The sequence below is a fragment of the Arthrobacter sp. NPDC080073 genome (assembly GCF_040686575.1).
GTDB lineage: Bacteria > Actinomycetota > Actinomycetes > Actinomycetales > Micrococcaceae > Arthrobacter.
Map to the genome: position 1 here is coordinate 1 of NZ_JBFBKR010000013.1, position 57,250 is coordinate 57,250.

Sequence of the window (57,250 nt, forward strand, 5' to 3'; positions counted from 1 at the left end):
CGGTCCCATTCCGAACCCGGAAGCTAAGACCCACAGCGCCGATGGTACTGCACCCGGGAGGGTGTGGGAGAGTAGGACACCGCCGGACAACCATTCACGGCCAGGCCCCGACACACGTCGGGGCCTGACCCATTTAAAAAACACCCCCAACACACCCACCCCCAAAACCCCGGCTCACATATCAACGGTTCCAGGCGGACCCCGGCTCACCTATGAGCCGGTTTCCACGGACCCCCGCTCACATATCAACGGTTCCGGGCCAACGCCGGCTCACGTATGAGCCGGTTTCCACGGACCCCCGCTCACATATCAACGGTTCCGGGCGGCCCCCGGCCTCCGCCCGCCGCCCGCCGCCCACAAGATGTGAGCGGGCGTCCGGCCAGGACCCTGCATAAGTGAGCGGGCGTCCGGCCAGGACCCTGCATATGTGAGCGGGCGTCCGGCCAGGACCCGGCATAGGTGAGCGGGCGCTTGAGCGGGTCGAGGAGTTCGCCCGCGGCGGAATTGACCCCCAAAAGCGCCCGAAATAGGGTGAATTTGGTCAAAAAAGCGCGGAAACACGCGGAATTTGCTGGCCGTGCCCTCCCAAGCTGGTAAGTTTTCGAACAGTGGCTCGCACGCATGCCGTGTGTGAGCTCCAAAATCGTAAAGTCCAGGAGGACACAAATGGCTAAGAACCGTAGCGAACTGGTTTCCGAGGTTGCTGGCAAGGCTGGCACCAGCCAGGCTGCAGTCAACTCCGTGCTCGATGCCCTGTTCGAAGTTTTCGAGACTTCCGTCGCCGCTGGCGAGAAGATCACCATTCCGGGCTGGCTCGCCATCGAGCGCACCGACCGCGCAGCCCGCACGGGCCGCAACCCGCAGACCGGCGAGACCATCCAGATCGCCGCTGGCCACAGCGTCAAGCTGACCGCCGGCTCCAAGCTGAAGGCAGCTGTCGCCAAGAAGTAAGACACTTCGGCGAACGCCTAGGAAAGGCGGCAACCTGCGGGTTGCCGCCTTTCTGCTTTAATCCGCCCGATTCGCCGCGCCGCCGACGTTAGCGGACAATGGATAGGTGCCATCAGCCAAAACTCCCGCCACTGCCCCTTCGCCCGCTTCCAAGCCGGGAACCAAGGCAGGCGCTGCCGTGGAAGGCATCTCCTTGCCGTGGCAGCTGGCGGGCTTTGCCGCGCTCCTCCTGGCTCTCGCGGGCGCCCTGGTCTTCTCCGGCGCCTCGGCCGCTCGGCAGGTCTCTGATCCAGGCGCCTTGGTCCGCTGGGGGCTGCCCGTCGCCAAAGCGATCCACAACGTGTCCGTGGCGACGGTGATCGGCGGACTGATCTTCGCCGTCGTGATCCTTCCCAAGCATGTATCCCGATCCAAGGGCGACGATGCCCCTGAACACCCCGCATTCACCCGCGCCTTGGCCGTAGCGGCAGCAGCAGGCGCCGCCTGGACGCTCTCCGCCGTCGCGGTCCTTGTGCTGACGTACGCGGATGTGGCCGGGCAGAGCCTCTCCGGGGACGCGCAGTTCACCGCTTCCCTCGTCTATTTCATGACGGACATCCAGACGGGCCAGGCGTGGCTCGCAGTGACGATCATCGCGGCGATTGTCACGACGGCGTTGTTCGGCGTCCGCTCATTGGCGGGACTCGCTCTGACGCTTGTCCTGGCCTTGGCCGGGCTGGTGCCGAGCGCACTGATCGGCCACTCCGCGAGTTCCAGCGACCACGAAGGCGCCATCAATTCGCTCGGTCTTCACTTGGTGGGCGTGTCCACCTGGGTGGGCGGCATCATCATGCTTGCTGTCCTGTCGAGCCTCCTGCGGGGTTCCAAGGCAACAGGCACCAAAGACATCACAGAGCAGACGCTCCGCCGGTTCTCCGCCCTGGCTGGCTTTGCCTTCGTGCTGGTCTTCGCCTCGGGCGTCGTCAACGCGAGCATTCGCGTCACAAGCTTTTCGGCTTTGGTCGGCACCCCCTATGGGCAGATCATCCTGGCGAAGGCGCTGGCCACCGTTGTCCTCGGCTGCATTGGTTTCATGCACCGCCAGTGGGTCATTCCGCAGTTGGGCCGCAAGTCCATGACTACGCGTCGCGTGCTGTGGCAGCTGGTGTTGGTTGAACTCCTGGTGATGGGCGCGACGTCGGGACTCGCCGTCGCGCTGGCCAGTTCGGCACCGCCGCTGCCCACCACTTACGCGCCGGATGCCTCGCCGGCCTTTATCCTCTCCGGTTACGAGCTGCCGCCCGAACTGACGCCTGCGCGCTGGTTGACCGAGTGGCGCTTCGACTGGCTTTGGGTGGCTGTGGCCCTCTTCGGCGCGGCGAGCTACATCCTCGGCGTGGTCAAAGTGCGCCGCCGCGGTGACTCCTGGTCATGGTTCCGTGCCGCTAACTGGATGATCGGCCTGGTGGTCCTGACCTACATCACCTCCGGACCGCCGTCGGTCTACGGCCGCGTACTGTTCTCCGCGCACATGGTGGACCACATGGCGTTGACGATGGTGGCCCCGCTATTCCTTGTCCTGGGTTCGCCGGTCACGTTGGCATTGCGGGCCCTGCCGTCACGCGGCGAAGGATCGCGCGGGGACGGCTCCCGTGGCCTTCGTGAGTGGCTCCTGGTGTTCGTGCATTCGAAGTTCTCCCAAGTGGTGACGCACCCGCTGTTTGCCGCCGCGAACTTCGCCGGCTCGATCATCCTCTTCTACTTCTCGGACGCGTTCGGCTGGGCGATGCGCGATCACGTGGGCCACGAGCTCATGAACCTGCACTTCACGCTAACCGGCTACATCTTTGTCCTCACCATGATCGGCACCGACCCGTTGCCACGTCGGGCGCCCTACCCGATGCGTTTGCTCCTCTTGCTCGCCACGATGGGCTTCCACGCTTTCTTCGGCGTGTCCATCATGGGAGGCACCGGGCTGCTGGCTGCCGACTACTTCGGCAATCTCGGCCGGACCTGGGGACAATCGGCCTTGCTGGACCAGCAGACAGGCGGTGCTGTGGCCTGGGGAATCGGCGAAGTTCCCACCTTGCTGGTGGCAATCGGCGTCGCGGTCATGTGGTCGCGTTCGGATGAGCGGGAGACCAAACGCACGGACCGGGCGGCGGACAGGAATAACGATGCCGACCTTAATGCTTACAACGATATGTTTGCGCGGCTTGCAGACCGCGATGCGAAACTGATTGACCGGGACGCCAAGCAGCCCGGAAGCAAGACCAACCTGGAAGGACGCTGATGAGCGAATCCGTACGCACCCAACTGCGTGTCCGCGCCTCTGAACTGGTGGGCCGTGGCTGGCTCAACACGGGCGGGAAGACCCTGGACCTGGAGGCGCTGCGCGGCAAGATCGTGCTGCTGGACTTCTGGACGTTCTGCTGCATCAACTGCCTGCATGTCCTGGATGAGCTGCGCCCGCTCGAGGAAAAGTACTCCGATGTCCTGGTGACGGTCGGCGTCCACTCGCCCAAGTTCGAGCACGAAGCCGATCCCGTGGCCCTCGCATCCGCCGTGGAGCGCTACGAAATCCACCACCCCGTCCTGGACGACCCCGAGCTCGCCACGTGGAAGGCCTACACGGCCCGCGCCTGGCCGACGCTGGTTGTTGTGGATCCCGAGGGCTACATCGTGGCGCACCTTTCCGGTGAGGGCCACGCAGACGGGCTTGCGGTGCTCCTCGAGGAGCTGGTGGCCGAACACGAAGCCAAGGGGACCCTCCACCGCGGTGACGGCCCCTACGTGGCTCCCGTCCCGACGTCGGGCACCCTGCGCTTCCCGGGCAAGGCGACCCAGCTGGACAACGGCAACTACCTTGTGGTCGATTCGGGCCACCACCGTTTGGTGGAACTGCGACCGGACCTTGAGACCGTGGAGCGCGTCATCGGCTCCGGGACCAAGGGTTACCTGGACGGCGCGGCGGAAATTGCCCAGTTCAACGAGCCGCAGGGCGTGGCGGTGCTCCCGGCGGAGCTCGCTTGGCAGCTTGGTTACGAAGCAGTGGTCGCGGACACGGTGAACCACCGCCTCCGCGGCGTGACGCTCAGCTCGGGTTATGTGCAGACCGTTGGCGGCAACGGCGTACAGCGACTGCTCGACGCCGGCCCTGCCCGCGTGACGGAAAGCGGTGCCGGTGTTTGGGCTGAACACCACGACGCCGGTCCGGCTGACTTCGCGGCCGACGCGGTCGACGTCGGGGTGCTCGGTGTCGGGACCGGGGTGTCCCTGTCCTCGCCGTGGGACGTGGTGTGGAGCGAGAAGCTGCAGCGCGTTGTCATCGCGATGGCCGGCACGCACCAGATCTTCGCGTTCGAGCCTCTCAGCGGCGAGGTATCCATCCTGGCCGGCTCGGGCCTTGAAGGGTTGCTTGACGGAGCCGCCGAGGAAGCCTGGTTCGCCCAGCCTTCCGGCCTGGCCGTGGATGCGGAAGACAACATCTGGGTGGCCGACTCCGAGACCTCGGCGTTGCGCCGCCTGGTCCTTGGCGAATCCGGGGTGACCGTTGAGTCGGCAGTGGGCAAGGGCTTGTTCGATTTCGGTTTCCGGGACGGCGAGGCCACCGCGGCTCGCCTGCAGCACCCCCTGGGTGTCACAGTGCTCCCTGATGGCTCCGTCGCCATCGCAGACACCTACAACGGTGCGGTGCGGCGCTACGATCCCGCGACGAAGACGGTTTCCACTCTGGCACGGGGGCTCGCCGAGCCGAGCGACGTCGTCGTGGTCTACCCGGAAGGCGGCGAACCGCTGCTGGTGGTGGTCGAATCCAACAAGCACCAACTGGTCCTGGTTCCCATCCCCAAGGAAGCGCAGCAGGTGGACGAGGGAGCCTCGCAAACGCAGCGGCCCAAGAGCCCCGTGGCGCCGGGGAACCTGGAGCTCACCGTGCGCTTCACGGCCCCCACCGGCCAGAAGCTCGACGACCGCTGGGGCGACCCTACCCAGCTCAAGATCTCCTCGACCCCGCCCGAGCTGCTGCTTTCGGGGGGTGGGACGTCCGTGGGGCTGCTGCGCACCCTCGAGCTGTCCGCGGACGTGCCTGAGGGGATCCTCCACATTACGGCCCGGGCGGCTGCGTGTGATGGCCCGGAGACCGAGGACGGCGAAATCCCCGATCACGCCGCGTGCCACCTCTACCAGCAAGACTGGGGCATCCCCGTGGTCCTGCAGGCCGACGGCGACTCCGAGCTGGTGCTTGACCTGCGCGGGATGGACTAGGCAGTGGCCCTCTAGGTCTGGCTGGTTCGCCGGGCTGCGTCACGGGATGCATCTTTTTGGCTCTTTGCCCCGACCCCGGTCCCGGAAATCCGGGGTTTTGAGTACTCAGGGCGGCCAAAAACCTGCGCTGCGTGACGCTGGGGCGGCTAACGAAGGCGCCAGCCTAGAAGCTCACCAGCGGGGTGACCGTGATGGTGTCCGCCCCTATGTCCAAACGTGTGGTGAAGCTGAAGTCGTGGACGGCGCTGAGGTCGCCGACTTGCCCGCTGAAGAGGTCGATTTCGCGGGCTGTTACCTTGGCTTTGCCGTTGAGGGGCGCCACGACCCACTGTCCGTTAAAGGGGTCGATGCTGACCTTGGGATACTCCGTGATCTGCCATTTGATGGTGCCATCCACCACCCGGCTGTTGGTCACGTGGTAGAACGGGCAGTCGGGCTGGAGCTTTTGCTGCTTGGTGGCGTCAGCGGCGCAGGTGTCCAGGAATTCCTTGACCTTGTCGCTCACCACCTTGATCATGGCGTCGGTGGGCTTGGTCACAAGGTTGAGGGGTGCCTGTGGCAGGGCGCCCGTGGTCACCGACGTGCTGGTAGTCGGCGCCGAGAAATATTTGCCGGTGAGGCTGGCTTCGTATTGGCCGGGGTAAAACACGGCAAAGCTGTTGCGGCCATTGGGCAGGTTCACCGGGACGCCGTTCAGGGTTGCCTCGTTGGCGTTCACCACCGTGACCTCGATCGTCGGTAAGGATGACGGCACAAAGGACCACCTGCCGAAGAACAGCCACTCGGTGCCCGTCCGTTCAAGCAGGAAGTCCGAGTGCAGCGCTTTGCCGTCAATCTTGTAGTCCATAGGGACCGACACCCGGTTGCCGCCACGGGATTCGGCGTTGCCGAGCTTGATATCGGTGATCTTCGACGCCGCCGTCTGCAGGGCGGTACCGTCCAGCATGGCGGCATTGGCGTTGGGCACGGACGCGTGCAGGAGCCCGAGGGCTTCCCCGCCATGCCCCTTCTGGAGGGCCGAAAGGTAATCGCGCACTTGCTGCTGCGGGCTGGCTATGGAGTTGCTCACCAAGTTGACAGAAACGATCGCAGCGGCCACGGCAAGCATCAGACCGAGCAGCCACCCGGCCGCGGTCTTGACCAACGCTTGACTCAACTGCACGCCCTTTACGTTACCCGCCGGTTCAGCAATACCTCGTCATCCCCTCCCTCACGTGACGGCTTAACATGCTGTTCAGGAGGGGCCCGACGGCGGGCGGCTGCTCCGCTCTAGCGGCGCCGACGCGATGAGGTTCCGAACACTCCGCGGAGCAATTCCCGGCCGAGTTGCGTGCCGAAGGACCGTGCCATGCTTTTGATTCCGCCCCCGAGCGCACCGCCCAGGACCCCGGCGAGATCGCCCATCATCCCGTCTTGCTGCGGCGCCGGTGCCGGTGCGTTGGCCGGTGCCGGCGCGTTGGCCGGTGCCGGTGCGGACGGCCACTCTTCGGGCGCGGAGCCTGGCAGCGGACGGCTGCTGGGACGGCCAAGTATTTCTTCCTCGATCCTGCGGGCTTCTGCATCAACGGCATGGGGGTCAAGGGAGCCGGGCACCGGGGGCTGACCTGGCGCTGCCTCTCCCGTGGCGGGTGCGCCCGCTTTGCCGCTGAGTTTCTCGTAGGCCGAGATGTTGTCCACGGCGGTGCCGTACTTGGGAAGCAGCGGGGAAGCTGCGATGGTGCTGCCGATCAGCTCGTCCGTGCTGGGTCCCATCACGGATTCCGGGGCACGCAGCCTCGTCAGGGCCACGGGCGTGGGCGCGCCCCTTTCGTTCATGACGGTGATGACCGCTTCGCCGATACCGGCCGAGGTGAGGGTTTCCTCAAGGTCGTAGTCGCTCACCGGGAATGTGGACACGGTGGCCTTGAGCGCTTTGGCGTCCTCCGGGGTGAACGCGCGCAGGGCGTGCTGGACCCGGTTGGCAAGCTGGCCGAGGACGGCGGCAGGAACATCCTTGGGTGTCTGGGTGACGAAGAAGATCCCGACCCCCTTGGACCGGATGAGCCGCACCGTGGTGGTGATGGCTTCGAGGAAGGCCTTGGATGCGCCGGTGAAGAGCAAATGGGCTTCGTCGAGGAAGAACACCAGCTTGGGCTTGTCCAGGTCTCCCGCCTCGGGGAGGTCTTCGAACAGGTCCGCAAGCAGCCACATGAGGAACGTCGAGAACAGCATGGGTTTGGTCTGGAGCGTCGGCAATTCGAGGCAACTGATCACACCGCGGCCGTCCGGGGCCGTGCGGAGAAGTTCCGCGGTATCGAATTCCGGCTCGCCGAAGAACTTCTCCATGCCTTGGGCCTCGAGATTCACGAGCTCACGCAGGATGACACCGGCCGTGGCCTTGGATAGTCCGCCGAGGTCCTCGAGTTCAGCCTTGCCCTCGTCCGAGGTCAGGAACTGGATGACTGCCCGCAGGTCTTTGAGGTCGATCAGTTCGAGTTTTTTCTGGTCGGCGAAGTGGAAGATCAGCTGCAGGCTGGATTCCTGGGTGTCGTTGAGCTCCATGATGCGCGAAAGCAGAATCGGGCCGAACGAGGTGATCGTTGCGCGGACGGGAACGCCGTTGCCATCCCCGCCCAGCGAGAGAAACTCGACCGGAAAAGCCTTGCCGGACCAATCTTGGCCGAGGCTCGCTGTGCGGGCCGTGAGTTTTTCGCTGGCCGTCGCGGCGGTGGCGAGTCCTGAAAGGTCTCCTTTGATGTCAGCCAAGAAGACGGGGACTCCGGCAGTGGAGAGCTGTTCCGCCATCATGTGCAGGGTGACGGTCTTGCCGGTGCCCGTGGCCCCGGCCACCAGGCCGTGCCGGTTCATCATGGACAGTGGCAACCGGACTTGCGCTTCTTTGTGGACTTCACCGTCGACGATGGCGGCACCCAGCTCGATTGTGGGCCCGTCGAGGGTGTATCCCTGCTGGATCGTGGCAAGTTTTTCAGCTGTCGATTTCTTGGCCATGCGCATAGCCTAGTGGTGCAGGGCCGCAGTTTGGCGGAAAAATTTGCCTGACTGCTTATGCTCGTTTGGCGTACCGGAGGTAGACGACGCCGTTGCCAAAGCGACGTTCGTCCAATAGCTCAAGGGCCAGGCCCACGCCGTCGGGGAGGAATTGTTTGCCCCCTCCGACGACCACCGGGGTGAGGAAGAGACAGAACTCGTCCACCAGTCCGGCTTTGATGGCCTGGGCGGCTAGAACCGTGCCACCAATGGACATGTCCTGCTCTGACGACTCTTTCAGCGCGCGGATGGCTCCGGCGTCGAACTCCCGCTCAAGGCGTGTCTTTGCGGTGGACGGACTTTCCAAACTCGTGGAATACACGATCTTGTCCGCGGCACGCCAGATCTCCGCATAGTCGCGCATGACCGGTGGCTCGTCGGAAAGGGTCATGTCCTCCCATGCGGACATGACCTCGTACATTCGCCTGCCATAGAGGTACGTGCCGATGGGCCGCTCCAAGTCGTTGACGAAGGCGTGCACTTCTTCGTCCGGCATGCTCCAATCGAATTTCCCGTCGGCATCGGCGGTGTAGCCGTCCAGGGACATGATCCCTGCGTAGATCAGTTTCGCCATGCACAGACGGTACACACCCGGGACGGCAACGGTATAGTGCCCGGATGGATGACAAAGGGATTCTGCTCAAATACCTGCGCGCCCGTCGCGGCGAGCTCCTCGCCAAGCTTGACGGACTCGACGAGTACGACGTCCGCCGGCCCATGACCCCCACCGGCACCAACCTCCTGGGACTGGTCAAGCATGTGGCCAGCGTGGAGCTGGGGTACTTCGGGGAAGTCTTCGGCCGGCCCAGCGGTCGGGACTTACCGTGGTTCGCAGACGATGCCGAAGCCGACGCGGACCTGTGGGTTCCCCCGGCAGAGAGCAGGGAAGAGATCATCGAACTTCACCGGTTCTCGGCCGAGCACAGCGATGCAACCATCGAGTCGCTCCCACTCGACGCTCGCGGAGAAGTGCCGTGGTGGCCGGAAGAACGCCGACATGTGACGCTCCATCAGATCCTGGTGCACATGTGCGTCGAGACGGCCCAGCACCTGGGTCATGCCGACATACTTCGTGAGCTTATCGACGGTTCCGCGGGGAAGGGCCCCGGGGACCTGAATTTGTCAGAGCGAAGCCCCGAAGAATGGGCCGATCACCGGGCCCGGATCGAGGCCGCGGCGCGGGTAGCAATCGAGGGGTGAGATCTCGCCTCTTTGAGCGCACGAAAGGGCCGAGATCTCACGCTTCGATGGGCGCCAAGTCCTTCGTGAACGCCAAGTGCTTGATCTCTTCCGGATCGGCGTCGACGTCGAACAGCGGCGTGTAGCCCGTGGCCAGGTACAGGTTCTTGGCTTCGGGCTGCCGCGGACCGGTGGTGAGGTAGATCCGTCGGTAGCCGCGTCGGGAAGCTTCGGCCTCCAGTTCCGCGAGGACCACGCGGGCCAGCCCACGACGGCGGTGCGCCGAATGCGTCCAGATCCGCTTGAGCTCCGCAGTGCGGGAGTCGTAGCGGCGGAATGCGCCGCCCGCGACGGTTTCGCCGTTCTCCTGCAGGATGAGGAGGGCACCATGGGGTCCGGCAAACTCGCCGGCGGGGTACCTGTTGAGCTCCTCGGCTGCGCCACCGCTGCCAAAGAGGTCCCCGTAGCGCGTGGTGTATTCGACGGCTAGTTCGTCCAGGAGGGGCTTGACCCGTGGATCGCGCATCGGCAACGTCAGGACGGCAAGGCCCGACGACTGCTGGGTTGGCGTTGTTGTCATGTCATGCCTTTCGTGAATTTCCCAACTGACTCGCATTTGTTGTCGTTATGCCGCGTCAAAACGACAACAACTGCGAGTCAGTTGGGTGGCTGGTGCGTGGGTGACGGGCGGACAATTCGGCCAGGAGCCGGCGGGCCAAGGCGTCATTCTCGCGGAACGGTGCAGCGTTCGTGCCGGGCCGCGCGAACGCACCCGCGCCCCAACCCGAGGTCCAGGGTCCGACGGCGAAAAGTCCCACCTGCCGTCCGCCGTCGGGAGCCAGGACTTCGTGCGAACTCGAGACCAACAGCTTACCGGTGGAGTGCGGGCCGTCCGAGGTGAGGAGTGACTGTTCGGTGCCCCAACCGGCGTCGTGCAGGTCCGCCAGCGCGGGGTTGGCCGATCGCGTGACCGACGGCGACGGCAACCGGGCCTCGATGTACGCCGCAGCGTCCACCACTACGGGCGATTGGAAGGAACCGGCCACGAACCGGCCGCTGGCTTCGTCCGGACGCACCCACATGCCCGGGCCAAGGAACTGCAGCAACCCGGCCCGGTGCAGGGCGAGGATCTCGCGCAGCCGATGGGGCGGCGGTCCGGAATCCACGAAGCTGAAGAAGCCGTGCCACCACCCGTGCACCGCTTGTTGGGAGCGCGAATTGAGCCGCTCCTGGGGGACCAGCCGGCCGAGTTCCATGTAGACGCGGAGCAGGGCCATGAACAAGGCCAAGGTTTCCGAGTGGTCCGGGCTCGTGCGGAGCTTGAGGTCGCGTTCGATGTAGCCCGCCACGGATCTTTGCACGGCGGCATGGTCCGCGAAGGCGCATCCGCTGAATGGTTGGTCCAGGGCCTCGAGATCGAGCCGGAGGCTCGGGTCCGGGATGGCCGCGGCCACGAGGCCTTCGCGTTCGCGGCTGTACCAATCCAGGGTATCGAAGCGCGCTGAAAAATCTTCCCAGCCGCCATGGACCTGTGCCGGATAGCCAGTGAAGAGCTCGCGGTAATAGGCGTAGCCGGCGTCCTTGGCGATGAGCGGCCATAGCTGGGTCCGGAAATCCAGCTCCGCGTGAGCGGCGAGCAGCGAGTCCACGGCGCCCGGGGTGAAGTACTTCGGGGCGCCGACGGGCTCGCCGCGGAGGGTGGAGGAGATCTTGGAGTGGTAGGGGACTCCGCGCCGGGAGCCTGCCCAGAGCCGCGGCTCGGCGCCGGACGGCACGTAGTCCAGGCCGCCTTCGGGCCTGTCTTCGAAGACGCCCCCGCGGCCCTCGAACAGGAGCACCAGAAGGTCCACGAATGCCAGGCCCATGCCCGAAACCAGGACGTCCTGGCCGGGTGCGATCGCCGAGTAATCGACGTCGGTGGTGTACGACGGCGCCGCGTGGAACCCGCCGTGGCGGGCGGCGAAATCGGCAAGCCGCGCTGATTCCGGATCGGCCCGGGAGTCAGTGTGGCCTAGCGAATACACCACGAGATCCGCTTCCACTGCCCCGTCCAAGGCGAGCCGCACGCGGTACTTCGCAGTGCCGTCGGGCCCTGGAGCAAGATGTTCGACGGCGGTGGCCGTGTCCCGGTGGACCGTCACCGTGACGTCCGGGCCGAGCGCCGCGACGGCCCTGCGGAAGAACCACTCGAGGTACCTGCTCTGGAGTTGACGGCTGGGAAACGACGACGGTGTCAGTGCGTGGAGCTGCTCAAGGAGGTGGGGATTGAACTGCGGGACGTCGCGGATGCAACCCTCCCGCACGCCGGCCGCCCATGCGGCTAGGCCCGGACCGTCCACGGAGGGGCCGTCGCAGGCCACGGAACTGTCGGTGAACATCGTGACGTCCGCTGCCGTGGAGTTGAGCAGGAGTCCCGGGCTCTGGTCATAGCGCCAGATCCTCCCGGAACCGGGTTCGTACGGCTCGACGACGTGGATGGAAAGGGGCCCGTCGAAGAGGCCGGGCTTGTTGGCTGCGAGCCGCTCGAGGATGCCGGCTGAGCGCGGACCACCGCCAATAAACACGATGCTGGGGGCGAAGGACGGCATGGCAACTCCTGTTGGCGGTGGCTGGTGGTACTCGAGCCTAGGGACGCTTCGGGGCCTTGGTCGAGGCGCTGGTAACGGCCGTTCACTACGCGTCACGGTGCGTCAACGAGCGCAAAGATCCGACTCATATGGCGCCCTGTGAAGCGCGGAGTAGCGCCGTGAACCCCGGTGAAGAAGTGCAAAAATCCGCCTTGCAGCTGCTTCGAACGCGCCCCTAGATTGGCAGCCATCCGATAGCCAACAACCCTTACGAAGCGAGGTGGCGCATGAGTTCAGCAGCAACCACGGCGGCGCAGTCCGCACAGGAACAGGCGCCGGGCGCCTTTTTGGGACGCAGTGCCGTCGCGGAAAGCCCGACGGCGGACGCTGCCCAGAGTGCCGCTGCCCACAGTGCCGCTGCCCGGCCCGTAGCCGACTACTCCGGCTACAAACTGGTCCCGGCCCGGCAACCATGGCGCTGGGTAGGCACAGTGCTGGTGGCGCTCGGGGTCGTCGCGGTGGGCTGGTCCCTCGCGACGAACCCGCGCTGGGAATGGGGTGTGGTGGCGCAATGGTTCACCGGGCAGTCCGTGGTGAACGGCCTCGGGGAGACACTCAAGCTGACGGCCATCTCCGGCGCGCTCGGCTTTGTCCTCGGCTTCATCCTGGCGCTCATGAGGCTCTCGGCCTCGCCGCTCCTGGTCTCGGTGTCCTGGACGTTCTCCTGGATCTTCCGCTCCACGCCGTTGTTGGTGCAGATGCTGCTTTGGTACAACCTGGGCTACCTCTACGAGAAGATCAGCCTAGGAATCCCCTTCACGGACATCCGCTTCTTCGAGGTCCAGACTACGACGCTCATTAGCCAATTCGCGGCGGCCGTCCTGGGCCTGACCCTCAACCAGGCGGCGTACTCGGCGGAGATTATCCGAGGCGGCATCCTCTCGGTGGATCAGGGCCAGCTCGAGGCAGCCGCGGCCCTGGGCATTCCGGCCTGGCGACGCTCCACGAGGATCGTCTTGCCGCAGGCCATGCGGGCCATCCTGCCCACCGCTTTCAACGAGATCATCGGCCTGGTCAAGGGAACCTCGATCGTCTACGTCCTGGCCTATTCCGAGCTCTTCTACACCGTGCAGGTCATCTATAACCGCACCCAGCAGGTCCTTCCGCTGCTCCTCGTGGCGACCCTCTGGTATGTGGCGATTACCTCGGTCCTGAGTGTTTTCCAGTACTACATCGAGCGCCACTACTCGAAGGGCGCGGTCCGGAACCTGCCGCTCACTCCGCTGCAGAAGGCCAGGAAGTTCTTTGCCACCCACGCACCCGTGAACTTTGACCGAGCGAAGGAAACCCGATGAGTACCGCTGAAACCCGCGGCCATGTGGAAATCACCAACGTCCGCAAGTCTTTCGGGGGCTCGGAAGTCCTCAAAGGAGTGTCCCTGACGGTGCCGCCCGGCGGAGTCGCAGTGATCGTGGGGCCCTCCGGCTCCGGGAAGTCCACGCTCCTGCGGACAATCAACCACTTGGAGAAGGTGGACGGCGGGTACATCACCATCGACGGCCAATTAGTGGGCTACCAGGTCCGGGGAAACAAGCTACACGAATTGCGCGAGAAGGACATCCTCAAGCAGCGCACGGACATCGGCATGGTGTTCCAGAACTTCAACCTGTTCCCGCACCTCACCGCACTGGAAAACGTGACCGAAGCGCCCGTCGTCGCGCTCCACCGGAACAAGGCCGAAGCGCGTAAGCGTGCGCTGGAACTCCTTGACCGCGTGGGACTGAAGGACCGGGCCGATGCCTATCCGCGGCAATTGTCCGGCGGCCAGCAGCAGCGCGTTGCCATAGCACGGGCGCTGGCCCTTGACCCCAAGATCCTGCTCTTCGACGAACCCACTTCGGCTTTGGATCCGGAGCTTGTCAACGAGGTCCTGGACGTCATCCGAGAACTCGCCACGTCCGGCACCACGTTGATCATCGTCACGCACGAAATGGGCTTCGCCCGTGATGTGGCGGACACCGTGGTCTTCATGGATCAAGGCCAGATCGTGGAGCAAGGCAGTCCCCGGGAGATCTTCGCGAATCCCCGTGAACCCCGGACTCGGAGCTTTTTCTCCAAGGTCATCGAACCAGCTTTCAACATTTGAGGAATTCCCACATGCCACGCATCAAAACCAGGCTTCTCGCGCTCGCAGTGCTGCCCGCCGTCGTACTCCCGGCGCTCTCCGGATGCTCCGACCCCGGCGCGTCCGCTGCGGGTGCCAGCCCGTCCCCGAGTACCGCCCGTAACGGCGTTGCCTACAACGCCTCGCCCGAGCAGAATCGCATCCGGGCGCAGAAGGACCCCGCCGCGGCAGCCGCAGTTCCCGCTGCGATCGGCAAGAACGGCAAACTGACGGTCGCCACCACGGCTGGATCCATCCCGTTGTCCTTCTACGCGACGGACAACAAGACCCCGATCGGCGTCGAAGTGGACCTCGCACAACTTGTAGCCGACAAGCTGGGCCTCGCCCTGGACGTGCAGGTCACCTCCTGGGAGAACTGGCCGCTCAAGACGCAGTCGGGGGATTTCGAAGCAGTGTTCTCGAACGTGGGCATCAACAAGGACCGGGTGAAACTGTTCGACTTCTCCACCTACCGCGCTGCATACATGGGCTTCGAGGCCAAGAAGTCGTCGACGTACAACGTCAAGGGCGCGGATGACATCTCCGGGCTGAAGGTCTCGGTGGGCTCGGGCACCAACCAGGAGAAGATCCTCCTGGCCTGGAACAAGGACCTTGAGTCCCGCGGCAAGGCCCCGGCGACCCTGCAGTACTACTCTTCCGACGCCGACACCATCCTGGCGCTCTCCTCCGGCCGGACGGACTTGAACATCGCGCCCTACCCGTCCGTGTCCTACCGGGAAAATACCCGGAACGACCTGAAAGTGGTGGGCAAAGTCAATGCCGGCTGGCCCTCCGAGACCCTCGTCGCAGCGACCACCCTCAGAGGCAACGGCCTGGCGCCGGCCATCACGGATGCACTGAATTCGGCCATCAAGGACGGTTCCTACGGCAAGGTCCTGGATCGCTGGGGGCTGACCGAGGAAGCCCTGCCGGAATCCAAAACCGTGACCGAGGCCAACTTTGGGAGTGCCCAGACAGGGAAAACACAGTGAAGTTCCAGCCTCGGGAGAACTACAAGGTCCTGATCGACCATTACCGCGAGGAATACGAACGCCACGGTCACGATCCGCGCCACCAGTACCTCGGCTCGGGTTCCGGCGCCGGTGGAGTGTTCATCGCGGACACCACGCAGGAAGCCAAGCGCCAGTTCGGGCCGGTCTACGAGGCCCTGACGCACTGCCGCGCCAACCACGCTGTGGAAGTCGCGGATCCCTTCGGTGGTCGGCCGGAATTCGCCGGGGCCGCGTCACCGGACGCAGCCGGAACCGTCACTGCAGATCACGCAAGCTACAGGAGGAATCATGCCTACGCCCACTGAACCTCGTCCAGGCCGGCCCGGATTCTTGGCCTTGGAGCTCGACGGCGACGGCGCCCACCCAGCCGCCTGGCGCAAAGCCCGGCACGCACCGGATGAGTTGCTGAACGGTGCGCGGATCCGGAGCACGGTGGTGGCGGCGGAGTCGGCGGGGTTTCATGTGGCGACGTTCGCCGATGGGCCTGTGAGTTCCGGCCGTGACGTTGTCGGCCGTCTGAACGCCTTGCAGCGGGCGGCCTTCGCCGGGCCGGTGACAAGTTCGATTGTGCTGGTCCCTGAAGTCGACACGGTCTACACCGAGCCCTTCCACGTTTCGACGCAGCTGGCGAGCCTGGACTACGTCTCGGGTGGACGGGCCGGTTGGCTCGTCGCGGCGAGCGGCTCGGCGGAGGAGGCTGCCGCCGTCGGGCGCTCTTTTGCTGAAGGTGCCGCGTTGGCGCAGGAGGCCTCGGCGTCGGTGGAGGTGAGCCGGCGGCTCTGGGATTCCTGGGAGGACGGCGCCGTAATCCGCGACGTGGCCACCGGGCGGTACCTTGACGTCGACAAACTCCACTACGTCGACTTCGAGACGCCAGCGGAATTCGCAGGGCCCGGGTACTCGGTGAAGGGACCCTCCATCATTCCGCGCCCGCTGCAGGGGCAATTGCCGGTGGTTGCGCAGGCTGGCTTGCTTCCATCGGACGCCGATGTGGTGCTGGTGTCCGCTCCGACGCCTTCGCTGCTCGCCGTGGAGGGGGCGGAGGTACGTCGGGCTCTTGCTGGGGGCGCCGCGGTAGTGGCGGAGCTCGACGTCGTCCTTGACGCGCGCGGGCAGAGCGCCTCAGCGCGGCTTGCCGAACTGGACGCGTTTACGCCGTGGTCCAGTTCCCGCGCGCGCTTTGTCGGCACAGCCGCGGAACTGGCGGACTTCCTTTCCGAGCTGCTTGCGGTGGCCGACGGGGTTCGGCTGCATCCAGCGGCGCTGGACGTGGAGCTCGAGGAGCTGGCCCAGTTGGTGCTGCCCGAGCTTCGGCGCCGCGGGGCGCTTAAACCTGTTGCCCAGGGCGGCACGTTCCGGGAATTGCTGGGTCTTGAACGGCCCCTGAGCCGGTACGCGAGCGTTGGCTCGGAAAACTGAGGAGAGAACATGACACAGCACAACCGTGCTAAATTCCAGCCGAGCGGGAAGATCCAGTTCGGGATCTTCTTCCAGGGCGTCAATTCCGGCACCATCTGGAAGGCGCCGGAATCCGGTTCACAGACCGATTTTGAGTCGTTCCGGAGGATCGCCCAGACCGCCGAACGCGGGCTGTTCGCTGCTTTCTTCCTGGGCGAGGGCCTGCGCTTGCGCGAACACCTCGGCCGTCCGCACGCCTTGGATGTGGCGGGGAGGCCGGACGCACAGACCATGCTCGCGGCGCTAGCGTCGGTGACGTCCAACATCGGGCTCGTGGCAACGCAGAACACTACGTATAACGATCCCGCCGACCTCGCGCACCGGCTCGCCTCGCTCGACTTGCTCTCCGGCGGGCGCGCGGCCTGGAACGTCGTGACCACGGACAATGCCTGGACCGGGGCCAACTTCCGTCGGGGCGGCTATCTGGACCATGCCGATCGCTATGTCCATGCCGAAGCTTTCGTGGAGACGGCCAAGAGGATCTGGGATTCGTGGGAGGACGGGGCGGTTTCCCCGTCCGTCTCCGCGGATTCCTGGGCGGTTCCGTCGCATGTCCGCAGCGTGCACCACTCGGGGCAGCACTATTCTGTGGATTTCACGCCCCGGCTGCCGCGCAGCGCCCAGTACAGGCCGGTGTTGTTCCAGGCCGGCGACTCTCCCGAGGGCCGCGACTTCGCCGCCCACCAGGCGGATGTCATCTTCTCGGCGCACCCGAAGTTCGACGACGCCGTGGAGTTCCGCGCCGATATCGTCGCGCGCTCCCTGGCTGCCGGACGGGGCGCCAACGACGTCCAGATCATGCCGGCCAGCGAGTTCATCCTCGCTGCGACCGACAAGGAAGCGCGCGAAAAGAAGGAATGGGTCCGAAGCCTGCAGATCGGGCCGCAGCAGGCAGTTGCGTATCTCGAACAGTTCTGGGGCCGCGAGCTGTCTGCCTACGATCCCGATGGTCCGCTTCCGGAGATCGATCCGGTGGTGGAGGAGACGTCAGAAACCCGTGGCAGTGGTTTCCACGGTGCCAAGGCGCGGCAACTCGCCGGGCAGTGGCGCGCCGAGGCCAAGGAGAAGGGCCTGTCCATCCGGCAGTTCGTGAGCTCCAGGACTTCCAGGGTGGACCCGACGTTCACGGGGTCCTACACAGCCGTGGCCGACACTTTGGCCGAATACGCCCGGGTGGGTGCGGTGGACGGCTTCAACATTTCGCCCTGGCTCATCCCAACGGGCCTGGACGACATCGTGAACCATCTGGTGCCCGAGCTTCAGGAACGCGGTGTGTACCCCGCCGCGTACGTCGGCTCGACCCTTCGCGAGAACCTGGGGCTCGCGACGCCGGTGCGTTCGGAACCGTTGGTTGCGGTACCCGCCGGGGTCACGCGGTGAGTGGGCGCACGGCGAGCCTAACCGCGCGGCTCGCGGCCGCCGTCGTCGGCTTGCAGACCGACGACGGCGGTTCCCGCGATCCGGACGCGGGCCTTGTGCGGCTCCAACTAACTGTGTGGGAACAGCGGCTCTGATTGGCTGAGGGTCGCTAGGCGAGCAGCTCGGTGCGCTCGCTCAAGCCCCCTAGACCGTCAAGCTCGGCCACTGTGTCGATATTCAGGCGCTTGAGAAACCCGTGATTGTGGCTCACGATCAACAGTGCGCCGCGGTAGGCGTCGAGGGCTTCGGCGAGCTGCTCGACGCTCGCAATGTCGAGGTTGTTCGTCGGTTCGTCGAGGACCAGTAGCTGGGCGGGCGGCTCCGCCAGGAGCAGCTTCGCGAGGCTGACCCGGAACCGTTCTCCTCCCGACAGGCTGGAGACCGGGCGATCAACGGTGGATCCCCGGAGGAGGAGGCGTGCCAGTTGATTGCGGATGTCTCCGGGCGTCGACGCCGGGGCCGCCTCCCTGACGTTGTCCAGTGCCGAGCGGGAATCGTCCAGACCGTCGAGCCGTTGTTGGAGGTATCCCACCCGGTCGGTCAGCAGCCGTCCGATGAGCCGGCCCGAGGAATCTGCTGGGCGTCCCTCGACGAGGTGCGTGAGGAGCGTCGACTTGCCAGAGCCGTTGGGTCCCACCAAGGCCACGCGCTCGGGGCCTTGGATGAGAATCGTGCGGGAGCCGTCGCTCAGCTCGGCGATCCGGCGGCTCCGCGGCACATCGGGATCGGGAAGAGTGAGATGGATGTGCTCAACCTCCCGGACCCTCGCGTCGGCGGCGTCGACGGCGGCCTGGGCTGATAGCACCTTGCCGTCGAGGGTCGAGCGCATAGAGCCCGCAGATGCTTGCGCCCTGCTCGCACGGTTGCCGGCCAGGATCTTCGGCATGCCGCCGCTGGCTTGGGTTTTCTTCGCTGTGCGCTCGCGGCGGGCAAGCTTCGTTTCGGCTTCGACGCGTTGTTTCTTCTCGACCTTCAGCGCTTGCTGGGCGCTGCGGGCTGCCTGGATGGCGGCGGCTTGTTCCTGCTCGCGATGTTCTGAGAAAAGGCTGTAAGGGCCACCAAACACGTCAAGCTTGCCGGCATGAAGCTCAGCTGTGGAGTCCATGTGCTCAAGCAATTCGAGGTCGTGGCTGACCACCACGAGTGTGCCCGGCCAGCTGTCCACTAAGTCTGCAAGTTTGGCCCGGGTGCGCCGATCAAGGTTGTTGGTTGGCTCGTCGAGGAGCGTGACCGGGGTGCGGCGGATGCGCAGCCCGGTCAGCGCGATGAGCATTGCCTCGCCACCTGAGAGCTCCCCGACCTGTCGCTTGAGATCACCCGCGGAGAAGCCGATTTCGTGCAGCGCCTCGTCTGCCCGGGACTCAATGTCCCAGTCGTCGCCGACCGTGTCGAAATGGCGCTCATCAACGTCGCCATCCTCAATGGCATGGAGCCCCTTGAGGATGGTGTCGATGCCGAGCAATGCGGCGACCGTCGTGTCGTGTCCGAGGGTCAGCGTCTGGGGGAGGTAGGCGACGTCACCGACGGTTTCGACGCGCCCCAGGGTCGGCTTTAGCTTGCCGGCGATTAGACGGAGCAGGGTCGATTTTCCTGCACCATTGCGACCGACTAGTCCAGTCCGGCCGGTGGTCATGGCGCCATTGAGCCGGTTAAGAGCGGGGCTGCCGTCAGGCCACTCGAATGACAGGTCGTGCAAGGTGATGGCTGATTGTGCTGACATGAGACACAGTCCTTTGGTTCTTGCCCATCAGGGGGCGTAGTCATGGGTCGACGTGCTCTCTCCGGGGCGCGTAAACGCGCGCTACTTCGGAGGGCACTGCACCTGACGTATGGAGCTATCAGCGAAGCCGGGCCGCCGGGAACAGCGACTCCAGACAGCTGAAAGGGGATTTTCACCGGGCGCGCATGAGCGCAATCAACCGGTCGGCCACCGAACGTCAGGTGGCTAGGCTCTGTCGACCTCAATCTCCATAGCCAAAACCATATCGGCAAACTTCTAGAGCGGCCAATTGGGAGGACTGTTATAGAGCCGGATCGCAGGGACATCGTCGCATTCAAGGGCGTGCATAGGTTTTAGCTCTTCCCTTTCGGGACTCGCGCAGGGGCCCTGCAGTTCCCCGACTACGGCAGTGCCGTGGCGCGTGCCATCCTTGGGTATGGCACGAACTTGGTTATCGGTGACGGTGGAACTGCTCGGCGGTCGTGGCGAGGAGCTGTGGCCGTGGCCCGGGCGCGTCTTCGCGGTCGGACCCTCGCATACCTTCATGGATCTCGCCAACGCCATCAACGATGCCTTCGCCCGATGGGACCGCTCGCACCTGTCACTGTTCACCCTGGCCGACGGCCGGATTATTACTGATGAAGAGACGGGAGCTGAGATCGCCGGATCGTTCCGCGGGCCGATCATCGCGCCGATGGACATTGCTGCGGTCAAGGTCGTCCGGACGGTGGAGCCTGGGGCTGAGTTTCAGTTTACGTTTGACCTCGGTGACTCTTGGATACACCGTTGCGTGGTCGGGGAGGTGAAGGTCGACCCGCTTGAGGTATTGGGTATCCGCCCTGAGGTCCCCTTGCCGTACTGGGGTTGGGGGAGCATCCCGGACCAGTACGGGCGCCGGTGGGCCGACGACGACGGCGAGAGCCCGGCCCCGGGGAAACCGAGCCGGCCGCACCCGATGCTGCTGCACGCCTGGCCCGCACAGGTGCAAGTGCCCCGGCTCGACCTGCCGGAACTGCGGGAAGCCATCGCCGCGGCAAATGCGGCCCGCTTCCTCGCGTCGGTGACGGGACACGATATCGATGACGCTCTTCAACAGGTGGGGGCCGGCATCCCGATGGCGCTGAAGCAAAGACGACAGGAAGCCGAGCCGGTGGCACTCTCGGTTATCAACCGGCTGACTTGGCGCGAGGGCGCCGGGGACCGGATCCTGGCCGAGGACCTTCTAGCCGCCCTGCGCCGCGAGCCGCTGATAGGCAAAGTGGTGCCAGTAGACCTGGACCTGCTCAGCACCGTGTTGGAAGGGGATCCCGAACTGTCGGCCGGTGGCTACCTCGACCTACACACCGGGCAGGTGTACGACGAGAGCGCTACTGACCCGATGATGGTCGGGGAGGACGCCGCCATCGATGTGGAGGAGGAGCCGGACCGTTGGCTTCGAATCAGCCGCGCTGATTCCCGGAACGGTTGGCGGGACATGGCGGCCTTCGCCGGGCGGCAGCACGATGAGGCCCTTCGGGAGCGGCTGGAGCGGGCGATCGAGGGCAAAGGTGCCTTCTTCCGGTTCCGTGACCTCGTCCACGGCGAGAACCTTAGCGAACAGTGGTACGCCTTCTCCGCGGACCGCCAGATGGGCCGTGCCCGCGAGTTCCTCGCTGACCACGGCATCCGCGTGGCTTGACGAACCGGGGCTGGCGTCCGCAGCGGTCCAAGCAATAGTCAACATGGCGCGCGACGAACTCGGATTGCACCGCATCGAGGCGAGCAAGTGGTCCTTCACGACTGACAGGCTCAGTCAGCCCGCGACCATGACGCCCTAAGAAGTGAGCAACCGCACCGGATTCCCCCGGACCCACTCGCGGACGTCCTCGAACGCCTCGCCGTAGAAGCGGGCGTAGCTTTGCGACGTGACGTAACCCAAGTGCGGTGTCAGCACGGTTCGCGGCGCAGTGAGGAGGGGGTGGCCCGCCGGGAGGGGCTCGACGTCGTATACGTCCAGGGCCGCGCCGCCAAGCCACCCTTCGTTGAGCCCGCGGAGGAGGGCAGCCTCGTCCACGATCGGCCCGCGGGCTGTGTTCACCAGGACCCCTTCGGGGCCGAGGAGGCGCAGTTCGTCCTCCCCTACGAGTCCCCGGGACCGTTCCGATAACCGCACGTGGACACTCACGACGTCGGCCTCCCGGAAGAGTGCCTCTTTACGCACCTTCCTGGCACCGGCCGCGGCGGCAGTCTCTTCCGTGAGGTTCGGACTCCAAGCAATCACCTCCATGCCGAACGCCTTCGCGTAACCGGCGATTTTGCTCCCGATATTGCCCAGTCCCAGCACTCCGAGGGTCTTTCCTGACAGTTCGAAACCAACAGTAGATTGCCAGTTTCCCGCGCGCAGCCGACGGTCCTCGAACGGCACCTTGCGTGCGAAAGCGAGGATCAGGGCCCACGTCAACTCGGGCGCCGCGGCGGGTGAGCCGCCCGTCCCACAGACAGTGATGCCCTGCTCCTCGGCCGCGCGCAGGTCGATGGCTGCGTTGGCCATTCCGGTGGTGACCAGGAGCTTCAGCTTCGGCAGTTGCCGGAGGAGCCCGGCGTCGAAAGCGGTCCGTTCCCGCATGGCCATGACGATGTCGAAGTCGCGGAGGGCGTGCACCGCGTTCGCCAGAGGCTCCGTGAAGACGGTGACATCAACGCCATCACCGGCAAGCTCAGCCCACGGCGCATAGTCGTAGGCGACGGCCTGGTAGTCGTCGAGGATGGCAAGGCGCTGGACCATGGAATTCCCTTTCGCTGGGCGGAGTCGCGGCTATGTGGAAAGTTACACCCGCAAGTCGATGCTTAAATCCTTCCCTAGCTCTTCGGCAAGCCCGGCGGGTTCAGTTCAGACTTCTGGATGCCTTCCGCGGTGAGACCCCAGCGGTCAAGGATCTTCCCGTACGTACCATCCTTGATGAGCGAGTTCAGGCCTGCCTGCGCTGCCACAGCGAAGCCGTTGCCCTTCTTGGTGGTCACCGCGATGCTCGCCTTGAGCGGCCACCCGCCGTCAACCAGGCCCACGTTCTTGGTCTTGCCATCGGTCTGCGACTTGTAGGAAGCTGTCGCGTTCGGCCCGAACGTCAGGTCCGCGCGGCCCGACTGAAGCGCCAGCGTTGAGGCCGAGTCGTCGTCGTAATACTGGAATTCGACCGGCTTCAAGCCGTTCTTCTTGTTCTCGGCGTCCCAGCGCAACAGGATTGCCTCCTGGTTGGTGCCCGAGCCCACAATGATCCGCTTGCCCGCCACGTCGGGAGCCGAGTCCACCTTCGTGATGGAGCTGTCGCTCTTGGCATAGAAGCCCAGTTTGTCCTCGCGGTAGCTGGCGAAATCGAACTTGAGCTTGCGCTCCTCCGTCACGGTGACGTTCGAGATGACGGCCTCGTACTTGCCCGATTCCACGCCCAGCGGCCAGTCGGCCCACGCCGTCGGGACAATGTCCGACTTCAGTCCCAACGATTCTGCCAGCGCGACGGCGATGTCCACCTCGTTGCCCACCGGCGTCTTGTTGTCCGTGGCATAGACGGCGAGCGGGGCGGCGAAGGGACTTACCGCAACGGTCAGCTTGCCATCCGCCTTGACCGACTCGGGCACAAGCGCGGCGGCCTCTGGCGAGACCTTCACCGGGAAGCGGTTCTGCTCCGGCGACAGGTTGAAGGTTTTGCTGGCGGAGGCGGACGACGACGGCGCTGGCGCGGCTGAGGCGCCCGGGTCCGAGCACGCGGCGAGACCGAGAGTTGTGGTCACCGCGAGTGCCAGCGCGGTGCCTGTTTTGAGGCGTGAAATAGCCATGAATGTCCCCTTCGAAAGTGATGGATGGTGTGCGTTGCAGCAACTATCCGGCAGGGCCCGGTACCGGTCAAAGCGCTGTGAAACGCGGGGATACAGGGGTTAACGGAAGTTCATTCGAGGTCCCGAGGAGTCACACTCGGGCCGCGGTGTAGGCTTCCCACACAACCGCAGGCACGTGAGGAGATTTTTCGTGAGCAACGATCAAACCCCGGTTACCCAGGCGCTGGATTCCTACGCAGCTGCTGTCCACGCGAAAGATGTTGACGCATTCACGGCGCTCTACGACGAGAACGTGCACATTTACGATTCCTGGGGACAATGGCAATACACCGGAATCGAGGCTTGGCGGTCGATGGCCGGCGAATGGTTCTCTTCGCTTGGCGATGAGCGCGTTCAGGTCGAATTCAATGATGTCCACTCCGTCGCGGGGGAGGACGTGGCTTTCGGGCATGCTGCTGTGACCTTCGCCGGGATCTCGGCCGAAGGCGAACGGCTGCGGGCGATGACCAACCGCTTCACCATTTGCCTTGAGAAGAAGGACGACACCTGGAAGATCGCCCACGAGCACTCTTCCCTGCCCATCGACATGGAGACCGGCAAAGGCATCTTCACGAGCTGAGACGGAACCCACGCAGGCGAGAGAAATAACCCGGGCGCCGCCGTCGTTGTCGCAAGAGTGGCCGGGGAACCGGCCCTTTGAACGAAACCACCTTCGAAAGGCCGGCATAACGTGACTGTTCCCCTCTCCATCCTCGACCTGGCAATTATCGGCAAAGGCCAGACGGCGGCGGAGAGTTTCGCCGGGAGCGTCGCCATGGCGCAACTGGCCGAACGGCTCGGATACCGGCGGATCTGGTACGCCGAGCACCACAACATGGGCTCAATCGCGTCCTCGGCCACGAGCGTGCTGATCGCCCACATCGCGGCCAACACGAGCACCATCCGGCTCGGCGCCGGCGGGGTCATGCTGCCCAACCACTCGCCGCTCACCATCGCGGAGCAGTTCGGCACCCTCGAGACGCTGCACCCGGGCCGCATCGACCTCGGCCTCGGACGGGCGCCCGGCAGCGACCAGAACACGATGCGTGCACTCCGCCGCGACCCCATGGCTGCGGACACCTTCCCACAGGATGTCCTGGAGTTGCAGGGCTACCTCACTGGACCCACCCGGATCCAAGGGGTTGAAGCAACGCCCGGCAAGGGCACCAACGTACCCTTGTACATCCTCGGTTCCTCCCTGTTCGGGGCGCATTTGGCGGCGCAGCTCGGCCTGCCCTACGCCTTCGCCTCACACTTCGCACCCAACGCGCTGCAGGACGCCGTCGCGGTCTACCGCCGCGAGTTCAAGCCGTCCGATCAGCTGCAGGAACCGTACGTGATCGCGGGAGTGAACGTGGTGGCCGCGGATTCGGCGGCCGAAGCCCAACGGCTTTTCCTTGAGGTCAAGCGGGACCGCGTCTCCCGCTTCCTGGGCGGCGGACGCGAATTCACCGACGCCGAGGCGGACCTCATCCTCGACTCGCCGCAGGGCCAGCACATCGCGCAAATGGTGAAGTACTCAGCCGTGGGCACACCGGAAGTGGTGCGCGATTACCTCGAGGAGTTTGCCCGCCACGCCGACGCCGACGAACTGATCGTTGCGCACCAAAGCACGGGCACGGAGCAGCGGTTGCGTTCCGTGGAGCTGGTGGCGGAAGCCGTGGGACTGACCAGGGTATAGCGGCTCGCGTCACGCTGAGCAGACTTTTGTAGCGTCCGACGGCGGTCTGCCGCGGAATTGCGCGGAACGCACCTCTGCTCCGGGCCAAAAGAATGCGTGGCGTGACACGGCGCCAGGGTGTACCTCGCGAACCAGGAAAACTCGTTACACCCCGGCAATACGCGGGTCATGGAGGCGAAACTCCCCGGGCGGAAACTGGACGAATCCACCCTGGAAGGATCGTCCCCCATGGCTACTCCGCTCAATTTGTCCGTGGCCGATTCGGCACTGCTGACGAAGTCGCTTCCGCTGGGCCTCCTGCGGACCGTCGTCCAATCCGAGGCCGCCCACGACGGAATCACTCCGGAGCTGCTCGCGGAACTCAGGATGCTGGCCCGGACTCCGGGGCTCCTGGTGGCCTGCAACTACGGTGGAACCCTCTGTACTGCGGAAGGCGTATCCACTGAGACGCTCCCTTTGGGGAGTGCCGCCGTCGCGCTCCGGGCACTGGCAGCGCTGCCGAACACGCACACGGCCGTCATCTCCGGCAGGTCGCTGCGGGACCTTGCCGCAGTGTCACGGCTGCCGGCGGAAGTCCACCTCGTAGGTTCGCACGGCGCCGAGTTCGACATGACCTACGCCTACAGCGTCTCGATGGCAACGGAAGCCGTCCTCCAGCAGGCTGCGACCGCCCTGAATGAATCCGTCGGTTTCGAAAAGGGCGTCAGCATCGAGCGCAAGCCCGTGGCGGTAGCCATCCACACCAGGCCGGCCACACCTGCCGTCGTGGCACGGGTGACGCGCGAGGCACACCAGATCGCCCGTGAATTGGGCCTGTTTTTCATAGTGGACGGATCCGTACTGGACCTGTCCATCGTGGAACCCTCCAAAGACGCCGCGCTGGAGCATCTGCGTACACAGTTGGGGGCCAGCGCGGCCCTGTTTGCCGGCGACGCCGACAGCGATGAGCTCGCGATCGCCACCTTGCGGGGCCCGGATCTTGGCCTGCACGTCGGAGATGGAGAAACCGCGGCGCGCCACCGTTTGCCGGACCCGGAGGCCTTCGCCAAAGTGCTCGCCATCCTGTTCGAGCTGCGGCGCGCGTGGCTGTTCGGCGAGGACGCGGTGGGGCTTGAGCGGCATTCGATGATCGGCAACGGGACGTCGACGGCGTTGCTCACCCCGGAAGCCAAGATCTGCTGGATGAGCCATCCCCTCCCGGATTCCGGCTCCTTGTTTGCGCATATCCTTGGTGGCGACCCGGCCGGCCACTTCAGCGTGGAACCGGTCAAGGCGTCTAAGGTGCTGGGCCAGCGCTATGTGGACAACACCATGATCGTGGAGACCCGCTGGGCGGACGTCACGGTCACCGACTACCTCGAGCCGGCACCGGACGGCATCACCAGCCTGGTCCGGGTCCTGTCCGGAACCGGCAGCGCGCGGATTGTTTTCGCACCACGGCCGGACTATGCCAACGCACCGTTCAACATGGAAGTCCGCGGCGAAGAGCTGCACGTCGTGGGAACCTCGGATCCCATCATCCTCTTCGCCCCCGGGGTGTCCTTCACGGTGACGAGCGACGGCAAGCACGGCACCGCAACCGCGGAAGTCAGCCTCGCGTACGGGCCTGTAGTCATGAACCTGAGGTGCGGAGACACTGAGCCGACGACGCCGGACCCTGCCGGAGAGCTCGCCCGGCGGGCCGCCGTCGCGCACCAATCCCGGCAGTGGGTCCGTGGGCTGGAACTGCCCGACATGAAACCGTCGCTGGTGCGGCGCTCGGCACTGGTCCTGAAAGCGCTGGTGCACGAGCCCACCGGCGCTGTCCTCGCGGCTCCAACCACGTCGCTGCCGGAAGGGATCGGCGGCACCCGCAACTGGGACTACCGCTACTGCTGGCTCCGCGACGGCTCCATGACGGTCAATGCGCTCGTGGACCTGGGTTCCACCGAGGAAGCAGACGGGTTCCTCCGCTGGCTGGGCCGCATCCTGGAGAACGCTCCCGGTCCGGAATGGCTGCATCCCCTGTACTCCGTGACCGGCTCCCCGCTGTCGACGGAGGCAATTATCGAGAGCCTTCCAGGTTATGCCGGTTCGCGGCCCGTACGGATCGGGAACGCCGCCGACCACCAAGTGCAGCTGGACGTCTTCGGGCCGATCGCCGAGCTCATCCAGACCCTCAGCAAGCGCCGCGGCACCTTGCCGGACGAGCACTGGAGACTCATGGAGCAGATGGCCTCGGCCGTCTTGGCCCGCTGGCACGAAGCGGACCACGGCATCTGGGAAGCCCGGCGGGCGCCACGGCACCACATCTACACCAAGGTGATGTGCTGGGTGACCCTGGACCGGGCCATGCAGACGGCGGTCCGGTTCCGGCGCCCCATCGGGACCGAGTGGGAGGAAACGGCCAACGTCATCCGCGCGGAAGTCCTCCGCGAGGGCTGGGATGATTCCGCGAACTCCTACACCGTGGCCTACGACAGCCCGGACCTCGACGCGGCCGTGTTGCATATCGGACTGTCGGGCCTTCTGGACGTCCGCGACCAGCGCTTCCTGGACACCGTCACCGCCGTGGAGCGGGAACTCCGGGTGGGTCCCACCGTATTCCGGTACAGGTACGACGACGGCCTGCCGGGTCTGGAGGGCGGGTTCCACATTTGTACCACCTGGCTCATTGAGGCGTACCTGGCCGTGGGCCGGCTGGACGACGCGCTCGAGTTGTTCAACCAGCTCGTGGCGCTCTTCGGTCCCACCGGCCTGCTTCCCGAGGAATTCGACCCGGGCACCGAGACCCACTTGGGAAACCACCCACAGGCGTATTCACACTTGGGCTTCATACGCTGCGCACAGCTGCTGGACAGGTACCTGGACTCGGTGGACGAAGAGTAGGCGGAAATGCTAAGTGAGCAGCAGGGCCACGGCGATCATTGCCGGGACGGCCACCACCGTGGTGATCAGGACCGTATCCTTGGCCACGGTGATTCCCGTGTTGTAGCGGCTCGCGGCAACGAACACGTTCTGCGCAGTGGGCAGGGCCGCCGTGACCACCACGGCGAACAACGCATGCGCCTCCAGGCCAAGCGCGAAGCGGGCGAACAGGTACGCCATCGTGGGGTGGACAAACAGCTTGAAGCCGCTGGCAAGGAGGGTGTCCGTCCGGCGGCCTGTGTCCTTTTGCAGGGGCCGGGAGCCGTTCAGGCTCATCCCGAACGCCATGAGCATCGCGGGAATGGCGGCACCCCCGATCAAGTGGATGGGGTCCATGATGAGCGAGGGCACTTGCCAGCCCGTTCCAGCCACCACCAAGCCGAGGGCCGATCCCACGATCATCGGATTCCGCACGATCATCAGGACGAAGCGCAGGGGAGTGGTGCGGTGGGCGCTGGTGCTCGCGTCGAGCGCCATCAGGTACATGGGAGTGAAGAATGCGAGCTGGAAGATCAGGAGTGGAGCCACATAGCTTGCGTCGCCTAGGACGAACACGGCGATGGGGATGCCGAGGTTCGCGGAGTTGGCCAAGGAAGCGCTCATGGAGGACATGAGCGATTCGGGCAGGGAGCGTTTGAGCCAGAACTTCACGATGACGAAGAACAGGCTGCCAGTGACAACGGCTCCCACCGCCGTGACCAGGAGCGGAGCGGCGAAGATGTCGCGGAGATGGGCCTTGCCCAGGGTTTCAAAGAGAAGCGCGGGGCTCGCGACGAAGAAAGTGAGGCCGCTGAGGACCGAACGCGCGTTCTCGCCCAGGATCCCGCGCTTGCCGACGAACATGCCCACCAGAATGATGGCCCACACCACGAAGAACCCGGAAAGGACGCCCAGCATTACGGCATCCGGAGGGGGATGGGCGCGGGACGGCGTGGGTTCACAGTCCCAGCCTAAATCAGCTTTATTCGCCTGTAGGGCCCGACGGCGGCATGTTCCGCCATGTGGACTTAGTTCAGGTCTGCGTTGTTCAGGGCGTGCGGCGGGCGCATAACGCCGGGGGTGATGCCTTCGGCCGGATCGCTGCCGAGCTGGACGATTTTGTTGGTCCTGTCCACATGGACAACCTTGGGTTGGTAGGACTTGGCCTCTTCGGTGGTCATCTCCGCGTAGGTGATGAGAATGACGACGTCGCCCACGTGCACCAGGTGCGCTGCGGCCCCGTTGATGCCGATGACGCCGGAGCCGCGCTCGCCGGCAATGGTGTAAGTTTCCAGGCGCGCACCATTGGTCACGTCAACAATGGAGACGAGTTCGCCCGGGAGAATATCCGCAGCATCCAGCAGATCCAGGTCGACCGTCACTGAACCTACATAGTGCAGGTCGGCATGGGTCACCGTGGCACGGTGGATCTTGGACTTAAACATTGTGCGGTTCATAACGTGACAAGTTTAGCGCGTGGCCGCTCGATCGCCGGGTGATGCCTGACACAGGTGCCGCAGCTACCCCTGCTTGTTGAGCGTTCTGCCGATGATCGCCTGCGTCAGCGCATCCACTACCTCGGCGTTCGCCAACGGGTTGCGGATCAAAGTGAAGTCGACGTCGCCCACGGGCGGGAGGTCGAAGCGCTTGGTGATCACGGTGAGGTCCTCAGGGACCAGTGACGACGGCATAACGGCGACGCCGATGCCCGCGCGCACCGCTGCCAAGACGCCGGCGATCTGCTTGGTCGAGCAGGTGACCCGCCACGTCCGGCCCATGGCTTCCAGGGCGTCGATGGCCAGTTTCCGGCTGACGCTCGGGGCCGGATAGCAGATCAGCGGCACAGGGCTGGCCGGGTCCAGCACCGTCTGTTCGACGCCGACCCAGGCAAACTTGTCGTGCCGGACGACTGTTCCGTCCTTCGCTTCGCCCACCCACTTCACGAACACAAGATCCAATTGGCCCGCGTTGACGCGTTTGTAGAGCTGGTCGCTCTGGCTGACGGTGAGTTCCAGGTTGATCTGGGGATACAGCTGCCTGAACTCGCGCAGGATCCGGGGCAAGCCCGTAATGGCGAGATCGTCCGCGGTCCCGAACCGCAAGCGGCCGCGCATGGCGGAGCCGGAAAAGTACCTCGCTGCGGAATCGTGTGCGGAGAGGATGTTGCGGGCAAAGCCTGCCATGGCATCGCCGTTGTCGGTGAGCCGAACATCCCGGGTGTCGCGGGCTACGAGCGCCCGTTTGGCTGCGGTCTCCAGCTTTCTCACATGCTGGCTGACCGTGGGCTGGGCCAGGCCGAGGCGCTCGGCTGCCTTCGTGAAACTCAAAGTCTCGGCCACGGCCAGGAAGGACCGCAGCTGCACAGGTTCGAACACGGGACTCCTTGAATAGCTACGTTCACCGCCGCTCACGCCGGTGTATTGCACTTCGCAATGCTAGTTATACGGCCAATTTACTTCCATAATCACCGCGGCCAACCCTAGCGTTAAAGGCATCCCAGCGAAACGCCTATCCAAGGACTACCTTTGGCACCCCCACCGTCCTCAGCGGCAAACGTCAGCCAACCCGCCATCGATTCACTCATTGCAAGCAGTCGGATTTCACCCGCTGCGGAGCCGGACACGGCAACCCAGCCAATCGCCGTCGTCAGTGAAAGGCTGCCTTGGCGGCACACCTTCATTTCCCTCAAGGTACCCAACTTCCGGATTTTCGCCGTCGGCCACTTCGTCGCAGTCATCGCACTCTGGATGCAGCGGATTGCCCAGGACTGGTTGGTGCTCCAGCTCTCCGGATCCGTCACCGCCGTCGGAATAACCGTGGCATTGCAGTTCATGCCGTCGCTGTTCCTGGGCCCGTGGGGCGGCATGATGGCCGACCGCTTCCCCAAGCGACGCATCCTCATCCTGTGCCAAAGCGTCGCGGCCTCCCTGGCGGCCATCCTCGCCGTGTTGGCGTTGAGCAACCACATCGAGGTGTGGCACGTTTACGTGATCGCGTTCGTCCTGGGCCTCGTGACGGTGCTCGACCAGCCTGCCCGGCAGGTCTTCGTCAACGAGCTCGTGGGACCGAAATACCTGCGCAACGCCATCAGCGTCAACTCCACCACGTTCCAGTTGGGCGGCCTCATTGGTCCCGCACTCGCTGGCGTGCTGCTGACCGCGGTCGGCGCGGGCTGGGCCTTCGCGGGGAACGCCGTGGCCTGCTGCTCCACTGTCACCATGCTCCTGATGCTCCGCAAGAACGAACTTTATGTCAGCACGCCCGTGCCAAAACGCAAGGGAATGCTCCAGGAAGGCCTTCAATACGCCCTCAGCAAGCCCACCATCTACTGGCCGTGGCTCATGGCCGGCTTTGTAGCGGTCTTCGCGATGAGCCTGCCGGTGCTCCTCGCTGCGTTCGCGGACCACATCTACCATGCCGGTGCCGGCGGCTACGGCTTGCTCAACGCGATGGTGGCCCTTGGCGCGCTGACCGGAGCAATCGCCTCGGCACGGCGCCGGCAATTGCGCCTGCGCTCGGTGGTGCTGTGCACGGGGATGTACGGCTTGATGCTGTGCCTGGCGGCGTTGGCGCCGTCCATGGTGTGGCTCTCGGTTGGCATGGTTCTTTCCGGATTCTGGTGCCTCATGTTCCTGACCGCCGCCAACCAGCTGGTCCAGGTCAGTGCCAACATGAGCATCCGCGGCCGCGTCATGAGCCTCTACATCATGGTCCTTATCGGCGGACAAGCCATCGGTGGACCCATGATGGGCTGGCTTGCCGAGCACCTGAACCCGCACGCAGCGCTCTTGGTGTCAGGCGGGGTGCCGGCGCTCGCGGCCGCGACAGTCGCCGTCGTGCTCGCCCGGAGGTCCGAGTTGCGGCTCAAAGTGAACGTCCGGGATCGACGCCGGATGGTACGGATCGTCGCCCAGTCGGCGTAGCGGAGTAACGCCCGAACGCGGCTGAGCCGGGCACCCACCAGGCGCCCGGCTCAGCCGCATTATGAGACTTCGGGGCGATTACGCCGCAAGATGCGGATAGTCCGCCGAGCGCCCTTGGAACTGGAGCACGTCCGGGTTGCGGATGACGCCGTCCCGGATTTCGATGGCTCGGGAGATCGTCTCGTTGGCGTCCCAGGCCTCGGGGCCCGAAATGACGGTTTCGATGAACGGCAGGAGCGCCTCGCTGATCTCCCAGCTGGACGAATTCCACAAGTAGGACGGGCTGTGGTCCACGGCGTAGTAGTTGATGTGGTCGCCCACCGTGAACATGGGTTCGGCGAACGTCGTGGTCCGCGCCCAACTGAAGCCCATGCCTTCGTCGCAGGAGACGTCAACAATCAAGCTGCCCGGCTGGAACGCGTCAAGGTCCTCGGTCCGCAGGTATGTCAGCGGCGAGTTCGGGTCCTGCAGCGTGCAGTTGACCACGATGTCGCTCGCGGCGAGGAACGGAGCGAGTGGCAGGCGGCCACGATCGGTGATGACCTCGCTCAGGAAAGGGGCGTTCTGGTCGTGGTCGAACTGCACTATCCGCACCGAGTGGATGGGGGAGCCGACTGCCGCTACGCCGCGGTTGGTCAGCACCTGGACATCGTGGATGCCGTGGGCATTCAGGGCTGTGACCGCGCCACGCGCTGTGGCCCCGAAGCCGATCACGACGGCGCTCAGCCGCCTTCCGTAGTCACCCGTCGAGCCCGTCAGGGCAAGGGCGTGGATGACGGAACAGTAGCCCGCAAGTTCGTTGTTCTTGTGGAAAACGTGAAGTCCGAAGCCGCCGTCGCTGGCCCAGTGATTCATCGCCTCGAACGCGATCAAGCTCAGCTTCTTGTCGATGGCTAGCTGCGTGATCGCCCGGTCCTGGACGCAGTGCGGCCAGCCCCAGAGGACCTGCCCGTCGCGGAGGCCGGCAAGGTCTTCCGGCTGCGGCTTGGGCAGGAGAATGACCTCCGAATTCGAGATCAGTTCCTCTCTGCTTGCCATGCCACCAACCAGCGGCTCAAGTTGGCTGTCCGAAAAACCGAAGCGCTCGCCGTAGCCGCGCTCAAGCCGGATGTGTTGCCGGAGTTCCGGAGCAATACGCTCCAGGTGCAGGGGATGGACGGGCAGCCGGCGCTCGTCCGGCTTCCGCGATGACGACAGGATGCCGAGCGTCATGGCGCCTATATGGCCGCTCACTTTTTGTTGCCGGTTGCCGGCTTGGCCACCGTTGTCGCGGAGGACTCTGAAGCCCTTTTGTCAGCCCGCTTTTCCTTGATGGATTTGCCGGATTTTTTCGATGCAGCTTGGCGAGGTGATTTGTCAGCCATGATCGCTCCCTAGAGCAGAGCCGAAATGGCTCCTAGCTCCTGACGATACACCCACAGGCTTGGGCATCTTGTATCCGGGTGGCAATGGAGCGGGCGACGGGAATCGAACCCGCGTATCGAGCTTGGGAAGCTAGCGCTCTACCATTGAGCTACGCCCGCAATGCTCCGCAAACCAGCCGGAGCAGATCCCAGCTTAGCGCAGATGGAGCGCGGATCCAGACACAGACTCACCGGCGTCACGGTCTCATCAAATTCCCTGCGGAGCGCGTAAAGATTCGGTTAAGCCTCGACGCGGGTGTGTTGCGTCGCGCCACGCCTGACTATTCTGTAGCAGTTAGCTGCTGCGTCATGGGGAACCCGGCTATGTCCTAGAGCAGTACGCCGAAAGAGGATTCCGTGGCATTTGCAGAGCATGAAGTACTCATTGGCCGCGACGCCATGACCGTTTACCAATTCCTGGTGGACGGCCTCAACAATCCCCTGTGGCGCAGTGGAATCCGCAGCATCTCCCTCCGTTCCGGACATGCCGGCGAAAAGGGTGCTGTCTACCAGCAGACCCTGGCGGGCCCGGGCGGGCGTCCGGTCGCGGCCGACTTCCAAATCACTGAAGCCAGGCCGGGTGCTGAGGTGCGGTTCGCCGTCGTCGCCGGTCCTGCGCGGCCCACAGGCGGCTATTATCTCAGCACCGAGGGCCCCAATACCCGCCTCCGATTCGCCCTGGAGTACCACCCCAAGGGCCTTCAGAAACTCATGAACAGCATGATCCAGAAGACCATGGAAGACGAAGTGGTCCAGCTGGAGCAGCTCAAGTCGGTCATTGAGGAGCAAACCCCGGAGGCGTAGCGCTACTGCGCCAGCTTGAGTCCGCCCAAACCGGTGACCGGAGTGCTCGGCGTCGTGAGGCGTCCGCCGGTCAGGTCCCAATATTCGATCGTTCCGTTGCTCAGCAGGCCCGCGATTCCAGTGGTGTTGAGGCCCGTGACGCCTTTGAGCGAGCGCAATCCGGAGTAGTCGGTCCATCCGGTGCCCACTACCAGCCGGGCCTCTGACTTCGGCGTGGTGAGCCCGGAGCCGCGGTAGAGCCGCAGGTTCCCGTTTGCCTCCACTGCCAGCAGGTCCTGGAAGCCGTCGGCGTCGTAGTCCACCATACTGAGGCGGATGGCACTGACGCCCGAGCCTACTTGGGTCCGCCCCACCATGCCGGTGAGCCCCTGGTTCCGGTATAGGTAAAGCGCGCCGCTGGAATCAACGGCGAGAATTTGCGGGAGTCGGTTGTTGCCGCACCAAGTGCCCACCGCCATGGTCATCGATTGCCAACCCGAGGAGCCCAACATCACCGGGGCTTTGAATCCGCCATTCACCACCCCGGGGTAGAGCAGGAGCCTGCCGTCCAGCATTTGGACGAGGACGTCGATCACGCCGTCGCGATCCCAATCCGTGGTCATCACTTCTTTCGCCCCGGCGAAGCCGGAGCCGACCGTCCGGGCGGGACCGAACGTGCCGTTGCCGAGTGCCGGGTAGTCCCTTAGGTTGCCCGAAGGGTCGACGGCGACCAGGTCACCCGCGCTGCGGATGGCCGCCGCACTGAGGTCCAGCGTGGGCGGCTGGTGCTTCACGATGGGGTCGCAGACGGTCGGGGCAGGAAGTTGGGGAGGGGCTGTGCCCGCGCCAGGGCTGTTGACGGTGCCGGCGGGAAGCGTCGTATAGCCGAAGAGATTGACCACGCCCCACATCGTGTAGCTATTGGGGGTGGTCTGGTAGTTGCCGTCCGTGAAGGTGATCCCGACGCCAATCACGTTGAAACGGGGATCACGCAGCAGCGCGTCGTGGGCCGGCGAGCCTTTCCACCATTCGACAAGCTGGGCGGCGTTCCGATCCCAGCGGACCGCGATGATCTCGCCCGCGCCGTTGTTGGGATTCAAGGCCCTGGGATCGGTCCAGAAGTTGCTGCGGTGTTCAATCACCTGGCGGCTGGCAATGTTGTTGGACCAGTCCTGCGAAAGAGTGGAGACCGTGGGGTTGTACTTCACCGGATTCAAGCCAAGCGACGTCCTGTAGGCATTGATGGCATTGAACACGGCCAGCACCTGGGCGGAATTGTCGTCGTTGACCAATGCTTGCGCGGAGACCAGCGGGACGGCTGCGGGGGAGGACTTCGTCGGGGCTTGAGTCGGATCCGGCTGCGGGACTCCCCCTGGCTGGCTGCCGGGGAGCGGATCCGGGCCGGATGCCGGCGGGATGGAGGGCACCGGGGGCGGGCCGCCCACTGCCTGGGGCGACGTGCCGTTGCCCGGGGCGACGGCGGGGCTTGCCTGTGCGGGCGGGGTCGCCGCTTGGGCGGCTGACGCAGTGCCCGCACCGGCGGGGGATGCAGCGGGGGCGGCTGCAGCTGCTGGTCCTGCGGGGGTGGGCGCCGTGGCCGTTGGTGACCCCGGCACAGGTGCGGCCTGCGGAAGGCCGGATCCAGACGGCGGTGCGGACGCCGTCGTCGGACTTTCAGCGCCTGCGGTGGTGCTTGAGGTGGGAGGCGCGACGGCGGCAGTTCCTGCGAGCGGGAGCGGTACGGCCAGCGGGCCGGAGGCAGGGGCCATCACCGCGAGAAGGCAGGCCGCCAACACGGCAACGGGCACCGCAATTCGTCTCAATGTTTCCCCAGATTCGCGTCGTGCCACCGTTCCCCAAAGGCAACAGCGGTAACGGTAGTCTACGTGGTGCACTATAGTCCCATACGCCACTCCGGCACCACGGGGTACGGGGTGCATACGGTACTTTTGATCCTGTGCTGATCTCTGACCGCGACATACGTGCCGAAATCGACTCCCGACGTATCGTCCTGGAGCCCTACGACCCCGCGATGGTTCAGCCGTCCTCGGTGGATGTGAGGATTGACCGCTTCTTCCGGCTGTTCGACAACCACAAATACGCCCACATCGACCCCTCGGAGGAGCAGCCTGAGCTGACCCGCCTAGTTGAGGTCGAGGGCGACGAGCCCTTCATCCTGCACCCGGGCGAGTTCGTGCTCGGTTCAACCTACGAGACCGTGAGCCTGCCGGACGACGTCGCCGCACGACTTGAAGGAAAGTCTTCGCTGGGGCGCCTCGGCTTGCTGACGCACTCCACGGCGGGCTTCATCGACCCCGGATTCTCGGGCCATGTGACGTTGGAACTCTCCAACGTCGCGACGCTGCCCATCAAATTGTGGCCCGGCATGAAGATCGGCCAGTTGTGCTTCTTCCGGCTGTCGTCGGCCGCTGAGTATCCCTATGGTTCTGGCGGCTACGGCAACCGTTACCAAGGCCAGCGCGGCCCCACCGCGAGCCGCAGCCACCTGAACTTCCACCGGACGGCCGTTTAGCCGCTCGAGACGTGAGATCTCGCCGCTTTGAAGGTACGAAAAGGCCGAGATCTCACGCCTCGCTGACCCACCCGGCGCGGCCAAGGGCGGCTCGCACTCGGTGTACGACGCCGTTGAACCCGAACGCTTTCACGTGTCGTGCCGTGATGGTCACCGAGGTCCAGCCGATCGCTGCAATGGATTCGTCTCGGCGAATGTCCGATTCCTTCTGCTCGGCCGTCAGGTGGTGGCTGCCGTCGTAGTTGACGGCCACTTTGTACCGGGGGAAGGCCAAATCCGGCCACGCCAGCTCGCGGCCACTTGAATCCTGGACAACAAACCGCAATTCAGGTTCCGGCATTCCCCGCCGGCCGATGGCAAGCCGGAGCTTGGTTTCCGGTACGGAGTCGGCGCCAACCCTCGCGAGTTCCAGTGCCAGCCAGGCGTTCCTGCGTCCACGGATGCCAGGGTTTCCGACCACTTGCAAACGCAAGTCCTCAAGGGTGCAAAGCGCGGCTCGGTTGTGGCCGAAACTGCGGGATTGTCTGCAGATGAAGTGGTCGGCCGCAGCCACGAGATCGTCCAGGGGCAGCAACGCTGCCAAATCAAGCCACGTTCGGGCCGGACTCGTTACAGGGACGCCGTCAATGGTCCGGCGATCGGCGGCCTCCAAAGCTACTCTGCGCCCGGCGACCCCCTTGCGAACTGGCCGGTTCCCGCCGTCCCACCGGAGCAAATGCACCAGCGGCTGGCGTTCGAGATCCAAGGGGAGGGGACAGCGCCACAGGATCGCCGCCGTCGGGCCGCAACACACCGTCCCGGGCGAGATGCGCGTCAGTAGGCGCACTGTATGGGAAAGCTCCTGGGCGGCGCCCCAAGGAACACGGACTCCACGGCTGGCCACGCGAAGATCCTTGTTCCATGCCCGGTTATCCGAAACCCCCGCATCGCGTTGCTCAGAGAGCGTGAACGAGCGGCCCCTGAGGGCTTCAGGAAGAGGTCGGGGCCTGCGCATGCACCAATTCTTGGCACAACGCAGGGGCCCCCAACGGGTTATCCACAGTGGGGAGGAATAGTGCCGGCCCGCCTACAGATCGAGAGGTGAGATCTCGCCTCTTTGAAGGCTCGAAAAGGCCGAGATCTCACGCCTCGAAGGACGCAATGGGCTCCGATGCCTTCGGTTTGCGCGGGGACTTGCGGAAGGCCTTGACTGTCGGTTCCACAAAACGGGCCGCGAGCGGTCCGATGATGGCCATGAGCAGCACGTACGCGGTGGCGAGGGCGGCAAGTTCCCGAGGGACGGCCCCGGAGGTCACGGCCAGGCCTGCAATGACAATCGAGAATTCGCCGCGCGCAATCAAGGCGGCTCCCGCGCGGAAACGGCCAGGCACGGCGATCCCTGCCCGCTTTGCCGCCCAGAATCCGGTCAACACCTTGGTCACGGCTGTCGCGAGAGCCAGGAGCAGCGCCCAGCCCAGCACTGGCGGGATGCTGGACGGGTCCGTGTTGAGGCCGAAGGCTACGAAGAAGATAGCTGCGAAGAGATCCCGCAGAGGTTCGAGGATCCTCGTAGCGTTGTGGGCGGTTGCCCCCGAAATGGCAATGCCCAGCATGAATGCGCCCACGGCCGCGGAAACCTGGAGGGCGGACGCGATGCCGGCCACCAGAAGTGCTGCCCCGAGGAGATTGAGCAGGAAGACTTCGGAGTTTTCGCTGTGCACGGCCTGGGATACCCGATGGCCGTGTTTCAGGGCCACCACCAGCACGAGGGTGACGACGGCCAATGCAATACCCACCGTCTGGAGCCCGCCCAGGAAGCCCACGCCTGCGAGGATCGCAGTCAGGATCGGAAGGTAGATGGCCATGGTGAGGTCTTCGAACACCAAGATGGCCAGCACCACTGGTGTTTCGCGGTTACCGATCCGGCCGAGGTCCGTGATCACCTTCGCGGCGATGCCGGAGGAAGAAATATAGGTGACACCGCCCATGACGATCGCGCCCACAAGTCCCCAGCCGAGCCCCGCGGCGATGCCGGCGCCCGGTAAGAAGTTCAACACCAGGTCCAACACGCCGGCTTGCCAGGAGCGCCGCAGTCCGGTGACGAGTTCTGCGGCCGTATATTCCAAGCCGAGCATCAACAGGAGCAGGATGACGCCGATTTCGCCGGAAAGATGGGCGAACTCGTGCATGCCATCAAGCTTGATCAATCCACCCGCCCCGAACGCCAGTCCACCCACCAGATAGAGCGGAATGGGGGACATACCGATCCTGCCCGCCAAACGCGCCAAGAGGCCGAGACAGAAGACGACTGCGCCCAGCTCAATGAGGGTCAGGGCCAGGGGGTCCATGGACTTCAGCCGTTGCGCAGAATGGCAGCCGCAGAGTCAAGACCTTCCTGCGTACCGACAGCCACCAGCAAATCACCCGTGTGAAGGACGACGTCGGGAGCCGGTGAGGGAACCACTTCGCCTTCGCGCATGATCGCCACGATCGATACACCGCTGCGGGTGCGGATCTGGGCTTTGCCCATGGGCTGGTTGTTAAAAGGGGAGTCCGCGGTGATGGAGAACTGCCGCGTGACAATGCCCGGGATTTCCTTGTGGGCTTCGGCCAGGCGCATGGCGATGTGCTGCCCGCCCAGGAGGTTGCCCAGGGCGGCGGCTTCGTCTGCGGTCAAGGGGATGGATGCCTGGCAGGTATCGGGATCGTCCCATGTGGAGACGAAAAGCTCGGTCTCACCTTCCCGCATCTCGACAACACCGATCCGGCGTCCCGAGGCCGTGATGAAATCCTTGCGGACCCCGAGGCCAGGAAGTTCTGTCTCATCCACGTTCATAAGACCACCCTAGCCCTCTTGAAGGGGCGGCGGAATGACGCCACTCGAGCCGCTGCGGAAAGCGGTGTGCGCCCTTCTAGGGGGTCAGCGCAAGTCCGAGCGCGGCGTCGTCGTGCTCGAAGAACCGGGCGTTGTCCTGCCTCGTGCGGGCCGTCAGCCGCTTCAGCCGGGTGCGGGAGGACAGGGAGGACCCGGGCTCGTTGAAGCCCACATGGCCGTTGGCGCCCGTGCCCAGGATCAACTTTCTGTCGTTAGGTGATGCGCGCTGCGGTCAGGGTCTGACGCTGCTGTTCAACAGCTCCGTCAGGGCCTGTGAGACCGTGAGGGACGCGCCATAGGTGACGATGTCCGCCCCGCCGCGCGGCCAGCCGCACTCGACGGCGATCACCGCGTGCCCCTCCGCCCTCAAACGGGCAAACACGGTCCACAGCGGGTGCTCGGCATCCAGACCGCGTCCGACGACGGCGACCCGCGCGCCGTCGGGCACCTCGCCTTCGTGGACCACGGTCGAAGTCGTGGCAGCGGGGCCCCACGGCACGCGGCCGACGGCGAAATTGGACCCGGTTTCAACCTGGACGATCGCCACGGGTTCTTCCCGTGCAAGCCACCTTTGGGCTGCTTCGGACACCTCGAAGGCCTCTGCGATGCGCTCGCCGTCGATCGGCTTCGGGTGGCCGGGACCACCGGAAAGCTGCGGCTGGCCCTGCAGGCCGAGCTGGCCCCTGATGGCGGCCTCCTGGATTTCCGCTGCGGTGGCAGCAGGGAAACGCGAGGACAGTCCGGCCGTGCGGGCAACAGCGTCTGCGAGGCGCTCCATGGGCAAGCGCCCCTCTTCGACGGCATCGGCGATCGCGGTGAGCGTCTGTTCGAAGAGGGCCGGCCCTGTTTCGGAGCCAAGGCACAGCAGGTCCGCCCCGGCGATCAGTGCGCGGACGGCTGCTTCCGGAACGCCGGTCTGGGCGGACGCGCCGGCCATATCGAGGGCATCCGTGATGATGACGCCGTCGAACCCCATCTCGCGGCGGAGCAGGTCCTGCAGGATGCGCGAGGAGAAGGTGGCGGGGTGGTCCGGGTCGAGGGCTTCGACCAGGATGTGGCTGGTCATGACCGTGGCGCCGTGAGCGGCGACGAGTGCACGGAACGGGACGAGTTCGCGCGCATCCAGTGTTGCGGCGTCGGCCGTGACCCGGGGGAGCGCCAGGTGGGAGTCCGTGGTGGTGTCGCCGTGGCCAGGAAAATGCTTGGCACAGGAGGCCACACCGGCGTCTTCGAGCCCGCGGATCCAGGCGGCAGTGTGCCGTGCCACCAGATCCGGTTCGGCCCCGAAGCTGCGCACGCCGATCACGGGATTGTCCGGGGCGGAATTGACGTCCGCATCGGGGGCCAGGTTCAAGTTGATTCCCAGGCCTGCGAGTTCGTGGCCGATGGCGCTGGCGCTGGCAGCGGTCAGTTCGACGTCGTCCAAACGCCCGAGCACCGCGTTTCCGGGCTGCGTTGATCCCGTGAGGTAGTGCAGCCTCGTGACGTCGCCGCCCTCTTCGTCGACGGCGATGAGGGTGTTCGGGGAATGCGCGCGGAGCCCCGCGCAGAGCTCGCGCAACTGGACGGGGGACGCAACGTTGGTGCCGTAGAGGCACACAGCCGCCAGCCCGGCGTCGTACGCTTCAAGGATCCAGACCGGGACGGCGATGCCGGTGAATCCGGGCATGAGGGTGCCTGCCGCGAGGCGGCGGAGGTGGGTGCGGGCGGGCCCGGTGGCAAAGGACTGAGTAGCAGGGGACTGAATTGTTTCCATGTCCGGTTCCTTCGAAGGATGCTTGGCTGGTTAGTCAGGGTTGGAAACGGCGGGGCGGGGCACTCAGGCCACGCCAAGCTGGTTCCACAGGACCATCACGGCGGCTCCGCGCAGGACAATGTCCTGTGCGTCTGCCGCGAGACGGACGGACACCGGTGAAGGGTCCTGGTGCAATAGCCGCTCAAGCAAGGTCTGCTGGACGGCGTTGAGAAGGGGGCCTTCCAAAAGCTCCCGGGGTCCGCTGAGGACCACTTCGCCCAAATCGAGGGCGCCAACCACGGGCGCGAGGGCGATGGCGAGCCGCTCGCCTGCCTCCCGGAGTACGACGTCGGCTGCGGCGTCCGGTGTGGAACTCGCCGCCGCTTCGGCCAGGGCCCGTTCGAGGCTGGGGACGGACATCCAGGTTTCGAGGCAGCCCGTCTTACCGCACTTGCACAAGCTTCCGCCGTCGGTGCCGACCGTGACGTGGCCGATTTCTCCCGCTGCGGAGTGGGCGCCGCGGGCGCGCCTGCCGCCCACGATGAGTCCCGAACCGACACCGCGGCCGATTTTCACGAGGACCATGTCGTCACTGCCGCCGCCGAAGGTGTGGTCCGCGTGGACTGCGGCGTCGGCGTCGTTGGAAACGAGGGTCGGAAGGCCAGTGCGCTCCTGGAGGAGATCGCGCAGGGCGACGTCCTTCCATTCGAAGTTGGGTGCCGTGGTGACTACGCCGTCCGCGTTGACGATGCCGGGGGTCCCGACGCCGATGCCCAACAACGTGGCGGTGGCGCGCCCGACAGCCTCCGAAGCGAGTTCGAGGACCTGGTGGACGACGTCCGGCCCGGTTTCCTCGGAGAGGGAACGCTCGACCCGTTCGAGGATGTTTCCGTCGAGGTCCAGGACGGCGGCACGCAGCACGGCATTTTCCGCCAAGTCCATGCCGATCACCTGGAGGCCCCGGCGGTTGATGTCCACCAGGATGGCCGGCTTCCCGGGGCGGACTTCATCAGAGTGACCCAGTTCCACGACGTGTCCGCGTTCCAGGAGGTCCGAGACGAGGTCCGATACCGTGACGCGCGTCAGGCCAAGGGTCCGGGACAGATCCGCGCGGCTCATCGCTCCTGCCGAGTGGAGCGTCTGGCGTACCAAGGAGAGGTTGTGGGCGCGCCCGTCGGAAGGCAGGGTTGCTGCGCCGGTTCTATCGGGGCGCTGGCGGTCGGTGTGAGGCCGGTCACGAAGGGCTTCCATGTCAGTTAGTAAACTCTACTAACAATTAGAAATCAAGGGTTTCGGCGAAAGCACAGGCTCAGCGAACGGGAACGGTGGCTCAGCGAACGGGAACGCTGGCTCAGCGAACGGGAACCGTGGCGATTTCCGTCTTGTCGGGTGATTTGACGGGCAGGATCACCAGCAGGCCGGCCAAGAGCACCACCATGATGCCCAGGATTCCCCAGCGTTGGGCCCCGCCCGGGACCACGAAGGGGGTCGCCAGGGTGATGCACAAGGTAAAGAGCGCCGGTGCCAGGAAGCTCACCGCCCTGCCGGTGGTGGCGTAGAGCCCGAACAGTTCGCCTGATTCGCCGTCCGGCGCCAGCCTCGCGAGGTAGGCGCGGGAGGAAGCCTGGGCTGGTCCCACGAAGAGGCAGAGGAAGAGCCCGAACACCCAGAAAGTGGTGCTGCCTGCCCAGTGGGCTCCGAAGAACACGTAGTCGCCATTGCCGAGCGCCAGGATCGCCGTTCCCGCTACCAGGAGTCCTAGAAGGGAGATGACGATGACGGCCTTCGGTCCGATCCTGTCGTCCAGGGATCCGCCGATCATGGCTCCGACGGCGGCCACCACGTTGCCGAAAATGGCGAAGAAGATGACTTGTTTGAGCTCGAAGCCAAAGGTTCCGGCAGCAATGACTCCGCCAAAGGTGAAGACCGCCGCGAGGCCGTCCCGGAAGATCGCGCTCGCGAGCAGGAAGTAGATCGTGTGCGGGCTCGTTCGATAGATGGCCCTGATCCGGCGGACAAGCAAACCATAGGAGGCCAGGAACCCGAGCCGGGATTCCGGTTTCTTGACTGAGAGTTCCGGAACGGCGAAGAGGACCGGTAGCGCGAAGATGAAGAACCAGAGCGCCGAGAAGACAGCCACGAGCCTGATATTCAGGCTGTCCTGGGTGGATGCCCCGAACCACTCAAAAGAAGGCTGGACGAAAAGCTGCAGCACCACGAGCAGCGCGACAATTCCGCCCAGGTATCCCATTCCCCAGCCGAATCCGCTCACTTTGCCGATATTGGCTGGGGTGGAGATCTGGGCCAGCATGGCGTTGTAATTGACCCCGGCGAACTCGAAGAACACATTGCCGAGCGCAACCAACGAGACGCCCAGAAGCAGGAACTCGGGCTTGGGGAATACGAAGAAGCACAAGCCTGTGAGGACGGCCACGAGTGCCGTGTTGACGCCGAGCCACAGCTTTCGGCGTCCGCCGGAGTCGGAGCGCTGGCCGGTGACGGGCGCCAGGAGGGCAATCGCGACGCCGGCAATCGCCAAAGCGGCACCCAACGCCGCCGACGCGGAGTCTTCCCCGCCAAACGCCTTGGATGTCAGGTAGACCGTGAACACGAAAGTGGTCATGACGGCATTGAACGCCGCGGAACCCCAGTCCCAGGATGCCCACGCAAGGATCTGGCCCTTGTTCGACAGGGCGGGCCCTGAAGCAAGCTCGGATGCCGGGTGCGGGGCCTCAGGCGCAGTTGCCATGTTCATGGTTGATAAACTACCTGCACCGAACCCAACGTTTGACCGCCTGCTCCAACTTTTGACAACTTATTCCTGACTTTGCGGAGATTCCAGTGATCACAGTTCTTGCCGTGACCTTTGCAGCGGCAACTGTGGCGCCCTGGATCTTCCGGAAACTTCAGCGGAACGCCTTCTACGTCCTCGCAGCGGTTCCCGCTGCCGCCTTTATCTGGCTGCTCCTTCAGTACGACCGGATCTATCCCGGCCAGAGCCTTCCGGGCCCCGGGGACCCCACCGGCGGCTTCATCGAAGAGACCCTCCCGTGGATCCCGAACCTCAAGCTCGAATTCGCCTTCCGGATGGATGTCCTGGCGTGGGTGATGTCCTTGCTGGTCCTGGGGGTCGGCGCGTTGGTCCTGGTCTATTGCGCGCGGTACTTCAAGAACAAGGATGCCGACCTCGGCGGGTTCGGGGCCCAACTTCTTGCCTTCGCCGGGGCAATGTTCGGCCTGGTGATGGCGGACGACCTCCTGATGATGTTCATCTTCTGGGAACTCACCACCGTCCTGTCCTACCTGCTGATCGGCTATGCGCGCACCCGCCTTTCCGCGCGGCGCTCGGCTTTGCAAGCCCTCATGGTCACCACTGCCGGTGGGCTGGCCATGCTCGTCGGCCTCATCATTCTGGGCCAGGCCGCCGGCACATACCGTATTTCGGCGATCATGACTCAAGCGGCCATCCTCGTCACGGGACCCGCGCAAGGGGCGGTCGCTGCCGCCATCGTACTCATCCTGGTAGGTGCGGTTACCAAATCGGCGCTGGTCCCTTTCCACTTCTGGCTCCCGGGTGCCATGGCCGCACCCACCCCGGTGAGCGCCTACCTGCATGCGGCGGCCATGGTGAAGGCCGGTATCTACATCGTCGCGCGCATGGCTCCGGGGTTCAGCGAAAGCCCCTACTGGTTGCCGCTGGTGCTCGGGCTTGGCCTGGCGACGATGCTGGTGGGCGGCTACCGCGCGCTTCGCCAGACCGACGTCAAGCTGATCCTGGCTTATGGAACCGTCAGCCAGCTCGGGTTCCTCACCATGGTGGTGGGCCTCGGCCGGCCCGACGCCGCACTGGCCGGGCTCGCGCTTCTCCTGGCTCACGGACTCTTCAAAGCTTCGCTTTTCCTCGTGGTGGGCATCATCGACCACCAATCCGGCACGCGCGATATCCGCAAACTCTCGGGGGTGTACAAGTCCTCCCGGGCGCTCGCCATCGTGGCGGGCATTGCCGCCGCTTCCATGGCCGGCATACCGCCACTGGCAGGGTTCGTGGCCAAGGAATCCGTGTTCGAAGCGTTCGTCCACTACGGCACTGGCACTGCTTACCAGCCCTGGGGAATGATCCTCCTCGTCGGCCTGGTCCTGGGGTCCATCCTCACGTTCGCTTACAGCGCCCGCTTCATGTGGGGCGCTTTCGCCACCAAGCCAGGCGTGGACCGGACGCCGTTCAAGGCCATCCAGCCATCGTTCCTGGCGGCGCCCGCCATCCTGAGCCTCCTCACCATTGTGTACGGCCTGTGGCCGGATCCCGTTGACGGCTGGATCCAGCCGTATGCGGCGCTCTTTATAACGCCCGACGCCGGAACAAACCCGGCCAGTGCCAGCCACCTTGCGCTGTGGCACGGACTGACTCCCGCCTTGGGACTGACCGCAGTGACGTTCGCGGCCGGCGTCGTGATGTTCTATGCCCGTAACTTCGTGTCGCGGGCGCAAAGCCGCGTCCCGGACTGGGTGGACGGCGATCGCGCCTACCAGCGCACCATCGGGGCGTTGGACGACGTCGCCGTGTGGGTCACCGGGCGCACTCAACGCGGTTCCCTCTACTTCTACCTTGCGGTCATCCTCACCGTGGCGTTCGCCCTCCCGCTCACGGCCCTCATCGCGGCCAACAAGCCACTCCCGGGCGGTCTCTTTCTGATCGACCCGAATTCCCCGCTCCAGCTCATCGCCGCGGCAGGAATCGTTGTTGGCGCGCTCGCCGCCGTTCGCGCCAACAAGCGCTTCCTCGCCGTGCTGATGGTGTCCGTCACCGGCTACGGCATCGCGCTCATGTTCGCATTGCAGGGAGCACCGGACCTCGCCTTGACGCAAATGCTGGTGGAGACCATCATCCTGGTGGCCTTCGTGCTCGCGATGCGCAGCCTCCCTCCGGAGCTCCGGGACCGCACCGGCGGCAAATACCGGGTGGTTCGCGTCATTATCGGCGTGGCGTTCGCGGTCACCATGATCTTCGTGGCGATCTACGCGATGGGCGCCCGCATTGCCGAGCCCGTCTCGCTCTCCTTCCCCCGGCTGGCCTACGAAGGCGGCGGCGGACTCAACGTGGTCAACGTGACGCTGGTGGACATCCGGGCGTGGGACACCTTCGGTGAGATCTCGGTGCTGGCAGTCGCCGCTACCGGCGTCGCGAGCTTGATCTTTGTCCGCAGCAGGGGTGAGCGCCTCAACAAGGCCGCCACGATTCCCGAAGGCACGGTGGGAAGGCGCGCCGGCACCGGGGGCAGTTCGCGCGAGGACGCTTCGCTGGCACTCGTGCGCAAGTTCGCCGGTTCCCTGGCCGACCCCTGGCTGGTGGCCGGCCGAACCCTGGCACCGGAACGGCGTTCCATCATCTTCGAAGTGGTCACGCGGCTGATTTTCCACTCGATGATCGTCTTCTCCGTGTACCTCCTGCTGGCCGGACACAACCTTCCGGGGGGCGGCTTCGCCGGCGGACTCACGGCCGGACTCGCCCTGACCATCCGCTACCTCGCCGGCGGACGGTTCGAGTTGCGGGAAGCCGCACCGATCAGTGCCGGCATGCTGCTGGGAACCGGTCTTGCGACGGCGGCCGCAGCAGGCTTCGTGCCGCTCCTCCTGGGCGGCCAGGTGTTCCAGAGCGCCATCATCGAGTTCTGGCTACCACTGTTCGGTGACATCAAGTTCGTGACCTCCACGATCTTCGACATCGGCGTGTACCTCGTGGTCGTGGGCCTGGCCCTGGACGTGCTGCGCAGCTTGGGAGCCGAGATCGACGAACACTTCGAAGAGACCGCCAGCGGAGACACCAGGGCTTCACGGGACACCCGCGCCGAAGCACCCACCGCCAGTTCGACGTCGGCAACCACTTCGACGTCGGCAATCGCGTCGCCCGGGAAGGGGACCCCATGAGCGTCAACTTGACCTTGTTGATCGTCATGGGAGTGCTCTACGCCTGTGGCATCTATTTGATCCTGGAACGCAGCCTGACCCGCGTCCTCCTGGGGCTCATGCTCCTTGCCAACGCGACCAACCTGCTGATCCTCGCCACGGGAGGATATGCCGGACTTGCCCCGCTCTTCAGCAAATCGACGGATCCGCGGGACTACAACGATCCTTTGCCGCAAGCCTTGATCCTGACGTCGATCGTGATTTCCTTCGCGGTGACGGCATTCATGCTCGGCATCATCTACCGGACCTGGGCGTTGGCACGCCAAGACGACATCCAGGACGACGCCGAGGACCGCCGGGTCGCGAAGACGCCCAGCTTTGACGCCGAAGACGATTCCGTGGTTCCCGAGGAAACGTCCGAATTCCCGGTCACGGCAGTCACCGAAGCAGCCAAGGAAGGGGGGCTCCTGTGAACATCGCCAGCCTGGCGCCGCTCGCCGTCGTACTTCCCATCCTCGGTGCCGCACTGACGTTCGCCTTGAACAGGAACCCGCTGGCCCAACGCGCGGTCAGCATCGGTTTGTTGTCCCTTACCCTGCTCCTGGAATTCTGGCTCCTTGCCTCGGTATGGACCACGGGCACCGCATCGGTCACCCTGGGTGGCTGGCAGCCGCCGTTCGGGGTGGTGATGGTGGTAGACCAGTTCTCCTCGCTCATGTTGGTGGTCTCTTCCGTCATCAGCCTCGCGGTGCTCATCTATGCCACCGGCCAGGGCATGGCCGACGGCGACCGCGAGGCACCCGTGTCGATCTTCCACCCGACCTACCTGATCCTGGTGGCCGGCGTCTCGAACGCCTTCCTCACAGGTGATCTCTTCAACCTGTACGTGGGCTTCGAGATCCTGCTGACGGCGAGCTACGTGCTCATGACGCTCGGCGGCACCGGCCCGCGCATCCGCGCCGGAGTGACGTACGTGGTGGTTTCCGTCGTCTCTTCAGTGTTGTTCCTGATCGCCATCGCGATGATCTACGGAGCCACCGGGACCATCACCATGGCCGATCTCGCGATCAAGCTGGGCGGACTGGACCCGGGCACCAGGAACCTGCTCCATGTCATGCTGCTGGTGGCCTTCGGCATAAAGGCTGCCGTGTTCCCGCTGTCCTTCTGGCTGCCCGACTCGTACCCGACCGCGCCAGCACCGGTCACCGCCGTCTTCGCCGGCCTGCTCACCAAGGTGGGCGTCTACGCCATGGTCCGCACGGAGACCCTGCTCTTCCCGGGCGACACCTTGAATGCCCCGCTCATGGTGGTGGCGCTCCTGACTATGCTGGTGGGCATTCTCGGCGCCATAGCCCAGAGCGACATCAAACGATTACTCTCCTTCACCTTGGTCAGCCACATCGGCTACATGGTGTTCGGGCTGGCCATGTCGTCGGTTGCCGGGCTCGCGGCCGCCGTCTTCTATGTGGCCCACCACATCACGGTCCAAACGAGCCTGTTCCTCGTCACTGGCTTGATCGAGCGCCGCGGTGGCAGCTCCTCCATGGACAGGCTGGGCGGGCTTGCGAAGCTGTCTCCGCTTCTCGCGCTTTTGTTCTTCATTCCGGCGATGAACCTTGCCGGAATCCCGCCTTTCTCCGGGTTCCTGGGGAAGCTCGGACTCCTGCAGGCTGGCATTGCCCTCGGGACACCGCTGGCCATTACCTTGGTGGTGGGCGGCGTTGTCACCAGCCTCTTGACCTTGCTGGCAATTGCCCGCGTCTGGAACCGCGCATTCTGGCGGAAGCCCGAAGACGCCGAGTACCCGGCCGCGGCCCTCAAGGACACGGCAGCCATCGGCCTGCTTCCGCGGACGATGGTAGGGCCGACGGCCGCACTGGTGGTCTTCGGCGTGGCGCTGACCGTCTTCGCCGGTCCGCTGTTCCAATTGGCCGGGAACTCCGCGGAACAGATGCTGGACCGCACGGCCTACATCCATTCCGTGCTCGGCGGGAGCGCCAAGGTTCCGCAGATCGCTGCACCGCAAGGTGACGCGCCCGCCGGGGCTTCGCCGGGCGCGCCGACTCCTGTGCAGGGAGGCGGCAAGTGAGCCGCAAGCGGATTTCGTTCCGCACCGAGTTGCCCCTGCTCGTCTGGCTGGTGGTTGTCTGGGGTGCGCTCTGGCGGGATTTCAGCCCGGGCAACCTGGTGTTCGGTGCGCTGATCGCGGTGGTGGTAGCCAGGATCTTCTACTTGCCTCCCGTAGAGCTCAGCGGACGATTCAACGTGCTGCGCGCCATTCCCTTCGCCGTGGTGTTCCTTGGCAAAGTGGTGGCCGCGAGCTTCCAGGTCATGTACTTGGCGGTCTTCCGAGGGCCTTCGGTAACCAACGCCGTGGTCGCGGTTCCCCTGCGTAGCCGTTCCGACCTCATGGTGACCGCCACCGGGCACGTGATTTCGCTGATTCCGGGTTCTTTGGTGGTGGAGGTGGACCGTTCCACGTCCACGCTCTACATCCACGGGCTCAATGTCCGCAACGATGCGGACACCGCCAAGCTGCGCAAGGAAGTCCAGGATACGGAGGCCTCGCTGATCCGGATCATGGGTACCCGCGCGGAAATGGACGCACTCCAGGCCGAAGGCAGGCCTGCAACGAGGGGAGCTGGTTCGTGAAAGACATCGTGCTCATCGTTACGGCGGTGATTCTCAGCCTCGCGGCGGCAGGCGCGATCTACAGGATCGCCGTCGGGCCTTCCTTGCTGGACCGAGTGCTCGCCTCAGACGTGCTGCTCGCCATACTGGGCGCCGCGTTGGCCATCGACATGGCGGTCAACAGGCACCTCAACAACCTCGTGCTGCTCGTCGCACTGACGCTGATCGGGTTCGTTGGCTCGGTGACGGTGGCCCGCTTCGTGGCCGATCGGAGAGGACAGGTCAATGACTCCTAATGCCACGGGAGTTGATGGCGTCATCGATGCCGTTACTGCGGTCCTGCTGATAGCGGGAGCGCTGATGTCATTGGGGGCAGCAATCGGGCTGTTGCGTTTCCCGGACCTGATGAGCCGCATGCACGCAGCTACCAAGCCGCAAGTGCTGGGGTTGTTCCTCGTCTTGGCGGCCATCGGGCTGCAGATGCGCGAATGGTGGGTATGGCCGATCCTTGCCGTCGCCTGGATTTTCCAATTGCTGACAGTGCCCGTGTCCGCACACATGGTGGGCCGCGCTGGCTACCGCACCAAGCACCTCCACCCCGAGTTGCTCAGCATCGACGAACTCGAGGCCGTGGTGCTGCGGGCTGCCGGTCAACGGGCCGCGGAGGAGGCTCAAGAAGAGTCCTAGACGATGTCCTGCGTCTTCGAGAAGCGCGAGATGGCGCGCTGGGTACTGCGGCTCGCGAAAACCTGGATGACGGCGCTGACAGTCGCCGAAATCAGGGCGAAGGTCAGAGCCGAGCGCAGGCTTGCCTCCATGTCATCGTGACCCTTGGGAGGCTTCTTGCCTGTGGACTTTTCCCACAACGCATTGACGAGCTTGGTGCCGACAAAGCCTGCACCGATGCTCACGCCAGTGCCGAACAGTTTGATGAGGAGGTTCATTCCGGGACTCCTTGCGGGACGAAACAGGACTGTCCCCAGCCTAACCCCACTTCAGGGCAGTTCCGGAGCAACGGATGGCGCTTGGCGCCTCAGCCGGAAGAACTCCTCCAGGGCTCCTGGCTTCGGGCGGACGGGCACGATGTCACGGTCCTCCGCCAGTATCGCTTCCACCGTGCCGAGGGCGAGGAGCTCATCCAGCAACGCCAGCGTGGGCGGCATAAGTTTGAGGGTTCCGGTGGCTTCGGCGTCCAGGATTCCGCGGACCGGCATCCACAAGGACGATGACGCTTCCGTGGTTTGGTGCTTTGGGCCGGCACCGGAAAGCGGGCAGGCAAGGTAGAAGTACGTGTCGAAGCGCTTGGGTTGGTCTGCCGGGGTGACCCAGTTGGCCCACGGGCGGAGGGTGCCGGCGTCGAGCTTCAGCCCGGCCTCTTCAAACACCTCGCGCTGCGCGGCCGCCAGCACCCGGCCGGCGTTGAACCGGGCGGTAGAAGGCTCGACGGCTATGCTGCTCCGGTGCCATGCCGAGGCGTGCCGCTCGGCCACGTCGTCCGCGAAGTCCCAGCCGGAGCTGTCCGCCTGGTCCACTCGTCCCCCGGGAAAGACGACCATGCCGGCGGCGAAATCCATCGTGGTCACCCGGTGCTGGACGAACACTTCCAGCACGCGCCCGGCATCCGCGGGTATCTCCGGGCCTGCCGAAACTGCGTGGCCGGGGGTCTCGCGGACCAGGATCACGCTCGCGGCGAGCCTTGGTTCGGCCACCGTGGTGCTGTTCACTTCGCTAATGACTGCCAAGACCGCTCCTTTGCCCGCGCTGCGTCACATTCTGCTGGATCATTCTCCCAGTTTCTGCGGCCGCCCGCGCCATTCCGGGCCGGCCTGCGCCCACCCGGCGAGTGATCCAGCAGAATCCGTCGTTACTCGTTCCGGCACAGCGCCCGCAACCCCGTCAAGGTGTAAACTGAACCACGCCCAAAAGGGTGGATTGATAACGACAGGGGAGCGCCGCCGTCGGGCCCGCAGCAATGCGGCACGGAGGACGGGCGCTGAGAGTGCGGACAGCCGCAGACCCTCGAACCTGATCCGGCTAGTACCGGCGCAAGGGAGTCGAGTTCTCATAGTGTCCGGACCGGCGTGGCGGAAACCGCCCGCAGGCAACCGGAAACACTTTCCCCTCCTGTTCCTCAGGAGGACAAAATGACTGGTATTTCTGCAAGGCCGGGCCTCACCAAGCCTGGTTACAATTGGCGCGTCGTGGACATCGTCGTGGCGGCACTGATCTCGATCGCCGGTGGCGTGATCTTCTGGGCGTGGGACCAGATGGCTCTGGTTGCCACGCCTATGTCCGCGGGCTACCCTCCGCTGAGCGGCCTGATCGCCGGCGGTTGGATGATTCCGGCAGTGCTGGGCATGCTCATTGTCCGCAAGCCCGGTGCGGCGATTTTCTGCGAGACCGTTGCCGCCACCAGTGAACTCATCATGGGTTCGCAGTACGGCACCACGGTCCTGATCTCGGGCCTGCTCCAGGGTCTCGGCGCGGAACTCATCTTCCTAGCCTTCATGTACAAGAAGTTCAACCTACCGGTGTCGCTGCTGGCCGGTGCCGGTGCGGGCCTCTTCTGCGGTCTGAACGACTCCTTCCTGCCGTGGGGCTGGAACATCGCCTACGAACCCGGCGACAAGCTCGCGTACATCGTGTTCTGCACGATCTCCGGTGCCGTCATCGCCGGTGCCCTGGCCTGGATCGCGACCCGCGGCCTGGCCAAGACCGGTGTCCTGAGCGCGTTCGCGTCCCGCAAGGCCGCCTCGGAGCCTGTCTTTTCCTGATGCCCAGTCCTGATTCCGGCACCTCCGCTGTGGTGCGACCTGCCGCCATTTCCGCGCAAGGGTGGGGCTGGCGGCACGCTGGCCGCACCACGCAGGCCATCCACGCCTTGGACCTGGACATCCGCCCAGGCGAGCGCGTGCTCCTGCTTGGCCCCTCGGGCGCAGGCAAGTCGACGCTCCTGCATGCCCTCGCGGGCGTGCTGGGCGAGGAAGGTGACGACGCCGATGAGACCGGCTCGTTGCTGGTGGACGGCGTTTCGCCGAAGGCCCGGCGGGGCCGTGCCGGACTCATGCAGCAGGATCCCGAAACCCAGGTGGTGCTTTCCCGGCTGGGCGACGACGTCGCGTTCGGCGCCGAGAACCTTTGCGTGCCGCGGGAAGAGATCTGGAAGCGGGTCCATGAAGCGCTCGACGACGTCGGGCTGCGGAATAGTGCCAGCGGCAACTTTGCGCCCGACCACCCGACGTCGGCCCTCTCGGGCGGACAGAAACAGCGCCTTGCCCTGGCCGGAATCCTGGCGATGCGCCCTGGCCTGATCCTCCTGGACGAGCCGACCGCCAACCTGGACCCGGCCGGCGTGCTGGAAGTCCGCGATGCCGTGGGCCGTTGCCTGGACAAGACAGGCGCCACGTTGGTGGTGGTGGAGCACCGGGTCTCGGTCTGGAAAGACCTCGTGGACCGGATCGTGGTCCTCCAGCCGGGCAGCTCGTCCTCCGAGGGAGCGTCCACGCCGGGCATGCTCCTGGACGGCGATCCGGACACCGTTCTGGCGCAAGCAAGGGACATGCTCACTGCTGCGGGCGTCTGGGTGCCCGGGTACGTTCCGGCCACCCGGCCACGTTCCGGAACAGCAGCCGGTTCGGGAAGAGCCGCAGGCTCCGGAACAACCGCAGGCTCCGGGGCGGGGAGCGCGGGAGAGCTGCTGCTCGCCACCCAGGAGCTCGCGGTATCACGCGAACGGCCGCGGCGCCGGGGGTTCAAAACCATCCCGCCCCTTCCCGTGCAGGCCGGGCTCGACGCCGAAGTCTTCGCCGGGCAGGCGCTGACCATCACGGGCCCCAACGGGGCCGGAAAGTCGACCTTCGCTTTGACCCTAGCCGGCCTGTTGGCGCCGGTGTCCGGTACGGTGACTGCCGCCGTCGGGCTCAGTGACGGCGCCGGAACCGATCCGTTCAAGTGGAAAGCCCAGCAGCTGATCTCCCGCATCGGGACCGTGTTCCAAGAGCCCGAGCACCAGTTCGTCACCGGCCGCGTGCTTGATGAGCTCATGTTCGGCCCCAAGCACCTTGGCCACGGCGAGGATCGGGTGGACGAGTTGCTGGAGCGGTTGCGGCTGGGGCATCTCGTGGACGCCAATCCCTATACGCTCTCCGGGGGTGAAAAGCGGCGGCTGTCCGTGGCCACGGTGCTCGCTGCCCACCCCCGCGTCCTGGTGCTGGACGAACCGACTTTCGGCCAGGACGCGAACACTTGGGCCGAGCTTGCGTCGTTCCTGTCCGAACTGCTCGACGCCGGAACGTCCGTGGTTTCCGTGACCCACGACCAGGAATTCAGCGCTGTCCTGGGCGGCACCGAGATGCGGCTCGAGCCCGCGTTCCAAGGCGGGGCCCGGCAGGAAGCGGGTGCGGCATGAGGGAAGCCCTGACCCTGCGCGGCAATAATGCCCTCCTGACACGCGCGAATCCGCTGGCCAAGTTCGTCTCTGTCTTTCTGATCACCTTGGTGTTGGCGTTGTCCATCGACTTGGTGTCCGCCTCGACGGCGCTCCTCGGCGAACTGGCGCTGTTCCCCCTAGCGGGGCTCACCGTGCGCTTGCTGTGGCAGCGCGGCTGGCCCCTGATCATGGCGGCAGCGCTTGGCGGCTGGAGCACCGCGATCCTGTCGGCCGACAGCGGCAGGATACTGCTCGACGTCGGGATCTGGTCGATCAGCGAAGGCTCGCTTCAGCTGGGACTCGGGTTCATGCTGCGCGGCTTGGCGATCGCACTGCCGGCCATCCTCCTGATGAGCTGCACCGACCCCACCGACCTCGCCGACGCCCTGGCGCAGAAGGCGAAACTGCCGCACCGTTTTGTCCTGGGCACCTTGGCCGCGCTGAGGCTCGTGGGGCTCATGGCGGAGGAGTGGCAGACCATCGGCATGGCACGGCGCGCGCGGGGTGTCGGCTCGCACGGGAGCCCGCCGCAACGCTTCAAGGCCATGCTCGGCCAAAGCTTCGGGCTGTTGGTCCAGGCGATCCGTCGGGCGTCCCGCTTGGCTGTGACCATGGAAGCGCGCGGCTTCGGCGGTGGACGCCGGACCTGGGCGCGCGAATCCACCTACAGCCGCCTGGACCTTTGGGTCCTGGCCGGCGGTTTGTTCATCGCAGCCGCGGCCGTACTGGCCGCTCAATGGGCAGGTACCTGGCACTTCGTCTGGTTGAAGCAGGGCTAGCTTGCTTACGGGGGCAGCTGTCAACCCTTGACAACGTGTATATCGCACGAGACGACTATCATGCCCTAGATTTGGAGTGTTGCAATACAAGACCTTCGGTCGATAGACCATTTGTGATATTTTTTGGTTATGACGCAACCGACTGCCGAACATGTAGGTCTCCTTCTTCGCGACGCCCGTAGTGAAAAGGGCTGGACACAGGGGCAGCTCGCCTCGGAACTGGGCACCAGCCAAAGCGCCATTGCCCGAATGGAACAGGGCAAGCAGAATCTCAGCCTCCGCATGATCGAACGCCTTGAGTCGATCTTTGGGCGAACCATCGTCAAAGTCGGCAAACGGCAGATGACCCACCTGCGCGTGGAGGGCGGACGCACGCTCTCCGGCTCCGTGGACGTCAACAGCAGCAAGAATGCCGGCGTCGCTCTGCTTTGCGCGAGCCTCATCAACCGCGGCACCACCACCTTGCGCCGGCTGGCCCGGATCGAGGAAGTCAACCGGATCGTCGAGGTTTTGACCTCCATCGGTGTCGAGTGCACCTGGCTGAACGGCAACGACCTGCGCATCCGTCGCCCGGAAACCCTTGACCTCGCCTCCATGGACGTGGAGGCTGCTCGCCGCACCCGCAGCGTCATCATGCTGCTGGGCCCCCTCCTCGATGAAGCGGCCTCGTATCAGCTGCCCTACGCCGGCGGTTGCGATCTTGGGACTCGAACCGTGGAACCGCACATGCAGGCGTTGCGGCAGTTCGGACTCTCGGTGGAGGCCAAGTCCGGCTTCTATTCCGTGCAGGCCCCGCCGGCCGACGCCGACCACCGCACCTTTGTCCTCACGGAGCGCGGTGACACCGTGACGGAGAACGCCATCATGGCCGCCGCGCACCGCAGCGGTACCACCGTGATCCGCAATGCCAGCCCCAATTACATGGTGCAGGACCTCTGTTTCTACCTGCAGGGGCTCGGTGTCGTGATCGACGGCATCGGGACAACCACCCTGAAGATCACTGGCCGCCCGGCGATCGACGTCGACATTGAGTACTTCCCGTCCGAAGACCCGATCGAGGCCATGAGCCTCATCACCGCGGGCATCGTGACCAACTCGGAGGTGACCGTCTGCCGGGTCCCCATCGAATTCATGGAGATCGAACTGGCCACACTTGAGCAGATGGGCCAGCAGCTCGACATCTCCGGCGAGTACTTTGCCCGCAACGGACGGACGCGCCTGGTGGATGTCACCACCAAGCCATCACGGTTGCGTGCCCCGGAGGACAAGATCCATCCGATGCCGTTCCCCGGGTTGAACATCGACAACTTGCCGTTCTTCGCGGTCATCGCCGGCAACGCCGAGGGCCAGACCATGATCCACGACTGGGTCTACGAGAACCGGGCGATCTACTTGACCGAGCTCAACAAGCTTGGCGCCCAGGTGCAACTGCTCGATCCGCACCGCATCTACGTCAATGGCCCCACCAAATGGCGCGGCGCGGAAGTCGGATGCCCTCCGGCACTCCGACCCGCAGCGTGCCTGCTCTTGGCCATGCTGGCGGCCCGTGGCACGTCAGAGTTACGCAACATCTACGTGATTGAGCGCGGATACGAGGACCTGGCCGAGCGCCTCAACACCATTGGCGCCAAGATCGAGTACTTCCAGGACTGACTAGGTCGGATTTCGGGGCGGGACTCGGACTTCGCGTTGCGAACGGAACATTCTGCTGGATCACCCAGAGCGTGCTTCCTCCCAGGCGCGGAAACTCTGGGTTGTCCGTTCCACCGGAGGCGGTGATCCAGCAGAATCCGCCGTTGCGGTCACTTCCGTACGCTGTACAGGGCCAGGACGGCACGGATTTCCTCCATCACCTGCTCCGGGTTGTTCCAGATCTTCTCGGGGGCGAAGCTCAGGACGTCAAAGCCACGTACCTGGGCAGCGTTCAGTCGTGCCATGTCTTTCCTCCATGCCTCCCGGGAGCTGTGGAAGGCATAGCCATTGACTTCAACGATCAACCGCCTGCCAATCAAAAAGTCGACCCGTCCGACACCGCGGATATGGACTTGGCGGCGGAATGGCAGGCCTTCTGATTCGAACAGCAGGCGGGCGCTGATTTCGGGTACGGATTCGGA

General features: G+C 65.0%; 50 protein-coding genes, 1 tRNA gene, 1 rRNA gene, 2 pseudogenes and 1 riboswitch (1 of these 55 cut by a window edge). Of the genes and pseudogenes, 29 read left to right on the forward strand and 25 right to left on the reverse strand.

Annotated features, from left to right (window positions below; translation table 11 throughout):
* From rrf to AB0O52_RS15035, 4 genes are all read left to right on the forward strand, one after another.
* Positions 1-88, forward strand: a 5S ribosomal RNA gene (gene rrf, locus AB0O52_RS15020); the annotation flags it as partial.
* Positions 89-666: 578 nt separating this feature from the next.
* Positions 667-951, forward strand: coding sequence for an HU family DNA-binding protein (locus tag AB0O52_RS15025; protein WP_184739845.1), 285 nt, complete (start codon positions 667-669; stop codon positions 949-951).
* A 106-nt stretch (positions 952-1,057) separates the two neighbouring features.
* Entirely contained in the window at positions 1,058-3,223 is a 2,166-nt protein-coding gene (locus AB0O52_RS15030; RefSeq protein ID WP_364538870.1) for a cytochrome c oxidase assembly protein, read from the forward strand.
* On the forward strand, positions 3,223-5,196 hold the full coding sequence (locus AB0O52_RS15035; protein ID WP_364538872.1) for an NHL domain-containing thioredoxin family protein: 1,974 nt from the start codon (positions 3,223-3,225) through the stop codon (positions 5,194-5,196). Before AB0O52_RS15030 ends, AB0O52_RS15035 begins: the two co-directional genes overlap by 1 nt.
* 163 nt (positions 5,197-5,359) lie before the next feature.
* On the opposite strand, the gene AB0O52_RS15040 is transcribed toward AB0O52_RS15035, so the two are convergent.
* From AB0O52_RS15040 to AB0O52_RS15050, 3 genes are all read right to left on the reverse strand, one after another.
* Complete coding sequence (locus tag AB0O52_RS15040) at positions 5,360-6,352, reverse strand: hypothetical protein (RefSeq protein ID WP_364539159.1); 993 nt, start codon at positions 6,350-6,352, stop codon at positions 5,360-5,362.
* 113 nt (positions 6,353-6,465) lie between these two features.
* Positions 6,466-8,184, reverse strand: a complete 1,719-nt coding sequence (locus AB0O52_RS15045; RefSeq protein ID WP_364538874.1) for a helicase HerA-like domain-containing protein — start codon at positions 8,182-8,184, stop codon at positions 6,466-6,468.
* Between the two features lie 55 nt (positions 8,185-8,239).
* Positions 8,240-8,797 (reverse strand): dihydrofolate reductase family protein, encoded by a 558-nt coding sequence (locus AB0O52_RS15050; RefSeq protein WP_364538876.1) that lies wholly within the window; start codon positions 8,795-8,797, stop codon positions 8,240-8,242.
* Between the two features lie 44 nt (positions 8,798-8,841).
* On the opposite strand from AB0O52_RS15050, the gene AB0O52_RS15055 reads away from it, so the two are divergent.
* Positions 8,842-9,423, forward strand: coding sequence for a DinB family protein (locus AB0O52_RS15055; RefSeq protein ID WP_364538878.1), 582 nt, complete (start codon positions 8,842-8,844; stop codon positions 9,421-9,423).
* Positions 9,424-9,460: 37 nt separating this feature from the next.
* On the opposite strand, the gene AB0O52_RS15060 is transcribed toward AB0O52_RS15055, so the two are convergent.
* Together AB0O52_RS15060 and AB0O52_RS15065 are read right to left on the reverse strand one after the other, a co-directional pair.
* Positions 9,461-9,982: a GNAT family N-acetyltransferase gene (locus AB0O52_RS15060; RefSeq protein ID WP_364538880.1), complete on the reverse strand. Its 522-nt coding sequence runs from the start codon at positions 9,980-9,982 to the stop codon at positions 9,461-9,463.
* Positions 9,983-10,037: 55 nt separating this feature from the next.
* Entirely contained in the window at positions 10,038-11,990 is a 1,953-nt protein-coding gene (locus AB0O52_RS15065; RefSeq protein ID WP_364538882.1) for an FAD/NAD(P)-binding protein, read from the reverse strand.
* Positions 11,991-12,256: 266 nt separating this feature from the next.
* Between AB0O52_RS15065 and AB0O52_RS15070 the strand changes: the two genes are divergently transcribed.
* The 7 genes and pseudogenes from AB0O52_RS15070 (at position 12,257) to AB0O52_RS15100 (ending at position 18,118) form a co-directional block, all read left to right on the forward strand.
* A complete protein-coding gene (locus AB0O52_RS15070) occupies positions 12,257-13,324 on the forward strand; it encodes an amino acid ABC transporter permease (protein ID WP_364538884.1) in 1,068 nt (355 codons plus the stop codon).
* Entirely contained in the window at positions 13,321-14,115 is a 795-nt protein-coding gene (locus tag AB0O52_RS15075; protein WP_364538886.1) for an amino acid ABC transporter ATP-binding protein, read from the forward strand. Before AB0O52_RS15070 ends, AB0O52_RS15075 begins: the two co-directional genes overlap by 4 nt.
* An 11-nt stretch (positions 14,116-14,126) precedes the next feature.
* Positions 14,127-15,125, forward strand: coding sequence for an ABC transporter substrate-binding protein (locus AB0O52_RS15080; protein WP_364538888.1), 999 nt, complete (start codon positions 14,127-14,129; stop codon positions 15,123-15,125).
* A 5-nt stretch (positions 15,126-15,130) separates the two neighbouring features.
* Positions 15,131-15,451 (forward strand): annotated as a pseudogene (locus tag AB0O52_RS15085) (hypothetical protein); the annotation flags it as partial.
* Positions 15,435-16,565 carry an LLM class flavin-dependent oxidoreductase gene (locus AB0O52_RS15090; RefSeq protein WP_364538890.1) on the forward strand — a complete coding sequence of 377 codons (1,131 nt, stop codon included), beginning with the start codon at positions 15,435-15,437 and terminating at the stop codon, positions 16,563-16,565. The pseudogene AB0O52_RS15085 and the gene AB0O52_RS15090, both read left to right, overlap by 17 nt.
* Before the next feature lie 9 nt (positions 16,566-16,574).
* A complete protein-coding gene (locus tag AB0O52_RS15095; RefSeq protein WP_364538892.1) occupies positions 16,575-17,984 on the forward strand; it encodes an NtaA/DmoA family FMN-dependent monooxygenase in 1,410 nt (469 codons plus the stop codon).
* On the forward strand, positions 17,981-18,118 hold the full coding sequence (locus AB0O52_RS15100; RefSeq protein ID WP_364538894.1) for a hypothetical protein: 138 nt from the start codon (positions 17,981-17,983) through the stop codon (positions 18,116-18,118). The genes AB0O52_RS15095 and AB0O52_RS15100 overlap by 4 nt, the downstream gene beginning before the upstream one ends.
* A 14-nt stretch (positions 18,119-18,132) precedes the next feature.
* On the opposite strand, the gene AB0O52_RS15105 is transcribed toward AB0O52_RS15100, so the two are convergent.
* Complete coding sequence (locus AB0O52_RS15105) at positions 18,133-19,743, reverse strand: ABC-F family ATP-binding cassette domain-containing protein (RefSeq protein WP_364538896.1); 1,611 nt, start codon at positions 19,741-19,743, stop codon at positions 18,133-18,135.
* A 436-nt stretch (positions 19,744-20,179) separates the two neighbouring features.
* On the opposite strand from AB0O52_RS15105, the gene AB0O52_RS15110 reads away from it, so the two are divergent.
* Positions 20,180-21,421: a hypothetical protein gene (locus AB0O52_RS15110; RefSeq protein WP_364538898.1), complete on the forward strand. Its 1,242-nt coding sequence runs from the start codon at positions 20,180-20,182 to the stop codon at positions 21,419-21,421.
* Between the two features lie 135 nt (positions 21,422-21,556).
* Here AB0O52_RS15110 and AB0O52_RS15115 read toward each other — a convergent pair whose 3' ends face one another.
* Positions 21,557-22,507, reverse strand: a complete 951-nt coding sequence (locus tag AB0O52_RS15115) for a D-2-hydroxyacid dehydrogenase family protein (RefSeq protein WP_364538900.1) — start codon at positions 22,505-22,507, stop codon at positions 21,557-21,559.
* A 74-nt stretch (positions 22,508-22,581) separates the two neighbouring features.
* Entirely contained in the window at positions 22,582-23,556 is a 975-nt protein-coding gene (locus AB0O52_RS15120) for an ABC transporter substrate-binding protein (RefSeq protein WP_364538902.1), read from the reverse strand.
* Positions 23,557-23,746: 190 nt separating this feature from the next.
* On the opposite strand from AB0O52_RS15120, the gene AB0O52_RS15125 reads away from it, so the two are divergent.
* The 3 genes from AB0O52_RS15125 (at position 23,747) to AB0O52_RS15135 (ending at position 28,144) form a co-directional block, all read left to right on the forward strand.
* Positions 23,747-24,175 (forward strand): nuclear transport factor 2 family protein, encoded by a 429-nt coding sequence (locus AB0O52_RS15125; protein ID WP_364538904.1) that lies wholly within the window; start codon positions 23,747-23,749, stop codon positions 24,173-24,175.
* Between the two features lie 111 nt (positions 24,176-24,286).
* Positions 24,287-25,276, forward strand: a complete 990-nt coding sequence (locus AB0O52_RS15130; RefSeq protein WP_364538906.1) for an LLM class flavin-dependent oxidoreductase — start codon at positions 24,287-24,289, stop codon at positions 25,274-25,276.
* A gap of 228 nt (positions 25,277-25,504) precedes the next feature.
* A complete protein-coding gene (locus AB0O52_RS15135; RefSeq protein WP_364538908.1) occupies positions 25,505-28,144 on the forward strand; it encodes a trehalase-like domain-containing protein in 2,640 nt (879 codons plus the stop codon).
* Positions 28,145-28,153: 9 nt separating this feature from the next.
* Here AB0O52_RS15135 and AB0O52_RS15140 read toward each other — a convergent pair whose 3' ends face one another.
* The 3 genes from AB0O52_RS15140 to AB0O52_RS15150 form a co-directional block, all read right to left on the reverse strand.
* Positions 28,154-29,080: an AEC family transporter gene (locus AB0O52_RS15140; RefSeq protein ID WP_364538910.1), complete on the reverse strand. Its 927-nt coding sequence runs from the start codon at positions 29,078-29,080 to the stop codon at positions 28,154-28,156.
* Between the two features lie 110 nt (positions 29,081-29,190).
* On the reverse strand, positions 29,191-29,619 hold the full coding sequence (gene panD, locus AB0O52_RS15145) for an aspartate 1-decarboxylase (protein WP_364538912.1): 429 nt from the start codon (positions 29,617-29,619) through the stop codon (positions 29,191-29,193).
* A 63-nt stretch (positions 29,620-29,682) separates the two neighbouring features.
* Positions 29,683-30,537: a LysR substrate-binding domain-containing protein gene (locus tag AB0O52_RS15150; protein ID WP_364538914.1), complete on the reverse strand. Its 855-nt coding sequence runs from the start codon at positions 30,535-30,537 to the stop codon at positions 29,683-29,685.
* 150 nt (positions 30,538-30,687) lie between these two features.
* On the opposite strand from AB0O52_RS15150, the gene AB0O52_RS15155 reads away from it, so the two are divergent.
* On the forward strand, positions 30,688-32,085 hold the full coding sequence (locus AB0O52_RS15155; RefSeq protein WP_364538916.1) for an MFS transporter: 1,398 nt from the start codon (positions 30,688-30,690) through the stop codon (positions 32,083-32,085).
* Positions 32,086-32,163: 78 nt separating this feature from the next.
* On the opposite strand, the gene AB0O52_RS15160 is transcribed toward AB0O52_RS15155, so the two are convergent.
* The 3 genes from AB0O52_RS15160 to AB0O52_RS15170 form a co-directional block, all read right to left on the reverse strand.
* Positions 32,164-33,318 carry a N(5)-(carboxyethyl)ornithine synthase gene (locus AB0O52_RS15160; protein WP_364538918.1) on the reverse strand — a complete coding sequence of 385 codons (1,155 nt, stop codon included), beginning with the start codon at positions 33,316-33,318 and terminating at the stop codon, positions 32,164-32,166.
* Positions 33,315-33,449, reverse strand: a complete 135-nt coding sequence (locus AB0O52_RS15165) for a hypothetical protein (protein WP_264637052.1) — start codon at positions 33,447-33,449, stop codon at positions 33,315-33,317. The genes AB0O52_RS15160 and AB0O52_RS15165 overlap by 4 nt, the downstream gene beginning before the upstream one ends.
* 85 nt (positions 33,450-33,534) lie before the next feature.
* Positions 33,535-33,608: transfer RNA gene (locus AB0O52_RS15170), tRNA-Gly, on the reverse strand.
* A gap of 237 nt (positions 33,609-33,845) precedes the next feature.
* On the opposite strand from AB0O52_RS15170, the gene AB0O52_RS15175 reads away from it, so the two are divergent.
* The gene (locus tag AB0O52_RS15175; RefSeq protein ID WP_364538920.1) at positions 33,846-34,292 is read left to right on the forward strand and encodes an SRPBCC family protein; all 447 of its coding nucleotides are present in this window, start codon (positions 33,846-33,848) and stop codon (positions 34,290-34,292) included.
* 2 nt (positions 34,293-34,294) lie between these two features.
* Here AB0O52_RS15175 and AB0O52_RS15180 read toward each other — a convergent pair whose 3' ends face one another.
* A complete protein-coding gene (locus AB0O52_RS15180) occupies positions 34,295-36,094 on the reverse strand; it encodes a CAP domain-containing protein (RefSeq protein ID WP_364538922.1) in 1,800 nt (599 codons plus the stop codon).
* A gap of 134 nt (positions 36,095-36,228) precedes the next feature.
* Here AB0O52_RS15180 and dcd point away from each other — a divergent pair, with 134 nt between their 5' ends.
* The gene (gene dcd / locus AB0O52_RS15185; protein WP_364538924.1) at positions 36,229-36,804 is read left to right on the forward strand and encodes a dCTP deaminase; all 576 of its coding nucleotides are present in this window, start codon (positions 36,229-36,231) and stop codon (positions 36,802-36,804) included.
* Between the two features lie 52 nt (positions 36,805-36,856).
* On the opposite strand, the gene AB0O52_RS15190 is transcribed toward dcd, so the two are convergent.
* The 7 genes and pseudogenes from AB0O52_RS15190 to AB0O52_RS15220 form a co-directional block, all read right to left on the reverse strand.
* Positions 36,857-37,798 (reverse strand): hypothetical protein, encoded by a 942-nt coding sequence (locus tag AB0O52_RS15190; RefSeq protein WP_364538926.1) that lies wholly within the window; start codon positions 37,796-37,798, stop codon positions 36,857-36,859.
* 127 nt (positions 37,799-37,925) lie between these two features.
* Positions 37,926-39,131, reverse strand: coding sequence for a cation:proton antiporter (locus AB0O52_RS15195; protein WP_364538927.1), 1,206 nt, complete (start codon positions 39,129-39,131; stop codon positions 37,926-37,928).
* 5 nt (positions 39,132-39,136) lie between these two features.
* Positions 39,137-39,619, reverse strand: a complete 483-nt coding sequence (locus tag AB0O52_RS15200; protein WP_059389838.1) for a cation:proton antiporter regulatory subunit — start codon at positions 39,617-39,619, stop codon at positions 39,137-39,139.
* A 109-nt stretch (positions 39,620-39,728) separates the two neighbouring features.
* Positions 39,729-39,869 (reverse strand): annotated as a pseudogene (locus AB0O52_RS15205) (glucosamine-6-phosphate deaminase); the annotation flags it as partial.
* 21 nt (positions 39,870-39,890) lie between these two features.
* On the reverse strand, positions 39,891-41,414 hold the full coding sequence (locus AB0O52_RS15210) for a glycoside hydrolase family 3 N-terminal domain-containing protein (protein ID WP_364538929.1): 1,524 nt from the start codon (positions 41,412-41,414) through the stop codon (positions 39,891-39,893).
* Between the two features lie 63 nt (positions 41,415-41,477).
* A complete protein-coding gene (locus tag AB0O52_RS15215; RefSeq protein WP_364538931.1) occupies positions 41,478-42,644 on the reverse strand; it encodes an ROK family transcriptional regulator in 1,167 nt (388 codons plus the stop codon).
* Positions 42,645-42,744: 100 nt separating this feature from the next.
* Positions 42,745-44,148 carry an MFS transporter gene (locus AB0O52_RS15220; protein ID WP_364538933.1) on the reverse strand — a complete coding sequence of 468 codons (1,404 nt, stop codon included), beginning with the start codon at positions 44,146-44,148 and terminating at the stop codon, positions 42,745-42,747.
* An 86-nt stretch (positions 44,149-44,234) separates the two neighbouring features.
* Between AB0O52_RS15220 and AB0O52_RS15225 the strand changes: the two genes are divergently transcribed.
* The 6 genes from AB0O52_RS15225 to mnhG are packed head-to-tail and all read left to right on the forward strand — an operon-like array spanning position 44,235 to position 50,615.
* A complete protein-coding gene (locus AB0O52_RS15225; protein ID WP_364538935.1) occupies positions 44,235-47,318 on the forward strand; it encodes a Na+/H+ antiporter subunit A in 3,084 nt (1,027 codons plus the stop codon).
* Entirely contained in the window at positions 47,315-47,770 is a 456-nt protein-coding gene (locus AB0O52_RS15230) for a Na(+)/H(+) antiporter subunit C (protein WP_364538937.1), read from the forward strand. Before AB0O52_RS15225 ends, AB0O52_RS15230 begins: the two co-directional genes overlap by 4 nt.
* On the forward strand, positions 47,767-49,386 hold the full coding sequence (locus AB0O52_RS15235; protein ID WP_364538939.1) for a Na+/H+ antiporter subunit D: 1,620 nt from the start codon (positions 47,767-47,769) through the stop codon (positions 49,384-49,386). Before AB0O52_RS15230 ends, AB0O52_RS15235 begins: the two co-directional genes overlap by 4 nt.
* Positions 49,383-49,949: a Na+/H+ antiporter subunit E gene (locus AB0O52_RS15240; protein ID WP_364538941.1), complete on the forward strand. Its 567-nt coding sequence runs from the start codon at positions 49,383-49,385 to the stop codon at positions 49,947-49,949. The genes AB0O52_RS15235 and AB0O52_RS15240 overlap by 4 nt, the downstream gene beginning before the upstream one ends.
* Positions 49,946-50,224, forward strand: coding sequence for a monovalent cation/H+ antiporter complex subunit F (locus AB0O52_RS15245; protein ID WP_078107371.1), 279 nt, complete (start codon positions 49,946-49,948; stop codon positions 50,222-50,224). The genes AB0O52_RS15240 and AB0O52_RS15245 overlap by 4 nt, the downstream gene beginning before the upstream one ends.
* The gene (gene mnhG, locus AB0O52_RS15250) at positions 50,214-50,615 is read left to right on the forward strand and encodes a monovalent cation/H(+) antiporter subunit G (protein ID WP_364538943.1); all 402 of its coding nucleotides are present in this window, start codon (positions 50,214-50,216) and stop codon (positions 50,613-50,615) included. The genes AB0O52_RS15245 and mnhG overlap by 11 nt, the downstream gene beginning before the upstream one ends.
* On the opposite strand, the gene AB0O52_RS15255 is transcribed toward mnhG, so the two are convergent.
* Positions 50,612-50,872: a DUF4235 domain-containing protein gene (locus AB0O52_RS15255; RefSeq protein ID WP_364538945.1), complete on the reverse strand. Its 261-nt coding sequence runs from the start codon at positions 50,870-50,872 to the stop codon at positions 50,612-50,614. The two genes, mnhG and AB0O52_RS15255, sit on opposite strands and share 4 nt — an antisense overlap.
* A gap of 51 nt (positions 50,873-50,923) precedes the next feature.
* Positions 50,924-51,670 (reverse strand): NUDIX domain-containing protein, encoded by a 747-nt coding sequence (locus tag AB0O52_RS15260; RefSeq protein WP_364538947.1) that lies wholly within the window; start codon positions 51,668-51,670, stop codon positions 50,924-50,926.
* A 191-nt stretch (positions 51,671-51,861) separates the two neighbouring features.
* Positions 51,862-51,998, forward strand: a riboswitch (TPP riboswitch).
* Between the two features lie 74 nt (positions 51,999-52,072).
* On the opposite strand from AB0O52_RS15260, the gene AB0O52_RS15265 reads away from it, so the two are divergent.
* The 4 genes from AB0O52_RS15265 (at position 52,073) to AB0O52_RS15280 (ending at position 56,789) form a co-directional block, all read left to right on the forward strand.
* On the forward strand, positions 52,073-52,702 hold the full coding sequence (locus AB0O52_RS15265) for an ECF transporter S component (RefSeq protein ID WP_364538949.1): 630 nt from the start codon (positions 52,073-52,075) through the stop codon (positions 52,700-52,702).
* Positions 52,702-54,336, forward strand: coding sequence for an ABC transporter ATP-binding protein (locus tag AB0O52_RS15270; RefSeq protein WP_364538951.1), 1,635 nt, complete (start codon positions 52,702-52,704; stop codon positions 54,334-54,336). Before AB0O52_RS15265 ends, AB0O52_RS15270 begins: the two co-directional genes overlap by 1 nt.
* Positions 54,333-55,136, forward strand: coding sequence for an energy-coupling factor transporter transmembrane component T (locus tag AB0O52_RS15275; RefSeq protein WP_364538953.1), 804 nt, complete (start codon positions 54,333-54,335; stop codon positions 55,134-55,136). Before AB0O52_RS15270 ends, AB0O52_RS15275 begins: the two co-directional genes overlap by 4 nt.
* 129 nt (positions 55,137-55,265) lie before the next feature.
* A complete protein-coding gene (locus AB0O52_RS15280; RefSeq protein WP_364538955.1) occupies positions 55,266-56,789 on the forward strand; it encodes a UDP-N-acetylglucosamine 1-carboxyvinyltransferase in 1,524 nt (507 codons plus the stop codon).
* A 149-nt stretch (positions 56,790-56,938) separates the two neighbouring features.
* On the opposite strand, the gene AB0O52_RS15285 is transcribed toward AB0O52_RS15280, so the two are convergent.
* On the reverse strand, positions 56,939-57,250 hold the 3' portion of the coding sequence (locus AB0O52_RS15285; protein ID WP_364538957.1) for a DUF559 domain-containing protein. Its footprint extends 270 nt past the window's final position; only the last 312 of its 582 coding nucleotides appear in the window; its start codon lies beyond the right edge, outside the window; its stop codon occupies positions 56,939-56,941.

Coding starts and splice junctions, on each gene's coding strand:
- AB0O52_RS15025 (WP_184739845.1), top strand. CDS start 667: ATGGCTAAGAACCGTAGCGAACTGGTTTCCGAGGTTGCTGGCAAGGCT.
- AB0O52_RS15035 (WP_364538872.1), top strand. CDS start 3,223: ATGAGCGAATCCGTACGCACCCAACTGCGTGTCCGCGCCTCTGAACTG.
- AB0O52_RS15045 (WP_364538874.1), bottom strand. CDS start 8,184: ATGGCCAAGAAATCGACAGCTGAAAAACTTGCCACGATCCAGCAGGGA.
- AB0O52_RS15050 (WP_364538876.1), bottom strand. CDS start 8,797: ATGGCGAAACTGATCTACGCAGGGATCATGTCCCTGGACGGCTACACC.
- AB0O52_RS15055 (WP_364538878.1), top strand. CDS start 8,842: ATGGATGACAAAGGGATTCTGCTCAAATACCTGCGCGCCCGTCGCGGC.
- AB0O52_RS15060 (WP_364538880.1), bottom strand. CDS start 9,982: ATGACAACAACGCCAACCCAGCAGTCGTCGGGCCTTGCCGTCCTGACG.
- AB0O52_RS15065 (WP_364538882.1), bottom strand. CDS start 11,990: ATGCCGTCCTTCGCCCCCAGCATCGTGTTTATTGGCGGTGGTCCGCGC.
- AB0O52_RS15070 (WP_364538884.1), top strand. CDS start 12,257: ATGAGTTCAGCAGCAACCACGGCGGCGCAGTCCGCACAGGAACAGGCG.
- AB0O52_RS15075 (WP_364538886.1), top strand. CDS start 13,321: ATGAGTACCGCTGAAACCCGCGGCCATGTGGAAATCACCAACGTCCGC.
- AB0O52_RS15080 (WP_364538888.1), top strand. CDS start 14,127: ATGCCACGCATCAAAACCAGGCTTCTCGCGCTCGCAGTGCTGCCCGCC.
- AB0O52_RS15090 (WP_364538890.1), top strand. CDS start 15,435: ATGCCTACGCCCACTGAACCTCGTCCAGGCCGGCCCGGATTCTTGGCC.
- AB0O52_RS15095 (WP_364538892.1), top strand. CDS start 16,575: ATGACACAGCACAACCGTGCTAAATTCCAGCCGAGCGGGAAGATCCAG.
- AB0O52_RS15105 (WP_364538896.1), bottom strand. CDS start 19,743: ATGTCAGCACAATCAGCCATCACCTTGCACGACCTGTCATTCGAGTGG.
- AB0O52_RS15110 (WP_364538898.1), top strand. CDS start 20,180: ATGGCACGAACTTGGTTATCGGTGACGGTGGAACTGCTCGGCGGTCGT.
- AB0O52_RS15115 (WP_364538900.1), bottom strand. CDS start 22,507: ATGGTCCAGCGCCTTGCCATCCTCGACGACTACCAGGCCGTCGCCTAC.
- AB0O52_RS15120 (WP_364538902.1), bottom strand. CDS start 23,556: ATGGCTATTTCACGCCTCAAAACAGGCACCGCGCTGGCACTCGCGGTG.
- AB0O52_RS15135 (WP_364538908.1), top strand. CDS start 25,505: ATGGCTACTCCGCTCAATTTGTCCGTGGCCGATTCGGCACTGCTGACG.
- AB0O52_RS15140 (WP_364538910.1), bottom strand. CDS start 29,080: ATGCTGGGCGTCCTTTCCGGGTTCTTCGTGGTGTGGGCCATCATTCTG.
- panD (WP_364538912.1), bottom strand. CDS start 29,619: ATGAACCGCACAATGTTTAAGTCCAAGATCCACCGTGCCACGGTGACC.
- AB0O52_RS15165 (WP_264637052.1), bottom strand. CDS start 33,449: ATGGCTGACAAATCACCTCGCCAAGCTGCATCGAAAAAATCCGGCAAA.
- AB0O52_RS15190 (WP_364538926.1), bottom strand. CDS start 37,798: ATGCGCAGGCCCCGACCTCTTCCTGAAGCCCTCAGGGGCCGCTCGTTC.
- AB0O52_RS15195 (WP_364538927.1), bottom strand. CDS start 39,131: ATGGACCCCCTGGCCCTGACCCTCATTGAGCTGGGCGCAGTCGTCTTC.
- AB0O52_RS15200 (WP_059389838.1), bottom strand. CDS start 39,619: ATGAACGTGGATGAGACAGAACTTCCTGGCCTCGGGGTCCGCAAGGAT.
- AB0O52_RS15210 (WP_364538929.1), bottom strand. CDS start 41,414: ATGGAAACAATTCAGTCCCCTGCTACTCAGTCCTTTGCCACCGGGCCC.
- AB0O52_RS15215 (WP_364538931.1), bottom strand. CDS start 42,644: ATGGAAGCCCTTCGTGACCGGCCTCACACCGACCGCCAGCGCCCCGAT.
- AB0O52_RS15220 (WP_364538933.1), bottom strand. CDS start 44,148: ATGAACATGGCAACTGCGCCTGAGGCCCCGCACCCGGCATCCGAGCTT.
- AB0O52_RS15230 (WP_364538937.1), top strand. CDS start 47,315: ATGAGCGTCAACTTGACCTTGTTGATCGTCATGGGAGTGCTCTACGCC.
- mnhG (WP_364538943.1), top strand. CDS start 50,214: ATGACTCCTAATGCCACGGGAGTTGATGGCGTCATCGATGCCGTTACT.
- AB0O52_RS15255 (WP_364538945.1), bottom strand. CDS start 50,872: ATGAACCTCCTCATCAAACTGTTCGGCACTGGCGTGAGCATCGGTGCA.
- AB0O52_RS15265 (WP_364538949.1), top strand. CDS start 52,073: ATGACTGGTATTTCTGCAAGGCCGGGCCTCACCAAGCCTGGTTACAAT.
- AB0O52_RS15270 (WP_364538951.1), top strand. CDS start 52,702: ATGCCCAGTCCTGATTCCGGCACCTCCGCTGTGGTGCGACCTGCCGCC.
- AB0O52_RS15275 (WP_364538953.1), top strand. CDS start 54,333: ATGAGGGAAGCCCTGACCCTGCGCGGCAATAATGCCCTCCTGACACGC.
- AB0O52_RS15280 (WP_364538955.1), top strand. CDS start 55,266: ATGACGCAACCGACTGCCGAACATGTAGGTCTCCTTCTTCGCGACGCC.